At 60.3% G+C, this 53873-nt stretch carries 63 protein-coding genes (2 of these 63 running past the window's edge); 36 read left to right on the top strand and 27 right to left on the bottom strand.

Going from position 1 to position 53873, the window contains the following annotated elements; translation table 11 throughout:
* The 3 genes in view from BJ928_RS03230 to BJ928_RS03225 are tightly spaced (at most 58 nt apart) and all read left to right on the top strand, a layout consistent with a single transcriptional unit that may run on beyond the window.
* On the top strand, positions 1-558 hold the 3' end of the coding sequence (locus BJ928_RS03230; protein ID WP_047628772.1) for a winged helix-turn-helix domain-containing protein. Its footprint begins 633 nt before the window's first position; 558 of the gene's 1191 nt are visible here — the last part of the coding sequence; the start codon falls outside the window, past its left edge; its stop codon occupies positions 556-558.
* Positions 559-615: 57 nt separating this feature from the next.
* Positions 616-771, top strand: coding sequence for a hypothetical protein (locus BJ928_RS38700; RefSeq protein ID WP_156151428.1), 156 nt, complete (start codon positions 616-618; stop codon positions 769-771).
* A 58-nt stretch (positions 772-829) separates the two neighbouring features.
* The gene (locus BJ928_RS03225; protein WP_120296452.1) at positions 830-1369 is read left to right on the top strand and encodes a GNAT family protein; all 540 of its coding nucleotides are present in this window, start codon (positions 830-832) and stop codon (positions 1367-1369) included.
* A gap of 121 nt (positions 1370-1490) precedes the next feature.
* On the opposite strand, the gene BJ928_RS03220 is transcribed toward BJ928_RS03225, so the two are convergent.
* Positions 1491-1952 carry an Lrp/AsnC family transcriptional regulator gene (locus tag BJ928_RS03220; protein ID WP_183079356.1) on the bottom strand — a complete coding sequence of 154 codons (462 nt, stop codon included), beginning with the start codon at positions 1950-1952 and terminating at the stop codon, positions 1491-1493.
* A gap of 138 nt (positions 1953-2090) precedes the next feature.
* Between BJ928_RS03220 and BJ928_RS03215 the strand changes: the two genes are divergently transcribed.
* Positions 2091-3335, top strand: coding sequence for an argininosuccinate synthase (locus tag BJ928_RS03215; protein WP_047627741.1), 1245 nt, complete (start codon positions 2091-2093; stop codon positions 3333-3335).
* 163 nt (positions 3336-3498) lie between these two features.
* Here BJ928_RS03215 and ribB read toward each other — a convergent pair whose 3' ends face one another.
* Together ribB and aroC are read right to left on the bottom strand one after the other, a co-directional pair.
* The gene (gene ribB / locus BJ928_RS03210) at positions 3499-4602 is read right to left on the bottom strand and encodes a 3,4-dihydroxy-2-butanone-4-phosphate synthase (RefSeq protein ID WP_047627739.1); all 1104 of its coding nucleotides are present in this window, start codon (positions 4600-4602) and stop codon (positions 3499-3501) included.
* A gap of 10 nt (positions 4603-4612) precedes the next feature.
* Complete coding sequence (aroC, locus tag BJ928_RS03205) at positions 4613-5710, bottom strand: chorismate synthase (RefSeq protein ID WP_047628771.1); 1098 nt, start codon at positions 5708-5710, stop codon at positions 4613-4615.
* 418 nt (positions 5711-6128) lie between these two features.
* Between aroC and BJ928_RS03200 the strand changes: the two genes are divergently transcribed.
* The gene (locus tag BJ928_RS03200; RefSeq protein WP_047627737.1) at positions 6129-6389 is read left to right on the top strand and encodes a DUF1344 domain-containing protein; all 261 of its coding nucleotides are present in this window, start codon (positions 6129-6131) and stop codon (positions 6387-6389) included.
* Positions 6390-6500: 111 nt separating this feature from the next.
* Here BJ928_RS03200 and BJ928_RS03195 read toward each other — a convergent pair whose 3' ends face one another.
* The 4 genes from BJ928_RS03195 to BJ928_RS03180 form a co-directional block, all read right to left on the bottom strand.
* Complete coding sequence (locus BJ928_RS03195; RefSeq protein ID WP_047627735.1) at positions 6501-7097, bottom strand: histidine phosphatase family protein; 597 nt, start codon at positions 7095-7097, stop codon at positions 6501-6503.
* A gap of 18 nt (positions 7098-7115) precedes the next feature.
* On the bottom strand, positions 7116-7934 hold the full coding sequence (gene fabI, locus BJ928_RS03190) for an enoyl-ACP reductase FabI (protein ID WP_047627733.1): 819 nt from the start codon (positions 7932-7934) through the stop codon (positions 7116-7118).
* A 122-nt stretch (positions 7935-8056) separates the two neighbouring features.
* Positions 8057-9214 (bottom strand): DnaJ domain-containing protein, encoded by a 1158-nt coding sequence (locus tag BJ928_RS03185; protein WP_047628770.1) that lies wholly within the window; start codon positions 9212-9214, stop codon positions 8057-8059.
* Between the two features lie 314 nt (positions 9215-9528).
* Positions 9529-9987 carry an RT0821/Lpp0805 family surface protein gene (locus BJ928_RS03180; RefSeq protein WP_047627732.1) on the bottom strand — a complete coding sequence of 153 codons (459 nt, stop codon included), beginning with the start codon at positions 9985-9987 and terminating at the stop codon, positions 9529-9531.
* Between the two features lie 64 nt (positions 9988-10051).
* Between BJ928_RS03180 and pdxH the strand changes: the two genes are divergently transcribed.
* Entirely contained in the window at positions 10052-10672 is a 621-nt protein-coding gene (gene pdxH / locus BJ928_RS03175) for a pyridoxamine 5'-phosphate oxidase (RefSeq protein WP_047627731.1), read from the top strand.
* 100 nt (positions 10673-10772) lie between these two features.
* Here the strand turns inward: pdxH and BJ928_RS03170 are convergent, their stop codons facing one another.
* Complete coding sequence (locus BJ928_RS03170) at positions 10773-11831, bottom strand: polysaccharide deacetylase family protein (protein ID WP_047627730.1); 1059 nt, start codon at positions 11829-11831, stop codon at positions 10773-10775.
* A 227-nt stretch (positions 11832-12058) separates the two neighbouring features.
* Between BJ928_RS03170 and BJ928_RS03165 the strand changes: the two genes are divergently transcribed.
* Complete coding sequence (locus BJ928_RS03165; RefSeq protein ID WP_047627728.1) at positions 12059-13345, top strand: D-alanyl-D-alanine carboxypeptidase family protein; 1287 nt, start codon at positions 12059-12061, stop codon at positions 13343-13345.
* Positions 13346-13453: 108 nt separating this feature from the next.
* Complete coding sequence (locus tag BJ928_RS03160) at positions 13454-13759, top strand: pyrophosphatase (protein WP_047627727.1); 306 nt, start codon at positions 13454-13456, stop codon at positions 13757-13759.
* 30 nt (positions 13760-13789) lie between these two features.
* On the opposite strand, the gene tldD is transcribed toward BJ928_RS03160, so the two are convergent.
* Together tldD and BJ928_RS03150 are read right to left on the bottom strand one after the other, a co-directional pair.
* Positions 13790-15205, bottom strand: coding sequence for a metalloprotease TldD (gene tldD, locus BJ928_RS03155; protein ID WP_047627725.1), 1416 nt, complete (start codon positions 15203-15205; stop codon positions 13790-13792).
* Positions 15206-15269: 64 nt separating this feature from the next.
* Positions 15270-15893 carry an invasion associated locus B family protein gene (locus BJ928_RS03150; RefSeq protein ID WP_047628769.1) on the bottom strand — a complete coding sequence of 208 codons (624 nt, stop codon included), beginning with the start codon at positions 15891-15893 and terminating at the stop codon, positions 15270-15272.
* Positions 15894-16230: 337 nt separating this feature from the next.
* Here BJ928_RS03150 and coxB point away from each other — a divergent pair, with 337 nt between their 5' ends.
* From coxB to BJ928_RS03115, 7 genes are all read left to right on the top strand, one after another.
* On the top strand, positions 16231-17121 hold the full coding sequence (gene coxB, locus BJ928_RS03145) for a cytochrome c oxidase subunit II (RefSeq protein ID WP_047627723.1): 891 nt from the start codon (positions 16231-16233) through the stop codon (positions 17119-17121).
* 14 nt (positions 17122-17135) lie between these two features.
* On the top strand, positions 17136-18830 hold the full coding sequence (gene ctaD / locus BJ928_RS03140) for a cytochrome c oxidase subunit I (RefSeq protein ID WP_047627721.1): 1695 nt from the start codon (positions 17136-17138) through the stop codon (positions 18828-18830).
* A 58-nt stretch (positions 18831-18888) separates the two neighbouring features.
* Entirely contained in the window at positions 18889-19848 is a 960-nt protein-coding gene (locus BJ928_RS03135; RefSeq protein ID WP_047627719.1) for a heme o synthase, read from the top strand.
* Positions 19845-19985: a hypothetical protein gene (locus BJ928_RS03130; protein ID WP_047627717.1), complete on the top strand. Its 141-nt coding sequence runs from the start codon at positions 19845-19847 to the stop codon at positions 19983-19985. Before BJ928_RS03135 ends, BJ928_RS03130 begins: the two co-directional genes overlap by 4 nt.
* A gap of 9 nt (positions 19986-19994) precedes the next feature.
* Positions 19995-20606: a cytochrome c oxidase assembly protein gene (locus tag BJ928_RS03125; protein ID WP_047627716.1), complete on the top strand. Its 612-nt coding sequence runs from the start codon at positions 19995-19997 to the stop codon at positions 20604-20606.
* Positions 20607-20669: 63 nt separating this feature from the next.
* Positions 20670-21548 carry a cytochrome c oxidase subunit 3 gene (locus BJ928_RS03120; RefSeq protein ID WP_047627714.1) on the top strand — a complete coding sequence of 293 codons (879 nt, stop codon included), beginning with the start codon at positions 20670-20672 and terminating at the stop codon, positions 21546-21548.
* 143 nt (positions 21549-21691) lie between these two features.
* The gene (locus tag BJ928_RS03115) at positions 21692-22066 is read left to right on the top strand and encodes a hypothetical protein (RefSeq protein WP_063769435.1); all 375 of its coding nucleotides are present in this window, start codon (positions 21692-21694) and stop codon (positions 22064-22066) included.
* Between the two features lie 24 nt (positions 22067-22090).
* On the opposite strand, the gene BJ928_RS03110 is transcribed toward BJ928_RS03115, so the two are convergent.
* Positions 22091-22741: a chloramphenicol phosphotransferase gene (locus BJ928_RS03110; protein ID WP_047627713.1), complete on the bottom strand. Its 651-nt coding sequence runs from the start codon at positions 22739-22741 to the stop codon at positions 22091-22093.
* Between the two features lie 149 nt (positions 22742-22890).
* On the opposite strand from BJ928_RS03110, the gene BJ928_RS03105 reads away from it, so the two are divergent.
* From BJ928_RS03105 to BJ928_RS03080, 6 genes are all read left to right on the top strand, one after another.
* The gene (locus BJ928_RS03105) at positions 22891-23310 is read left to right on the top strand and encodes a DUF983 domain-containing protein (protein ID WP_047627712.1); all 420 of its coding nucleotides are present in this window, start codon (positions 22891-22893) and stop codon (positions 23308-23310) included.
* 7 nt (positions 23311-23317) lie between these two features.
* Positions 23318-24064, top strand: coding sequence for an SURF1 family protein (locus BJ928_RS03100; protein ID WP_052227490.1), 747 nt, complete (start codon positions 23318-23320; stop codon positions 24062-24064).
* Positions 24065-24224: 160 nt separating this feature from the next.
* A complete protein-coding gene (ispH, locus tag BJ928_RS03095; RefSeq protein ID WP_047627710.1) occupies positions 24225-25232 on the top strand; it encodes a 4-hydroxy-3-methylbut-2-enyl diphosphate reductase in 1008 nt (335 codons plus the stop codon).
* 202 nt (positions 25233-25434) lie between these two features.
* Entirely contained in the window at positions 25435-26400 is a 966-nt protein-coding gene (locus BJ928_RS03090; RefSeq protein WP_047627708.1) for a homoserine kinase, read from the top strand.
* Positions 26397-26837: a ribonuclease HI gene (gene rnhA / locus BJ928_RS03085; protein WP_047627706.1), complete on the top strand. Its 441-nt coding sequence runs from the start codon at positions 26397-26399 to the stop codon at positions 26835-26837. Before BJ928_RS03090 ends, rnhA begins: the two co-directional genes overlap by 4 nt.
* Positions 26838-26994: 157 nt before the next feature.
* Positions 26995-27492: an N-acetyltransferase gene (locus tag BJ928_RS03080; RefSeq protein WP_047627705.1), complete on the top strand. Its 498-nt coding sequence runs from the start codon at positions 26995-26997 to the stop codon at positions 27490-27492.
* A gap of 74 nt (positions 27493-27566) precedes the next feature.
* On the opposite strand, the gene BJ928_RS03075 is transcribed toward BJ928_RS03080, so the two are convergent.
* Positions 27567-28232: a YiiX/YebB-like N1pC/P60 family cysteine hydrolase gene (locus BJ928_RS03075; RefSeq protein ID WP_052227469.1), complete on the bottom strand. Its 666-nt coding sequence runs from the start codon at positions 28230-28232 to the stop codon at positions 27567-27569.
* A gap of 276 nt (positions 28233-28508) precedes the next feature.
* Here BJ928_RS03075 and BJ928_RS03070 point away from each other — a divergent pair, with 276 nt between their 5' ends.
* The 5 genes from BJ928_RS03070 (at position 28509) to BJ928_RS03050 (ending at position 32305) form a co-directional block, all read left to right on the top strand.
* Positions 28509-28946 (top strand): GNAT family N-acetyltransferase, encoded by a 438-nt coding sequence (locus BJ928_RS03070; protein ID WP_047627704.1) that lies wholly within the window; start codon positions 28509-28511, stop codon positions 28944-28946.
* Positions 28943-29569, top strand: a complete 627-nt coding sequence (locus BJ928_RS03065; RefSeq protein WP_047627702.1) for an NAD(P)H-dependent oxidoreductase — start codon at positions 28943-28945, stop codon at positions 29567-29569. The genes BJ928_RS03070 and BJ928_RS03065 overlap by 4 nt, the downstream gene beginning before the upstream one ends.
* A gap of 39 nt (positions 29570-29608) precedes the next feature.
* The gene (locus BJ928_RS03060) at positions 29609-31060 is read left to right on the top strand and encodes a PLP-dependent aminotransferase family protein (RefSeq protein WP_197070112.1); all 1452 of its coding nucleotides are present in this window, start codon (positions 29609-29611) and stop codon (positions 31058-31060) included.
* Positions 31061-31163: 103 nt separating this feature from the next.
* Positions 31164-31871 (top strand): NAD(P)-dependent oxidoreductase, encoded by a 708-nt coding sequence (locus BJ928_RS03055; protein WP_047627700.1) that lies wholly within the window; start codon positions 31164-31166, stop codon positions 31869-31871.
* Positions 31872-31996: 125 nt separating this feature from the next.
* Positions 31997-32305 (top strand): Dabb family protein, encoded by a 309-nt coding sequence (locus tag BJ928_RS03050; protein ID WP_047627699.1) that lies wholly within the window; start codon positions 31997-31999, stop codon positions 32303-32305.
* Positions 32306-32361: 56 nt separating this feature from the next.
* On the opposite strand, the gene BJ928_RS03045 is transcribed toward BJ928_RS03050, so the two are convergent.
* Genes BJ928_RS03045 through BJ928_RS39710 form a run of 4 tightly spaced genes read right to left on the bottom strand, consistent with a single transcriptional unit; the run spans position 32362 to position 35060 of the window.
* On the bottom strand, positions 32362-33264 hold the full coding sequence (locus BJ928_RS03045; protein WP_047627697.1) for a metal ABC transporter substrate-binding protein: 903 nt from the start codon (positions 33262-33264) through the stop codon (positions 32362-32364).
* A gap of 19 nt (positions 33265-33283) precedes the next feature.
* A complete protein-coding gene (locus BJ928_RS03040; RefSeq protein ID WP_047627695.1) occupies positions 33284-34156 on the bottom strand; it encodes a metal ABC transporter permease in 873 nt (290 codons plus the stop codon).
* On the bottom strand, positions 34153-34935 hold the full coding sequence (locus BJ928_RS03035; RefSeq protein ID WP_047627694.1) for an ABC transporter ATP-binding protein: 783 nt from the start codon (positions 34933-34935) through the stop codon (positions 34153-34155). Before BJ928_RS03035 ends, BJ928_RS03040 begins: the two co-directional genes overlap by 4 nt.
* Positions 34932-35060, bottom strand: a complete 129-nt coding sequence (locus tag BJ928_RS39710; protein ID WP_281024099.1) for a hypothetical protein — start codon at positions 35058-35060, stop codon at positions 34932-34934. The genes BJ928_RS03035 and BJ928_RS39710 overlap by 4 nt, the downstream gene beginning before the upstream one ends.
* Before the next feature lie 217 nt (positions 35061-35277).
* On the opposite strand from BJ928_RS39710, the gene BJ928_RS03030 reads away from it, so the two are divergent.
* Entirely contained in the window at positions 35278-35655 is a 378-nt protein-coding gene (locus BJ928_RS03030; RefSeq protein ID WP_047627692.1) for a VOC family protein, read from the top strand.
* A 76-nt stretch (positions 35656-35731) separates the two neighbouring features.
* Here BJ928_RS03030 and BJ928_RS03025 read toward each other — a convergent pair whose 3' ends face one another.
* The gene (locus BJ928_RS03025) at positions 35732-36217 is read right to left on the bottom strand and encodes a peroxiredoxin (protein WP_047627690.1); all 486 of its coding nucleotides are present in this window, start codon (positions 36215-36217) and stop codon (positions 35732-35734) included.
* Between the two features lie 84 nt (positions 36218-36301).
* On the bottom strand, positions 36302-37129 hold the full coding sequence (locus BJ928_RS03020; RefSeq protein WP_047627689.1) for a protein-disulfide reductase DsbD domain-containing protein: 828 nt from the start codon (positions 37127-37129) through the stop codon (positions 36302-36304).
* Positions 37130-37269: 140 nt separating this feature from the next.
* On the opposite strand from BJ928_RS03020, the gene BJ928_RS03015 reads away from it, so the two are divergent.
* From BJ928_RS03015 to BJ928_RS03005, 3 genes are all read left to right on the top strand, one after another.
* The gene (locus BJ928_RS03015; RefSeq protein ID WP_047627688.1) at positions 37270-37875 is read left to right on the top strand and encodes a YqgE/AlgH family protein; all 606 of its coding nucleotides are present in this window, start codon (positions 37270-37272) and stop codon (positions 37873-37875) included.
* Between the two features lie 95 nt (positions 37876-37970).
* Positions 37971-38162, top strand: a complete 192-nt coding sequence (locus tag BJ928_RS03010) for a CsbD family protein (RefSeq protein WP_047627686.1) — start codon at positions 37971-37973, stop codon at positions 38160-38162.
* A 138-nt stretch (positions 38163-38300) separates the two neighbouring features.
* On the top strand, positions 38301-39356 hold the full coding sequence (locus BJ928_RS03005) for a putative zinc-binding metallopeptidase (RefSeq protein ID WP_047627685.1): 1056 nt from the start codon (positions 38301-38303) through the stop codon (positions 39354-39356).
* A 32-nt stretch (positions 39357-39388) separates the two neighbouring features.
* Here the strand turns inward: BJ928_RS03005 and BJ928_RS03000 are convergent, their stop codons facing one another.
* The 4 genes from BJ928_RS03000 to thrC are packed head-to-tail and all read right to left on the bottom strand — an operon-like array spanning position 39389 to position 45679.
* The gene (locus tag BJ928_RS03000) at positions 39389-42271 is read right to left on the bottom strand and encodes an EAL domain-containing protein (protein ID WP_281024116.1); all 2883 of its coding nucleotides are present in this window, start codon (positions 42269-42271) and stop codon (positions 39389-39391) included.
* A 26-nt stretch (positions 42272-42297) separates the two neighbouring features.
* Complete coding sequence (locus BJ928_RS02995; RefSeq protein ID WP_047627683.1) at positions 42298-42912, bottom strand: GNAT family protein; 615 nt, start codon at positions 42910-42912, stop codon at positions 42298-42300.
* A 50-nt stretch (positions 42913-42962) separates the two neighbouring features.
* Positions 42963-44261, bottom strand: a complete 1299-nt coding sequence (locus BJ928_RS02990; RefSeq protein ID WP_047627681.1) for an insulinase family protein — start codon at positions 44259-44261, stop codon at positions 42963-42965.
* A 20-nt stretch (positions 44262-44281) separates the two neighbouring features.
* Positions 44282-45679, bottom strand: coding sequence for a threonine synthase (thrC, locus tag BJ928_RS02985; RefSeq protein ID WP_047627680.1), 1398 nt, complete (start codon positions 45677-45679; stop codon positions 44282-44284).
* Between the two features lie 314 nt (positions 45680-45993).
* On the opposite strand from thrC, the gene BJ928_RS02980 reads away from it, so the two are divergent.
* Positions 45994-46614 (top strand): hypothetical protein, encoded by a 621-nt coding sequence (locus BJ928_RS02980; RefSeq protein ID WP_047627678.1) that lies wholly within the window; start codon positions 45994-45996, stop codon positions 46612-46614.
* A gap of 111 nt (positions 46615-46725) precedes the next feature.
* Here BJ928_RS02980 and BJ928_RS02975 read toward each other — a convergent pair whose 3' ends face one another.
* Positions 46726-47418, bottom strand: a complete 693-nt coding sequence (locus BJ928_RS02975) for an HAD family hydrolase (protein ID WP_047627675.1) — start codon at positions 47416-47418, stop codon at positions 46726-46728.
* 229 nt (positions 47419-47647) lie between these two features.
* Between BJ928_RS02975 and BJ928_RS02970 the strand changes: the two genes are divergently transcribed.
* Positions 47648-48316 carry a GntR family transcriptional regulator gene (locus BJ928_RS02970; protein ID WP_047627674.1) on the top strand — a complete coding sequence of 223 codons (669 nt, stop codon included), beginning with the start codon at positions 47648-47650 and terminating at the stop codon, positions 48314-48316.
* A 49-nt stretch (positions 48317-48365) separates the two neighbouring features.
* Here BJ928_RS02970 and BJ928_RS02965 read toward each other — a convergent pair whose 3' ends face one another.
* Complete coding sequence (locus tag BJ928_RS02965; RefSeq protein WP_047627672.1) at positions 48366-49064, bottom strand: helix-turn-helix transcriptional regulator; 699 nt, start codon at positions 49062-49064, stop codon at positions 48366-48368.
* 72 nt (positions 49065-49136) lie between these two features.
* Between BJ928_RS02965 and BJ928_RS02960 the strand changes: the two genes are divergently transcribed.
* The 3 genes from BJ928_RS02960 (at position 49137) to BJ928_RS02950 (ending at position 51151) form a co-directional block, all read left to right on the top strand.
* Positions 49137-49466 (top strand): NIPSNAP family protein, encoded by a 330-nt coding sequence (locus BJ928_RS02960; protein ID WP_047627670.1) that lies wholly within the window; start codon positions 49137-49139, stop codon positions 49464-49466.
* A complete protein-coding gene (locus BJ928_RS02955) occupies positions 49463-49810 on the top strand; it encodes an antibiotic biosynthesis monooxygenase (RefSeq protein WP_047627668.1) in 348 nt (115 codons plus the stop codon). Before BJ928_RS02960 ends, BJ928_RS02955 begins: the two co-directional genes overlap by 4 nt.
* A 210-nt stretch (positions 49811-50020) precedes the next feature.
* Entirely contained in the window at positions 50021-51151 is a 1131-nt protein-coding gene (locus BJ928_RS02950; RefSeq protein ID WP_047627666.1) for a site-specific DNA-methyltransferase, read from the top strand.
* Between the two features lie 134 nt (positions 51152-51285).
* Here BJ928_RS02950 and BJ928_RS02945 read toward each other — a convergent pair whose 3' ends face one another.
* From BJ928_RS02945 to mutY, 3 genes are read right to left on the bottom strand one after another with little or no spacing between them, the layout of a single operon-like run.
* Positions 51286-51651 carry a nuclear transport factor 2 family protein gene (locus BJ928_RS02945; RefSeq protein WP_047627664.1) on the bottom strand — a complete coding sequence of 122 codons (366 nt, stop codon included), beginning with the start codon at positions 51649-51651 and terminating at the stop codon, positions 51286-51288.
* Between the two features lie 4 nt (positions 51652-51655).
* Positions 51656-52270 carry an HAD family phosphatase gene (locus BJ928_RS02940; RefSeq protein WP_047627662.1) on the bottom strand — a complete coding sequence of 205 codons (615 nt, stop codon included), beginning with the start codon at positions 52268-52270 and terminating at the stop codon, positions 51656-51658.
* Positions 52271-52293: 23 nt separating this feature from the next.
* Positions 52294-53382 carry an A/G-specific adenine glycosylase gene (mutY, locus tag BJ928_RS02935; RefSeq protein ID WP_120296448.1) on the bottom strand — a complete coding sequence of 363 codons (1089 nt, stop codon included), beginning with the start codon at positions 53380-53382 and terminating at the stop codon, positions 52294-52296.
* A 96-nt stretch (positions 53383-53478) separates the two neighbouring features.
* Here mutY and BJ928_RS02930 point away from each other — a divergent pair, with 96 nt between their 5' ends.
* A protein-coding gene (locus BJ928_RS02930) for a DUF721 domain-containing protein (RefSeq protein ID WP_047627659.1) crosses the window boundary here: on the top strand, positions 53479-53873 show its 5' portion. The gene runs 100 nt beyond the window's last position; the window shows 395 of its 495 coding nt (coding positions 1-395); it begins with the start codon at positions 53479-53481; its stop codon lies off the right edge, out of view.

The raw sequence follows: 53873 nt of genomic DNA, 5'->3' as shown, positions 1-53873 counted from the left end.
TGCCGCAGCGCGCTGCAGCGCCTTGGCTTCGCCACCTCCGGCGAGATTGCCGCCTTCTGGGATCTGGTGACGCCGCAGGAAGCCAAGATCTGGGTCGAGACGCATCGCGACGAACTGACCGAAGTGCTGATCGAACCTGCCGGCGGCGGCAAGCCTCGCCCTTCTTTCGCCTATCTCGATTTCCACGACACACTCGACAACCACGCCGAAGCGCCGGCACGCATTCGCGTTCTCAGCCCCTTCGATCCGACCTTGCGCGATCGCAACCGCACCGAACGCCTCTTCGGCTTCTTCTACCGCATCGAAATCTTCGTGCCCGAGCCGAAGCGCGAGTACGGCTATTATGTCTTCCCGCTCCTGGAAGGAGACCGTCTGATCGGCCGGATCGACATGAAGGCTGACCGCAAGGCAGGCACCCTTGACGTCAAGCGCCTGTGGCTGGAGCCTAGCGTCAAGGCATCGGCTGGCCGGCTGGAGAAGCTGGAAGCCGAGTTGGAACGCGTCGCCCGCTTCACCGGCGTTGAAAAGGTTGTTTTTCTCGAAGGCTGGCGGGGATGACTACCTCCCCCTTGAGGGGGGAGGTCGCGCGAACGCGCGGGTGGGGGTGACAGTTGGTTGACTGAGGTGGCCGAAGCGATCACCCCACCCCGGAGCTTCGCTCCGACCCTCCCCCTCAAGGTGAGGGTGGCGTCAGCAGATTTCCGCTTTGGTGATCTTGATGCCGAATTTTTTGAAGCCGACATGACGTTGCTTGCTGTTGCCAATCTGTAGCAAAATCACTTCCTGGGGTTCCAGCTAGGCGTCAAACAGAGGGGAGGGGCCATTGTCGTTGCCAATTCTCGAAGGCCGCAATGTCAGGCTCCGTCAGCCATGTGACGGAGATGCCGATGTGCGTTTCTCCTTGGGCACGAATGCCGAGATTTCGGAAATGTACGGTATCAACAAGGAAGACATCAAGCCTGTGACCAGAGAGGGCGCGGCTAGATGGGTACAGCTGTTTGCCGAGCGCCCATATGCCTGGGTCATCGAAATCAACGGAGTCTTTGCCGGAGAAATCAGACTGGACAACGTCAACGCGCTGGACAAGCGCGCGACGATGGCCATCGGCATCAGCAATCCCGCCTTGCTCGGCAAAGGTTTTGGCACCGAAGCGATCACTCTTCTGCTGCAGCACGCCTTTGGCGACATGGGGCTGCATCGCATCGGAATACGCGTGCTCGCCTATAACAAGCGTGCCATCCGCGCCTATGAAAAGTGCGGCTTCATCATCGAGGGACGGGAGCGTGAGACGGCTTACGTCAACGGCAGCTGGCACGACGACATCATGATGGGCCTGCTGGATCGCGAGTTTTTGTCAAAGGGATTGTGAGGTCGTTGTGAAAGCGGTCTTGCAATGCCATCGCCTAAAATGCTTGCGGTAGGGCAAAAGCGGATGCGCCGCGCTTTATTTGGTCTATCAAAAATCAAAGTGTAGGGGGTTACTTGCCTGCCTATCTCACCGGCAATTCATAGCTGTGTTTCAGCGTTTCCATCGGCACATCCGTCTTGACGTTCAGCACGCTGGGGATACGGGTCAGATAGTCGGCCTGGAAGCGCCAGTAGCTATGCAGGTCCGTGGTGACGATCCGCAGGATTGCATCGCACTCCCCGGTCGTCAGGTGGCATTCGACCACTTCCGGAAATCGCCGTATGGCCTCGCCGAACTGAACCGTTATCTCGGCGTCCTGCGTCTTGAACCAGACGCGCGCAAAGACGGTAAGACCAGCGCCGACTTTTGTGGGATCAAGCACGGCAACATAGTGGTCAATAACACCAGCTTCCTCCAGCAACCGTACCCTGCGCAAGCAAGGCGAAGGCGACAAGCCGACCTCCTTGGCCAATTCCACATTGGAGATACGCCCATTTCGCTGAAGCACTCGCAAGATACGGCGATCGATATCATCCAGATTCATTGGCGCTTTAAGCCTCATAATCGAGGAAATTTGGCACTTTATGCCAAATTTCGCTGTCTGCTCGCTTTCTTCGCAAGGTCATTGCGTAGTGGTTAGCTTAACATTCCATCCATCCAATACGAAGATGGAAACGCAATCATGCCGAAAAAGCTCAAGAAGATCGTGCTCTCCTATTCAGGCGGTCTCGATACCTCGATCATCCTGAAATGGCTGCAAGAAACCTATAAGTGCGAAGTGGTGACCTTCACCGCCGATCTGGGCCAGGGCGAGGAGCTGGAACCAGCAAGGAAGAAGGCCGAGATGCTGGGGGTCAGGGACGTCCGGATTGTGGATGTCCGCGAAGCGTTCGTGCGCGACTTCGTTTTCCCGATGTTCCGCGCCAATACGCTTTACGAAGGCCAGTATCTTCTTGGCAGCTCCATTGCCCGTCCGCTGATCGCAAAGCATCTTGTCAGCATTGCCCAGGAGGTCGGCGCCGATGCGATTGCCCACGGAGCGACCGGGAAGGGCAATGACCAGGTCCGCTTCGAGCTGACCGTCAATGCTCTTGATCCTTCGATCGAGATTGTCGCCCCATGGCGCGAATGGGCCATTCAGTCCCGGGCGCAACTGATTGATTATGCCGAAAGGCATCAGATCCCCATCCCCAAGGACAAACGCGGGGAAGCGCCTTTCTCGATCGATGCAAATTTGTTGCATACCTCGACCGAAGGCAAAGTGCTCGAAGATCCCGCCGATATCGCGCCGGATTACATCTATCAGCGCACGGTCGATCCTATGGATGCACCCGATCTGCCGGAGGCCATCACCATTGGCTTCGAGATGGGCGATGCAGTTTCCCTCAATGGTGAGAGGCTGTCGCCGGCCGCGCTGCTAACTTTACTCAACGAATTCGGTGGTAGGCATGGAATTGGCCGGCTCGATCTCGTTGAGAACCGCTTTGTCGGCATGAAATCGCGCGGGGTCTACGAGACACCCGGCGGTACGATTTTGCTGGCGGCTCACCGGGGGATCGAGTCGATCACGCTGGACCGCGCAGCTGCTCATCTGAAGGATGAGATCATGCCGCGTTATGCGGAGCTGATCTACAATGGCTTCTGGTATTCACCGGAGCGGGAAATGCTGCAGGCGCTGATCGATATGAGCCAAACCTATGTGACCGGCGAAGTGACGGTCAGACTCTACAAGGGGTCGGCGAGCGTCATCGCCCGCAATTCTCCTCATTCGCTCTACTCCGCCGACCTTGTCACTTTCGAGGAAGGCTCGGGCAGCTACGACCATCACGATGCCGAAGGATTTATCAAACTCAACGGGTTGCGCCTTAAGAACTGGGCCGCACGTAATAGCAAATCGGGCCAGCAAGGCTGGGCGCAAAATTCATAAGCGCAGCGGAAATGAGCCGGGCTTGAGGAAGCGGACTGCATCAACACCTCCCTCTTGAGGGGGGCGGTCGCGCGGGTGACAGTTGGTTGAGCTCGGCAAGCCGCAGCGATCACCCCACCCCGGAGCTTCGCTCCGACCCTCCCCCTCAAGGTGAGGGTGAAAGTCAGCAGATTTCCGTCTTGGCGATCTTGATGCCAAAACCTTCGAGGCCGACATAGTGGCGTTCGCGGCTGGTGAGCAGCTTGATCGAGCTGACGCCGAGATCCTTGAGGATCTGTGCGCCCAGGCCGATTTCCAGCCATTCGCTGTCGCGTGTCTGGGCTTCGGCATGAGCCTCGCGGCCAGCCTGGCGCGATTTGCGGCCGTTGTCGATATGGCCGACGCCGACGGAGCCTTCGCGCAGATAGACGATGATGCCGCGACCCTCTTCGGCGATCTTCTTCATGTAGAAATCGACCGGGCTGTTCTTGCCGAAAATGTCCTCGGCGACGTTTTCCGGATGCAGGCGGACCGGGATGTCGATGCCGTCGCGGATATCGCCGAAGACGACGGCGAGGTGCTGCATCGGGTCCCAGGGCAGCGAATAGGTATGGGCGCGCGCCTTGCCGAACGGCGTCTCGACATCGAAGCTGGCGCCGAGTTCGATCAGCGTTTCCTTGCGCTGGCGATAGGCGATGAGGTCGGCGACGGAGACGAGCTTCAGCCCGTGCTGCTCGGCAAAGCTCACCACCTGCTGGCCACGCGTCACCGTGCCGTCGTCATTGACGAGTTCGCAGATGACGCCGATCGGCGGCAGGCCGGCAAGCTTGCAGAGATCGACGGCGGCTTCGGTATGGCCGGAACGCATCAGCACGCCACCCTCGCGGGCAACGAGCGGGAAGATATGGCCGGGACGGACGAAATCTGTGGGACCGACATTCGGGTTGGCGAGATTGCGCACCGTCAGCGTGCGATCGTCGGCGGAAATGCCCGTCGTCGTGCCATGCTTGAAGTCGACCGATACGGTGAAGGCTGTGGTATGCGCGGAATCGTTTTCCGCCACCATGGCGTTCAAGTTCAGGCGCTTGGCCTCCTCGCGCGGCATCGGCGTGCAGACGATGCCGGAAGTGTGCCGAACGATGAAGGCCATCTTGTCGGGCGTGCAGTGAACGGCGGCGACGATCAAGTCGCCTTCGTTTTCACGGTCGTTATCGTCCATGACGACGACGATCTCGCCGGCCTCGAAGGCCCTGATAGCATCGACAACACGCTTCTGGTCGTAAGGCATCTCGAAATTCCTATCTCTCTCGGCCCGTCTGGCCGCGATCCCTCAGATAATGGTCGGCAACGGCACAGGCAACCATGGCCTCGCCGATCGGCACGGCACGAATGCCGACGCAGGGATCGTGGCGGCCCTTGGTGCGCACATCGACATTGTTTCCGTCCGCGTCGATCGATTGGCGTTCCGTCAGGATCGAGGAAGTCGGCTTGATGGCGAAACGAGCGATCACCGGCTCGCCGGTGGATATGCCGCCGAGGATGCCACCGGCATGATTGGAGAGGAAAATCCGCTTGCCGTCGTTGCCCATGCGCATCGCATCGGCATTCTCCTCGCCGGTCAGTTCGGCGGACGCGAAGCCTTCGCCGATTTCGACGCCCTTGACGGCGTTGATCGACATCAGCAGCGAGGCGATATCCTGGTCGAGCTTGCCATAGATCGGCGCGCCAAGACCCGCTGGCACGCCTTCGGCGACGACTTCGACGACAGCGCCGATCGAGGAGCCTGCCTTGCGGATGCCGTCGAGATATTCTTCCCACACCGGCACGATTTCGGGATCGGGAGCGAAGAACGGGTTCTGGTCGACCTGCGCCCAATCCCAGTTGGCGCGGTTGATCTTGTGCTTGCCGATCTGCACCAGCGCACCGCGGATCGTCACACCGGGCACGACGAGGCGGGCGATGCCGCCGGCGGCGACGCGCGCCGCCGTTTCGCGGGCCGAGGAGCGGCCGCCGCCGCGATAGTCGCGGATGCCGTACTTGACGTCATAGGTATAGTCGGCATGGCCGGGGCGATAGCGCCTCGCGATCTCGCCATAATCCTTCGAGCGCTGGTCTGTGTTTTCGATCAGCATCGAGATCGGCGTGCCCGTTGAGATCATGGTCTCGCCGTCCTCGTCGAACATCACACCGGACAGTACCTTGACCAGATCGTCCTCGCGTCGCTGTGTGACGAAACGGGACTGGCCTGGCTTGCGCTTGTCGAGCCAGACCTGAAGATCCTCGAGCTTGAAGCGGAGGCCGGGAGGGCAACCGTCGACGACGCAGCCGAGTGCCGGCCCGTGGCTTTCGCCCCAGGTGGTGACGCGGAAGAGGTGACCGAATGTATTGTGCGACATGAAAAACGACCGGATTGGTGCAGCCTGACGGGCAGGCCGCGTCTTGTCTCTTGCAATTTCGGCCCACTCATAGAGCATGATGCCGAAAAGTGTAAGCGATTTTCGGGCGACGTCACGCTCTACCTATTTGATTCCAGTGCCAGATGATCGAGGCCGGTCGGGTCTCGATCATCTGGCGGAGCCAAAATGCCGGCAAGACAAAATCTTTCTTTCCAGCAGACCCGAAACGGTTGCCGTTGCCACCTTCCGTTGCGCCATCATTATGGTAAACAAAGATTAATCCCTGCTGTGGATTGTGACGATGCATTCACCAATTGGGCGAGCAAGGCCACTATTGCGGGCAACTTCCGCCATATTCGCAGTGTTCTTTACGACGCATAAGAAATCACAATTGAATTTGACCTGAAGGGTAACGACGATGCGCTTTTTTGTAGCGACGCTTTTGGCCACGGCAAGCTTGCTTGCGCCCGTCGCAGGCTTTGCCGAAAGCGCGGATGTCGAGGCTGTCATCAAGAAGGTCGATACCAAAAATTACAGCATCACGCTGGATGACGGCAAGAACTATCAGGTGCCGGAGGATTTCGATTTCAGCGGCCTGCAGGCGGGCGTGAAGGTCGTCGTCTTCTATACCGAAGTCGATGGCAAGCGCGTCGTCAACGACCTCGATATCGTTCAGTAAATAACGCTGCCGCCGGGCAACCGGCGATCCGGGCGGATTGTCCGCATCTAAAATGATTGTTCTTCCATGATCCCAGAGTACGCAGCCATCTGCGCCTGATCGAGGACAGTCCTACATCCAACCGATGATCTTCATTTCGGGATCGACTTTCAGGATCTGGTCCTGATGGATCGGGATTTCCGCCGCCTCTTCCTTGTCGACATCGCCGATCAGACGAAACAGCGTGCGGATGACGCCGCCATGTGTGACGCAGACCGTGGGGCGATCGACCGATGCCAGCCATGAGCCGATACGCCAGGAAAGGATTTCATAGCTTTCGGCGTCATCGCCTGGCGGGATGAAATCCCATTTGTTTGCCTTGCGTTCGGCAAGCCTGTCGGGCGCGGTCGCCTTCAATTCCTTGAGGGTAAAGCCTTCCCAGGCGCCGAAGGACAGCTCGACCAATCTCTCGTCGGTGCGATAGTCCTTGGGAGGCAGGCCCATGGCATCACGCGCGATTTCCATGGTTTCGCGGGTACGCCGCAATGGGCTGGCGACGAAATCGAAGGGTATGTTTTCGAAGGCGAGGATTTCGGCGAGATCAATACCATTCTGTCGCGCTTGTTCGCGGCCGATGGAATTCAGATCGATATCCTTCTGACCTTGCAGCCGGCGCTCGGCATTCCAGTCGGTCTGACCGTGGCGTATCACATAGAGGATGGGCGACACGGTCAGCTTCCTGTTTGGTCAGTCCTTCGCGACGGAAATGTCGGGCGCGTCCACGGCCTTCATGCCGACCGTATGATAGCCGGAATCGACGTGGTGGATTTCGCCGGTAACGGCCGTCGAGAGATCGGACAGCAGATAGAGGGCCGAGTTGCCGACTTCGTCGATTGTAACAGTCCGCTTCAGCGGCGCGTTATACTCGTTCCACTTCAGGATATAGCGGAAGTCGCCGATGCCGGAAGCTGCGAGCGTCTTGATCGGGCCAGCCGAAATTGCGTTGACGCGAATGCCGCGGCTGCCGAGATCGACTGCGAGGTAGCGCACGCTTGCTTCGAGAGCCGCCTTGGCCACACCCATGACGTTGTAGTGCGGCATGACCTTTTCCGCACCATAATAGGTGAGGGTGATCATAGAGCCGCCGTCATTCATGATTCGCTCGGCGCGCTGTGCAACTGCCGTGAAGGAATAGACCGAGATGTCCATCGTCTTCGTGAAGTTGTCGCGGCTGGTATCGAGGTAACGGCCGGTCAGTTCGTCCTTGTCGGAAAACGCGATGGCGTGCACGACGAAATCGATCTTGCCCCATTTGGCTTCCAGCGCATCGATGACGGCATCGATCGTCGCCGGCTCGGTGACGTCGCAATGGCCTGCCATGAAGGCGCCGAGTTCCTGAGCGAGCGGCTCGACGCGCTTCTTCAGAGCGTCGCCCTGCCACGTCAACGCGATTTCGGCTCCGGCTTCCGAACAGGCCTTGGCAATACCCCACGCTATCGAACGGTTGTTTGCTACGCCGAGGATGACGCCGCGTTTGCCTGCCATGAGGCCAGTGGATTGAGCCATATTCTGCTCCCTTGAACTTTCGAATGACCCTGCCTATGGCATAGGCCGTTCCCCTGTTCAAGCATCGTAAAGATCATCAACTGTTAGGGATCGTAACAAAGGGTGCTGTTGTCACCAAAATTTCACAGGAAAAGTCCTTCGCGCATGCTGCGCATGAGATCCATGACCTTATCGTCGGGTTTTTCCCACAGCATCAGCCGCAATTCGACGATGAGATCGCCTTTTCCGCCATTGCCGTCGGGCAATCCCTCGCCGGAAATGCGAACGACCTGATCCGAACCGGACCAGGCCGGCACCGTGATCTTGACCGGCCCGTTCAATCCTTCGATCATGGTCTCGTAGCCGAGGACTGCGTTCTCGATGGTAACGGGCAGGATCGTACGCACATCGCTGCCGTCGAGCGTGAAGCGCCCGTCTGTCGATAGATGAACGGTCACGGCGACGTCTCCACGCAGCATGCCCTGCAGTTTCAGTCCCTGGCCCTTGAGATGAAGCACCTGGCCATTGGAGATATCGGTCGTTGCCTGGAAGCGCGCCTCGCGACTGTCGGGCAGCGGAACCGTGATCCAGCGGCTCTTCAGCATGTCCTCGATGGTCACTGTGGCTTCGGCGGCCACCTCCGGGGTTTTCTCCGGCGGCTTTTCGGGGGCGCTGCCGCCCGTGATACGTCGGACCAGCGAGCCGAGAATGCCGAAGGCGGATCGAGAGCCGGCTGAAGCGGTTGCGAGCTGCTCTTCTTCCGTCTGCTGCTCTTCCGGCAATGCAGTATTGGGCTGCTCTTGCGGCTTTTCAGCCTGCCGCGCGCCGGCTTCCGCCGTAGCTTGGGCCTGCTGCGTCTGCGCCGCCTTCACTCCGAAAATACGCTCGACCATGTCTTCCGGAGATTCGGCGGCATTGCTTTGCTGGCTGGAGGCTGCGGAAGCGGCCGCCTTACGAGCATTGGCCCGGGCGAGTTCTTCCATGATCTTGTCGGCATTGGCGCGTGCTGCCTTGGCCCGCTCGGCAGCGTCGCGCGCCGCCTGCCGCTGCTGGATGATCGTCTGCTCCTGGTTCTGGCCCTTTGCCTCGGCCATGCGCGCGATCTGATCGTAGCGGCTGCGCTTTTGCGGGTCCTTCAGCGTCTCGTAGGCTCGGCCGATTTCGGCAAAGCGCTCCGACGCCGTTGGGTCGCCCAGATTGTGATCGGGATGGGCGGTCTTCGCCAGACTGCGCCAGGCGGCCTTGATTTCGTCAGCCCCCGCATCCTTCCTAACGCCCAGCACCTTGTACGGATCGCGCATCTTTCCCGCCATTATTCATGGATGTGCTCAGCCCCATCGCAGCACCCCAAGCAAAGACCTCGTTGATAGCGCTTCGCCGTCCTGCTTCCTGTCATGGGAAGCAAGCATGGTGCGCCGATGAGCCGATCCTGCGGGAAAAGTTGCTAATCAGGCGTTACGGCGGGTGGGAGCAGGCAATCCCCATTTCGAGGCATGGTTAGCCGATTGCTAACGGCTGATAGCTGGAACCAGCAGGAGGCGGATAGGGAGTGCCCCGCCCATATGCTCGAACGGCTGTCTTCACCGGGAGGCGGAATTAATAGGAGAGGCTGCGATCAGCCTGCCTGCTGGAAGCTCAGCAGTTGCCACTCGCCAAGACCGACCAGGCAGGTCCTGCCGGAGAAGTTGGCAACGCCCTGATAGGAATGCCGGCTGGTGCGGAATTGGCGGCAGACCACGCCGGACGCGTTGCTTTCGATGATGGCGTCGATAACGCCGGCGCTGCCGGTCGACGTGTTTGCCCATGGTATGGGCTGGCCGTTGAGCTTGTGAAGGTCCGCCGAGGTGACGGCATTGCGCACGGTGGTTTCGTCGGAGATGCTGTCGGTCGTTACCGGGGCCGTTGGCACAGTGCCGGTGGAAACGCTACGGTCCACCTTGGCCGAGCTCAGATAGTCCATGCCGCCGCCGACGCAGCCGCCAAGAGCAAAGAGGGAGACCAGGGCGACAGCCATCGTCACGCCTTTTGCAAGCTTGCGCTTTGTATGAACGATCGACTTTGCTATGACTTCCATCCGAACATTTCGGCCAGCCAGAGGGGCCAGCGGTTATCAGGAATTGCGGAGCATTTGAATTAATATGTCGGAAAACGAGTTAACAAGCGGTGACTTCACCGAACAGAACGAACCTTTCACTCTTTTTGCATCCTGGCTGCGCGAAGCTGAGACCACCGAGCCGAACGATCCGAACGCGGTCGCGCTTGCAACGGTGGATAAGGATGGCTTGCCAAATGTCCGCATGGTTCTTCTGAAGGGTTTCGATAGCGACGGATTCGTATTCTATACGAATTTCGAGAGCCAGAAAGGCCAAGAAATTCTTTCCCAGAAGAAAGCCGCCATGTGCTTCCACTGGAAGTCGCTGCGTCGCCAGGTGCGCCTGCGCGGCTTGGTTGAGGTGGTGAGCGACAAGGAAGCCGATGAATATTATAAGACGAGAGCCCGCGGCAGCCGCATCGGCGCCTGGGCCTCGAAGCAGTCTCGCCCCCTTGAAGGTCGTTTCGCGCTTGAGAAGGCGGTTGCCGAATATACCGCCCGCTATGCCATCGGCGACATTCCGCGCCCGCCTTACTGGTCAGGCTTCCGCATCCGGCCGCTCTCGATCGAATTCTGGCACGACCGCCAATTCCGCCTGCACGACCGCATCGAATTTCGTCGCGACGTGCCTGAGGGTGCCTGGCAAAAGGTGCGGATGTATCCCTAAAGTGCTGCGATCATTACGCGCTGGCAGCTTTAGGCGTCTGATTTTGCGAATGTCGTTGTTGCGAATCCGCCGCGCATTTTTGCGCGACGTGCTTTGAGACCTATGCCGTTTCCCGGCGCCCCATCAGCCGCATGGGGATGCCGGAGGCGAGGGCGGACGCATAGCGCGGCTTCTGATAGTGGCCGTTCAGCGACAGTCGCGGCAGCAGCATCGGCGCATCGCCGTTGGTTGCCGTGATTGTGCCGGGGCGCGTGGTGACGCCGACGGAAAAGCCAAGTTCAGCAGCAAGCCGGCCTTCGCGCGGCGAGACGGCTTCGCTCGTGCCATAGGGATAGGCAATCGCCGTTGGCCGCTTTCCGGCGATATCCGCGACATATTCGGCCGAAAGCGCCATCTCCGCCGCCGCTTCCGCCTCCGTGAGCCTCGCCAATGCCCTGTGGCTCACCGTATGCGCGCCGAGCGAAGCAAGGGGATGGCGAGCAAGCTGCCCTAATTCGCCTCGATCCAGGATCGAGGCGCTGACGATGCCGAGCGGCTCCAGTCCATGACGCCTGGCAAGTTCATCGATGCGCCCGACGGCTTCGCTTTCCTCATGAGTGTGGACGAAGGCGGCGAAGCGGGCAAATGCCGTGTGCTTCTGGCCGTCCTTGCCGAGCGGCAGGAATTCGTTTCCCGACCCGAAATCGAATGTCAGCCGATCGAGCCGGCCAAGCAGCTCGGCCAGCGTCTCCCACCATATGCTGTGGGTTCGCTCCGAAAGCCCCTGGGCGACGAAAACGGTGAAGGGTGCATTGTGGCGCTCGAAGACCGGCAGCGCGTGATCGAGATTGTCGCGATTGCCGTCATCGAGCGTGAAGGCGACGAAGGGCGGCTTGCCCGCGGCGTCTTTCGCTCTCAAGGGCAACGCATCGAGCGCGATGAACTCGTAGCCATCCTGTTTCAGCCGCGCGATCGCCCGGTCGAGAAAGTCGGGAGAGACCTCCAGATGTGCGTTCGGCGCAAAGCGGCGGGGAAGGGCAGGGCGGACGTGGTGAAGGGTGAATATCGTGCCAAGGCCAGCCACGCCGCGCATCAGCCCGGCACCCTTCAAAATTGCGGCAGCCTCAAGCCCGCTGGAGATCATCGTGCGCTTGAGGCGGACCTTGATGCCCTGTTCCATGCGGCTCGACCCGGTTGACGACTGTCAACGCTGTAGCGCATCCCCGTTAAACCTTACTGAATCTTCGTCATAATTTCCAATGTGTTAATGGTTATTTTACCAGGAAAGGCAAAATTGAGGAACTATCGAGGCTGTTGCCTCAATATCGCACCGGTATCAGGCTTTTTGTCGCAAAATCATACAGGGATTGATGCGGTGTGTTGGCATTCTTTCGGTTGGGGACAATTATGAAACGACTTTTGATGGCTTTGTCTGCGGCCGTCTTGCTATTGAGCGCTCCTGTAGCGAGCTTCGCGGGCAGCGCCTATTTCATCATGGATGCGAAGACCGGCAAGGTGCTGGCATCGAGCAATGCGGATGACCTCAACCATCCGGCATCGCTGACCAAGATGATGACCTTGTACATGACCTTTGAGGCCATTCACCGCGGCAAGCTGAGCTGGAACACGAGGATACCGGTCTCGCGCGCCGCCGCCGCCAAGCCGCCGACCAAGCTCGGCCTGAAGCCCGGCGGCACCGTGACCGTGCGCGAAGCCGTCGATGGCATGATCATCAAGTCGGCCAACGATGCCGCCGCCGCCATGGCGGAAGCGCTCGGCGGCAGCGAAAGCGGCTTTGCCCGGCTGATGACGCAGAAGGCACGCGAAATCGGCATGCGCCGCACTACCTTCCTGAATGCGTCCGGCCTTCCGAACATGCAGCAGTGGACGACCGCCCGCGACATGTCGACGCTCGCCGTCGCGCTCATCAATAACTACCCCCAGGAATACCGGCTCTTCTCGCAGGCGAGCTTCAATTACCGCGGTCATTATGTGCGCGGCCACAATAATCTGATGTATCGCTACGAAGGCATGGACGGCATCAAGACCGGCTACACCAATGCCTCCGGCTTCAATCTTGTCAGCGCCGTACGCTCCGGCAATCGTCGCGTCATCGGCGTCGTCATGGGCGGCGCCACGGCGCGCGGCCGCGATGCGCTGATGGCCTCGCTGCTCGATCGCTATGTGTCGAAGGCAAGCCCGGTTGCCTCGTCGCGACTGCTGGCGAGCGTCGGTGGCGGCAAGGTGGCCAAGCAGGTTGAAGTCGCGTCCGCATCGAACGACGTTGCCATGGACGTCGATACGCAGACGACCGCGGCCACGCCGCGCAAGCGCACCGAGGTTGTTCCGATGGCATTTGCCGCCGCCTCCAACGTCACCGTACCGATGGACCGTCCGGCTGCGATGGACGAGATCCTCGTTGCCAACAAGCCGGCAGCGAGCGGCAGCTGGCAGGTGCAGATCGCTGCAACCCCGACGGCGCAGGCAGCCAAGGATCTGCTCTCTGAAGCGAAGTCCAAGGCCGGTAACGCGCTCGCCAATGCATCGCCCTACACCGAAGCCGTCGGCAAGGGTGGCAATACCGTCTATCGCGCCCGCTTCGTCGGCTTTACGAGCCGCGACGATGCAAATTCGGCTTGCTCCGCATTGAAGCGCAAGGACTTCGATTGCATGCTGCTGCCGAGCAAGGGCTGAGCACCCTCCCAATTGAATGAAAGCGAGCCGGTGGAGCCAATCTCCGCCGGCTCGACTTTTTGAGGGGAATCGTTCAACGATGTCGAGAACGTAAAGGGAACGACATCCATGCTAAACGATCTGATGAAGCAATTCGAAGCGGCTTCGGTGACCTATGCCGCCGATAACGGCCTGGAACGCGACGACGATTGGTTCGTGCTGAAGCTCCAGGAGGAGATGGGCGAATTGATCCAGATCTGGAACCGGATCACCGGCCGGGGACGGCGCAAGGGCATGAGCGATGCGGATCTGGCAACGGCACTCGCCAATGAAACGGCCGATGTGCTCGGCCATATTCTTTTATTCGCGCATCGCAACGGCCTGGATCTTCCCGGCGCCATCGAGCGCAAATGGCTCTTCCGCCCCCAGGAGTGACAGACGCCCGGGGGATGATGCGGGCAGGGATTAAGCCTTGGTGCCGCCGACCGTGATCTGGTCCATCCTGAGGTGCGGCTGACCAACGCCGACGGGAACCCACTGGCCCGCCTTGCCGCAATTGCCGACGCCGGTGTCGAGCTTCATGTCGTTGCCGATCATCGTGACGCGTTTCATCGCATCCGGGCCGTTGCCGATCAGCATGGCGCCCTTGATCGGAGCGCCGACCTTGCCGTCCTCGATGAGATAGGCCTCAGTGCAGCCGAAGACGAACTTGCCCGAGGTGATGTCGACCTGGCCGCCGCCGAAGGAAACGGCATAAATGCCCTTCTTCACCGAGGCGATGATTTCTTCCGGCGTCTTGTCGCCGCCGAGCATATAGGTGTTGGTCATGCGCGGCATCGGCGTATGAGCATAGCCCTGGCGGCGGCCGTTGCCGGTCGCCTTCATGCCCATCAGTCGCGCATTCTGCCGGTCTTGCATGTAGCCGACCAACTTGCCGTTCTCGATCAGTACATTGTAGGCCGAAGGCGTGCCTTCGTCGTCGACCGTGATCGAGCCGCGGCGATTCTCTATCGTACCGTCGTCGACGACGGTCACACCGGGCGCGGCCACCATCTGACCCAAAAGCCCGGCAAAAGCGGAGGTCTTCTTGCGGTTGAAATCGCCTTCCAGCCCATGACCGACGGCTTCGTGCAGCATGACTCCAGGCCAGCCGGAGCCGAGCACGATGTCCATCGTGCCGGCGGGTGCCTCGATCGCCTCGAGATTGACGAACGCCTGGCGCAGGGCTTCGTCGGCGCCGTGGTGCCAATTGTCCTCAGCGACGAAATCACCGAAGCCGATGCGGCCGCCCGTGCCGAAGGAACCGGCTTCCTGCCGGTCGCCGTCGCCGACGATGACGGAGATGTTGACGCGCGTCATCGGCCTGACATCGCGCACGCGGTGGCCGTCGGCGCGCAGAATGTCGACGACCTGCCAGCTCGCGGCAATCGACGCCGTCACCTGGCGCACCTTGTCGCTCTTGTCGCGCAGATAGCTGTCGATCCGCTGCAGGAGTTTCGCCTTTTCCTCGAAGCTCGGCGTGCCGATCGGGTTCTCGTCGCCGTAGAGCACCTTGTTGGTGCGCTGCGGGGCGGCGGCGTAGGAGCCGGCATAGCCCGACGTCACCGCGCGCACGGCGTCGGCGGCGCGCTTCAGCGCGGCCTCGGAGAGATCGCCCGCATGGGCATAGCCCACCGCTTCGCCGGCAACCGCACGAAGACCGAAGCCCTGTTCGGTGTTGAAGCTGCCGCCCTTCATCCGGCCATTGTCGAATGTCAGCGATTCGGCCTGGACATGCTCGACGAAAAGCTCGCCATCGTCGGCGCCTGAGAGCGCCTCGGCAACGATGCCGCGCAGCTTGGCTTCGTCGGCATCGAAAAGAGTAAGGAGATCGGTGTTCATGGGTCAGGTGCTCCGTTCAAAGCCGATGTAGGCTTCGCACGACGCAAGAGCAAGGCCCATCCGATCAGGGAAGGGCGTCATAGCCTTCAGCGAAGCCCTTCAGGTCGACGGGGATGCCGATACCTTCCTCCGGCGACTGGAAGACGATGAAGGTCGCCGTCGCGCCGCTGCGCAGCGTCTTCAGCAGTTCGTCCTCGAGCACGACTTCGGCATAGCAGCCGTCGGAGAAGCAGCGCACGAAATAGGCGCGGCCGATATCCTTGCCGTCGATGTTGAGGCCGAGACCGTTCGGCAGCAGCACGCCGAGCGGCGCCAGCACGCGCAGGATCTTGGACTTGCGGTCAGCCGTCTTCAGCACGACGACGGAAAGGCCGATTTCCGGACGATCCTCGGCAATCACGTTCTGCATCAGCGCGCATTGTTCGGCCGAAGCGCCGGCCGGCTTGTCGCAGACGACGGACCATGCGCCATGGCTGGAGCGGACCGTGCCTGGCGGTTGCGGCACCTGGCTCGTCGGAACCTGCTGCGTATGCGGCTGCGACTGGCCTTGCTGCTGTGGTTGCAACTGCTGGGTCTGCTGCGCCGGCGGCTGAGTCTGCTGTGCCTGTTGCGCCCATGCGGGCGCGGCGACCGCTGCAGCGAGGCTGCCGGTAACAAGCAAAAGCCGGGCGAGGGAACGAAAACCCATGAAAACCTCTAGATTCGAATCAGTGCCGCTATTGTTGAAGCCCAGGCCGGCAAATGAAAAGCCCCGGCTGCTGGATTCCAACCGACTACGGCGGAAATACGACGTCTACTCCATTTTGTCCCGGCGGCGCCATGGACCATGATGCAATTTTTCGTATGATGATGAAATGCTTGCCATGTCCGGGACGAGCATGGGGGGATATTCGCGCAAAAATGCCGCACTAACAAATGTCTTGAGTTGTTGCGGAGCACCCCAAACTGTGGTTTGAAGCGCAATGGATTGTAGGGATACTGCGTTTGAGGAAGATCTGGGATCAAACGCTGGAGGGAGAGACATCGTGATTAAGAGAGCTTATGCGGCTCTGGCGGCTATGATCTGTCTGCTTTTTGCGACAGGTAGCTACGCCGATCAGCCGAGACCTTGGGAAACCGGTATGCAGCAGGCGGCAACCGGCAACATGCATCAAATCCGCTGGTTTGAGGCATACACGCTTTGGTTTATCATTCCGATCACGCTGCTTGTTCTGATCCTCCTGCTGGTGGTCATGGTCAAGTTCCGGGCCTCCAAGAACCCGGTTCCGTCCAAGACGAGCCACAATACGCTGATCGAAGTCATCTGGACCATCGGACCGGTCCTCATCCTTCTCTTCCTGGCCATTCCCTCCTTCAATCTACTGACCGATCAGCTGACTTTCCCGGAGAAGATTGACGTTACAGTCAAGGCGACGGCGACGCAGTGGCAGTGGAACTATGAATACGAGGGCAGTGGCACGTCGCCGCTCGCCTTCGATTCCTTCATGCTGAAGGAGCCGGATCGCGCAGCTGCCGGCAAGGAAGATAAGTCGAAATATCCGCGGCTTCTCGCCGTCGACAACGAAATGGTCGTGCCCGTCGGCAAGAACGTACGCGTTCTCGTCACGGCCGCGCCGACCGACGTCATCCACTCCTTCGCCATGCCTGCCTTCGGCGTCAGGATCGACGCCATTCCGGGCCGTCTGAACGAAACCTGGTTCAACGCCGACCGCGAAGGCCTGTATTATGGACAGTGTTCCGAGCTTTGCGGCAAGGATCACTCTTTCATGCCGATCGCCATCCGTGTCGTCTCCGACGATCAGTACAAGCAGTGGCTAGCCGCTGCTGCAACTGATCTGAACAAGGCGAACAAGGCTCTGATGGCCGCCGTCGATCAACCGACGACCGTCAAGGTCGCCGAAAACACGGCGAAGTAAGAGGGGTAGGAACAATGGCTGGATCTAAGGCACACGACGATCACTCGCACGATCTTCACGACGCCCACGCGCATGACGATCATCACGCACACAAGCAGTCCTTCGCAGACCGCTGGCTGTTTTCGACGAATCACAAGGACATCGGCACGCTCTATCTGATCTTCGCGATCTTTGCGGGCGTCATCGGCTTCCTGCTCTCCGTCGCCATCCGCATGGAGTTGCAGGAACCCGGCATCCAGATCTTCAGCGGTCTGGCGTCGATGGTCTACGGCTTTTCGGGCGATGCCGCGATCGACGGCGGCAAGCAGATGTATAACGTCTTCGTCACCGCCCACGCGCTGATCATGATCTTCTTCATGGTCATGCCTGCCATGATCGGCGGCTTCGCCAACTGGATGGTGCCGATCATGATCGGCGCGCCGGATATGGCCTTCCCGCGCCTGAACAACATTTCCTTCTGGCTCATCGTTCCCGCCTTCCTGCTGCTCATCCTTTCGATGTTCGTCGAAGGTCCGGCAGGCGCCTATGGCGCGGGAGGCGGCTGGACGATGTATGTGCCCTTGTCGGGCACAGTCGGCCATCCCGGCCCGGCGATCGATCTGGTGATCTTCGCGCTGCACCTTGCGGGCGCCTCGTCCATCCTCGGCGCGATCAACTTCATCACGACCATTCTCAACATGCGCGCTCCGGGCATGACGCTGCACAAGATGCCGCTCTTTGCCTGGTCGGTGCTGATCACAGCCTTCCTGCTGCTCCTGTCGCTGCCGGTTCTGGCGGGCGCTATCACCATGGTTCTGACGGACCGCAACTTCGGCACGACCTTCTTCGCGCCGGAAGGCGGCGGCGACCCGCTGCTTTACCAGCACCTCTTCTGGTTCTTCGGCCATCCGGAAGTCTACATCCTGATCCTGCCCGGCTTCGGCATGATCAGCCACATCATCTCGACCTTCTCGCGCAAGCCGATCTTCGGCTATCTCGGCATGGCCTACGCCATGGTTGCGATCGGCGCCGTCGGCTTCGTCGTCTGGGCCCACCACATGTATGTGACCGGCCTGTCGCTCGACACGCAGCGCTATTTCGTCTTCGCGACGATGGTCATCGCGGTCCCGACCGGCGTTAAGGTCTTTTCGTGGATTGCGACGATGTGGGGTGGCTCCATCCAGTTCCGCACGCCGATGATCTGGGCGCTCGGCTTCATCTTCCTGTTCACGCTCGGCGGCGTCACCGGCGTTCAGCTCGCCAATGCCGGCCTCGACCGCGAACTGCACGCGACCTACTTCGTTGTGGCACACTTCCACTACGTCCTGTCGCTTGGTGCCGTCTTCGCCATCTTCGCCGCCTGGTACTACTGGTTCCCGAAGATGACCGGCTACATGTACAATGAGCGGATCGGCAACTGGCACTTCTGGATCACCTTCGTCGGCGTCAACATGGTGTTCTTCCCGCAGCACTTCCTGGGTCGTGCGGGCATGCCGCGCCGCTACATCGACTATCCGGACGCCTATGCCGGCTGGAACTTCGTCTCCTCCATCGGCTCCTATGTCGCAGCCGTGGGCCTTTGCTTCTTCTTCTGGGGCGTTATAGATGCTTTCGTGAAGAAGCGCGTTGCAGGCAACAATCCCTGGGGCGATGGCGCGACCACGCTCGAGTGGCAGCTTTCGTCGCCGCCGCCCCACCATCAGTGGGAAGAGCTGCCGCGCATCAAGTAGCTCATTTCCGGACGCCGTGATAAGCGGCGTCCGGCTCAACTGGTAATTGGAAGAAAGAATGACGGTCATCGACAATCACGAAGCGCTCGCAAAGCAAGGCGAAACCGGCCTGTCGGAAGCGGGTGCGCGCGATTATTTCGAGCTTTTGAAGCCGCGCGTTATGTCGCTGGTCGTCTTCACGGCTTTCACCGGTCTGGTGCTGGCTCCCGGCCACATCAATCCGGTCCTCGGCTTCATTGCCATTCTCTGCATTGCTGTCGGCGCCGGTGCGTCTGGCGCGCTGAACATGTGGTATGACGCCGATATCGACGCCGTGATGACCCGCACGGCACGTCGGCCGATACCCTCAGGTCGCATCAATCCTTCGGAGGCCCTGGCCTTCGGCCTGGTACTGTCCGGCTTCTCGGTGACGATCCTGGGCCTGGCGATCAACTGGCTTTCCGCCGGCATTCTCGCCTTCACCATTTTCTTTTATGCCGTCGTCTATACGATGTGGCTGAAGCGCTCGACGCCGCAGAACATCGTCATCGGCGGTGCGGCCGGCGCATTTCCGCCCGTCATCGGCTGGGCTTGCGTGACCGGCAGCGTGCCGATGGAAAGCATCGTGCTTTTCCTCATCATCTTCCTGTGGACTCCGGCCCATTTCTGGGCACTGGCGCTCTTCAAGATGGGCGATTACGAGGCCGTCGGCGTGCCGATGCTGCCGAATGTCTCGGGTATTCCGACGACGAAGAACCAGATCGTCGTCTACGCGGTGCTCACCGCCATCGTCGGCGTTGTGCCGGCCTTTATGGGCTTCGCCAGTATTGGCTATGGCGTCGTTGCCGCGGTACTCGGCGTGATCTTCGTGCACTGTTCCATCGCCGTCTGGCGTATGGCCGATGGCGACGTGAAGATGGTGCCGGCAAAGAAGCTTTTCGGCTTCTCCATCTTCTATCTCTTTGCAATCTTTTCCGCGCTGCTGATCGACCGGCTCGTTGCCGTGCTGATGTCGGGCGGCGCAGGGGGCTGGCTATGATCGAGCTCGTCAAGCTGACGGAAACGCAGAAGAAATCACGGCGAGGGCGCAACATTGCGCTCGGCCTGGTATTAGCCGGTCTTGTGGTCCTGTTTTATGCGATCACCATCATCAAGGTCGGTTCCGGACACGTTTGAGGAGGCGTCATGGAGGGGGAGGTCACAAAGAGCACGAAGAACGGCGGCCGTAACAACGGGCTGGTCGTTGCCATGTGCCTTAGCTTCGTCATCGGCATGAGCGCCATGTGCGCCGCTGCCGTGCCGCTCTACCGCATGTTCTGCCAGGTGACAGGCTATAACGGCACGACGCAGCGCGTCGAGCAGGTGTCGAACGTCATTCTCGATAAGAAAATCCAGGTTTCCTTCGACGCCAATGTCGCGCCCGGCCTGCCATGGGATTTCAAGCCGCTGCAGGCGTCGGTGAGCCCGAAGATCGGCGAGACGGTCGAGGTCAAGTTTCAGATCGAGAACAAGTCGGACAAGATGGAGCGCGGCCAGGCGATCTTCAACGTCACGCCGCTGGAAGCAGGCGTCTATTTCAACAAGGTCCAATGCTTCTGCTTCAACGAGACGGATCTCGCGCCGGGTGAAAAGCGCGAGATGTCGGTGGTTTTCTATGTCGATCCTGAGATCGCCAAGGCTCCGGAAACCAAGACGATCAATGCGCTGACACTGTCCTACACCTACTACCCACGGGAAGGCGCAAAGCCCGTGGCATCCAACGATGCCGCAGGGCAGCCGGTGGAAAAAAAGCTTTGATGGAGAGTGCTTTTCGGTTCGTCCGGAAGCAATATGGGAAAAAGTTATTCGGGGATTGCTGATATGGCCGAGGCGCATCAGAGAAAACACGACTATCACATTATCGACCCCAGCCCGTGGCCGATCATTGCGGCTTTCGGGGCCTTTGTGATCACTTTCGGCGGTGTCTGTTTCATGCGCTACCTGAATGGTGGCGCAGTGCACCTGTTCGGGATCAATTTCGCGCAGCCCTGGCTGTTCTTCATCGGCCTCGCCGTGATTCTCTACGTCATGTACGGCTGGTGGGCCGATACGATCAAGGAAGCGCATGAGGGCGCACATACCCGCGTCGTCTCGCTGCATCTGCGCTACGGCATGATCATGTTCATCGCCTCCGAGGTGATGTTCTTCGTTGCCTGGTTCTGGGCCTATTTCGATGTCAGCCTGTTCCCGAACGAGGCAATCCAGGCATCGCGCACGGCCTTCCTCGGCGGTCAGTTTCCGCCGAAGGGCCTTGAAGTACTCGATCCCTGGCACCTGCCGATCTACAACACCATCATTCTGCTGCTCTCGGGCACCACGGTTACCTGGGCGCACCACGCGCTGCTGCATGGCGATCGCAAGGGGCTGATCCAGGGTCTGACGCTGACCGTGTTGCTTGGCGCATTGTTCTCCTGCGTGCAGGCCTATGAATATGCCCATGCGCCGTTCGAGTTCAAAAACTCGATTTATGGCGCGACCTTCTTCATGGCGACCGGCTTCCACGGTTTCCACGTTCTGATCGGTACGATCTTCCTGCTGGTCTGCCTGGTCCGCGCCATCCGGGGCGATTTCACGCCGAAGCAGCATTTTGGCTTCGAGGCGGCCGCGTGGTACTGGCACTTCGTCGACGTCGTCTGGCTGTTCCTGTTCTTCTGCATCTACATCTGGGGCAGTTGGGGCGCGCCTGTCGCGGCTGGCTGATCGATAGCTGGACGTCATCTCGCAAAAGATTGTCCTCGCAAAAATCGGGCAGAGCCTGAGGTTTTGCGAGGACATTTTGTTTTTGCGAAACAGCGGAATTGCAGATTGCCGACAAACGCACTTCGCCATACGCTGCCGCAATCATGGACCAACAACTCGATGAAATTCTGAAGGCCCTTTGTGCCCGTGAGCCGCTCTTCCACAGAAGAGAATTCGGCACGTCGCGCGCCGATCTTGAACGCATAATCGATGATGCTTTCTGGGAGATCGGAGCAAGCGGAAGCATCTATCGGCGCGACTTTGTCATCGAGACGCTCCTGGAGCGCTATTCACGCGGGCCGGAGCCGCACGATTGGCCTTGTCGCGATTTCAGCCTCACACCGTTGGCGATGGATCTCTTTCTCCTTTCCTACATTTTGGAAGAGCCGAGGCGGGTGACGCGTCGGTCGACCATCTGGCGTTCGACGAATGAAGGCTGGAAAGTTGTCTTTCATCAGGGAACCCCGATGCACGCGTAGACGTCCGCGCTTGCATTTTTTGCCTCAGCTATGCTGGGCAATCCTCTCGAATGCGGTGGGGTGGCGCAGGCCTCCGGCAAGCAATTGCCGGATTTCAGCGGCGCAGGTTTCGGGGCTGCTCACTGACGTATCGACTTCCAGATCGTAGATCCCCGGTCGGTGAACCTGCTCCTGCCAGGCAATGACCGGCGCGGGGATGGGCATGTCCGCTGCGACCGTAACGTAAGTCCCCTGCCTTTCCGGCCCCTCATCGAGCCTCCGTTGCATGACCACGTCGAGCGGGCAGTGCACGCCAACAAACAGAACGGGCAGCCTTGCCAGTAATTTGGCGCAATCGGCGAGGATGCCGAGCGGTTGCGAGTAATCGTCGTGATGCCCGAACTCCGCGACCACGTTCAGGCCTACGCGGCTATGGGCGGCGATCGAGGCATAGAGTGCGGCATAAAAGCGCGGAACGAGTGGCTCGAGATCGGGCCTTTCGCCGCCGGGCCGCAAGCCGATACCCGGACGATAACGGGGAGGCGTGATATGTCGCACATAGGCGTCAACGCCGAGATTGATCCACACGCCCTCGAAATCAGCCTGTATCGCCTCGACGATGCTGCTTTTCCCGGAACGCGGCGCACCGTTGAGAATGACGATCTGGCCGTATGGCTGGCCTTCGCTGAATGGCATGAATCCAATCCTTTCGGCATGCTTTCCGGGCCGATGACGCCGATATCCGAGCTTTTCGATTGGACGGATGCGGTCATCGCGGTTACTGATGATGACAGGGGCGAGGTCGGTATACTCGCCCGCAATAGCAGGCCGATCGAGACAGAACTTTGAGCTCAGAGCAAGACAAGACGCCGGAAGCGGCATCCCATACGGACAGCGCGCTCTTTGCGCCCGTCGATCCGTTCAAGGTCGGTATCCGGGGATGTTGCCCTCGTTGCGGCCAAGGCAAGCTCTTCGATGGATTATTATCGCTGAAGCCGCGCTGTGCCGCCTGCAATCTCGACTATGCCTTCGCCGATGCCGGCGATGGTCCGGCGGTCTTCGTCATTCTCATCGTCGGTTTCATCGTCATCGGCTTGGTTCTGTGGATGCAGATCAATTACGCGCCGCCCGTCTGGGTCTATATCGTGCTGTTTGCGCCGTTGACGATCATATTGTCGCTTCTGTCGTTGCGCTGGTGCAAGGGTATCCTGATTGCGCTGCAGTACCGCAACAATGCCAGCGAAGGGCGCGTCCATCGTGACTGAGTCCGCCATGCCCGCGCGTCGCGCCAATCCCCTGTGGCAGGTCGCCAAAGCGCTGTTTCTCCTTGTTGCGCTCGTTATCCTCCTCGGGCTGGGCACCTGGCAGGTGGAGCGGCTGCAGTGGAAGGAAGGTCTGCTGGCGGATATCGCCGCCCGCAAGGATGCGCCCGCCGTGCCGCTATCGGCGATCGAGACGATGGTGGCGTCGGGTGGCGATATCGAATATCGCGTGGTGACGGCCACGGGCCATTACCTCAACGATAAGGAGCGGCATTTCCTCGCCACCTACGACGGCGATCCCGGCTATCACATTTATACGCCGCTGCAGCTTAGCGATGGCCGCTATGTCTTCGTCAACCGAGGCTTTGTACCCACCGAGGCGAAGGACCCCGAAAAGCGCAAGCAGGGTGAACTGGCTGGCGAGCAGACCGTCACCGGGCTTGCCCGCGCCAAACTCGCCGAGCGGCCCGACGGCATGCCGGACAACGATCTCGGCAAGGACATCTTCTTCTGGAAAGATCTGGATGTCATGGCGGAGAGCGTCGGATTGCCGAAGGACAAGGTGCTGCCCTTCTTCATCGATGCCGACAAGACCCCCAATCCGCAGGGCCTGCCGATCGGCGGCGTTACGATCATCGATCTGCCGAACAATCATCTGCAATATGCGGTGACCTGGTATGGATTGGCCATCGCGCTGGTGGCAATCGTCGCCATCTCCTGGTGGCGCAAGCATCATCCGGATGCGCCCTCACAATAGAGACATGCAATAGAATTGCTTCATTTCGATGGAATATTCGGCTAGAGCATGATCCAAAAAGTGCGCAGCGGTTTTTTGGATAAATCATGCGGACTGAATGGAGCAGGCGGACGGGCGTCCCTATCTATGCTCAGCCATCGTCGCGTATTTCGGAAGAGACATGAACATAGCCGTTTCCAAACCTGACCTGACCATCCGGCTCTGCGGACCGCGCGGCTTCTGTGCCGGCGTCGACCGCGCCATCCAGATCGTCGTTCTGGCGCTGAAGGCCTATGGCGCGCCTGTGTATGTCCGCCACGAAATCGTCCACAACCGCTATGTCGTCGAGGGGCTGGAGGCGAAGGGCGCCATCTTCGTCGAGGAGCTGGACGAAATCCCGGCCGAACACCGCGCCCAGCCCGTCGTTTTCTCGGCGCATGGCGTGCCGAAATCCGTGCCGGCGGATGCGGATTCGCGCAATCTCTTCTATCTCGATGCCACCTGTCCGCTGGTTTCCAAGGTGCACAAGCAGGCCATGCGGCACAATCGCCTCGGCCGCCACGTCGTCTTGATCGGTCATGCCGGCCACCCGGAAGTGATCGGCACCATGGGCCAACTGCCCGAGGGTGCCGTGTCGCTGATCGAGACGGTGGAGGATGCCGACGTCTATGAGCCCGCTGATCCCGACAATCTCGGTTTCGTGACGCAAACGACGCTCTCGGTCGACGACACCGCCGGCGTCATTGCAAGGCTGCAGGAGCGCTTCCCGAATCTGACAGCGCCGGCGGCAGACTCCATCTGCTACGCTACGACCAACCGACAGGAAGTGGTGAAGGAGGCAGCTCCCGGCTGCGATCTCTTCATCGTCGTCGGCGCTCCGAATTCCTCCAATTCCAAGCGCTTGGTCGAAGTGGCGCTGAGGGCAGGGGCGACGAAATCCGTCCTCGTCCAGCGTGCGTCCGAGATCGATTGGGACAATATCGGCGATATCAGGACCGTTGGCCTCTCGGCTGGTGCATCTGCGCCAGAAGTCATCGTCAACGAGATCATAGAAGCGTTCCGCGCCCGCTATAATGCCGTGGTGGAACTCGCTGAAACTGTGAAGGAAACCGAGAATTTCCTCGTCAATCGCGAGCTTCGCAGTATAGAGCTGACGACAGCAGACATGGCTTTCGTCAACGGCGAATAAAGAGGGGCCACCTCGTCCTTCGAGGCTTTGCCGCTTGCGTCGCATCGGCAAAGCACCTCAGGATGAGGGGACAAGAGTTTCGCCGCCAGACGCCTGGATTAGCCCTCATGGTAAGGAGGCCCCGCTGAGCTTGTCGAAGGGGGCCGTCTCGAACCACGAGGGCGGGCGGCCATGGCGCAGGCGTGTATCAAGGGAATAATTCGTGGCCGTTTATACCGATATTACCGAAGACGATTTGAAGTGGTTCCTGACGGAGTATGATGTCGGCGAGTTGCTCTCCTATAAGGGCATCGCTGAAGGTGTCGAGAACTCGAACTTCCTGCTGCACACCAGCCGCGACCCGCTGATCCTGACGCTCTATGAGAAGCGCGTCGACAAGGGCGACCTGCCGTTTTTCCTGGGGCTGATGCAGCATCTGGCAAGCCGCGGTCTTTCGTGCCCGCTGCCTTTGCCGCGCCGCGACGGCGAATTGCTCGGTCATCTCTCCGGCCGCCCGGCTGCCTTGATCTCCTTTCTCGAAGGCATGTGGCTACGCAAGCCCGAGGCGCAGCATTGCCGCGAAGTCGGCAAGGCGTTGGCCGCCATGCACATCGCCGGCGAGGGCTTCGACATCCGACGTCCGAACGCCTTGTCGCTTGAGGGCTGGCGGACGCTTTGGGAAAAGTCCGCGGCGCGCGCCGACGAAGTCGAGGCCGGCCTGCAGGACGAAATCCGCGGCGAGTTCGATTTCCTCGGAAAGCATTGGCCGAAAGATCTGCCCGAGGGCGTCATCCATGCCGATCTCTTCCCGGACAATGTCTTCTTTCTCGGCGACACGCTGTCCGGTCTGATCGATTTCTATTTCGCCTGCAACGACCAGCTCGCCTACGACGTCTCGATCTGCCTCAATGCCTGGTGCTTCGAGAAGGATCACGCCTACAACATCACGAAGGGCATGGCGCTGCTCGAGGGCTATCAGAGCGTGCGGCCGCTGAGTGTCGCCGAGATCGCCGCGCTGCCGACGCTTGCGCGTGGTTCGGCGCTACGCTTCTTCCTGACGCGGCTCTATGACTGGCTGACGACGCCTGCCGGCGCATTGGTCACCAAGAAGGACCCGATCGAATATCTGCGCAAGCTGCGCTTCCATCGCCAGATCGCTTCATCAGCCGAATACGGGCTAAAGGCATGAAGCACGTCGATATTTTTACCGACGGCGCTTGCTCCGGCAATCCCGGTCCCGGCGGCTGGGGCGCCGTGCTTCGCTATGGCGAAGTCGAAAAGGAACTGTCCGGCGGCGAAGCGGATACGACCAATAACCGCATGGAGTTGATGGCGGCAATCTCCGCGCTGTCGGCCCTGAAGAGCCCTTGCGAAGTCGATCTCTATACGGACAGCGTCTACGTCAAGGACGGCATCACCAAGTGGATTTTCGGCTGGAAGAAGAACGGCTGGAAAACCGCCGACAAGAAGCCGGTCAAGAATGCCGAGCTGTGGCAGGCACTGGACGAGGCCTATAACAGGCATAAGGTGACGCTCCATTGGGTGAAGGGCCATGCCGGCCATCCGGAGAACGAGCGGGCCGACGAGCTGGCCCGCAAGGGCATGGAGCCTTTCAAGAAGAAATAGGCCCTGGCATGGCCGGCATCCTGCGCTCGGCCTGCCTGATGCTCATATGCAAAGGGCCGAGGATGCTTCGGCATTCTCGATTGATCGCGTCGTGCGGTGTTGAACCGCTGCGCTTGCTTCAGTAAACCCGGCATGGCTGAAACGATAAGGATACAAAATGGAAATCCGTCTCGAGGAGCCGAAAGATGCCGAAGCGATCCGTCGCATAACGAAGGCGGCCTTCGCCTCGATCGAGCATAGCAGCCAGACCGAAGCGGAGATCATCGATGCTCTTCGCAGCGCCGGGGCATTGACGATCTCGCTCGTCGCGACAGAAGAGGCGGATGTCATTGGACATATCGCCTTTTCACCGGTCATGATCGAGGGAGAACATCTCGGCTGGTATGGGCTCGGACCCGTCTCGGTGGCGCCAGATCACCAGAAGAAGGGCATTGGTGCGCTGCTGATTCGCGAAGGCCTTTCGCGCCTGGCTAAAGCCGGAGCCAAAGGCTGCGTCGTTCTCGGAGAACCGGATTACTATAAGCGTTTCGGCTTCGAGAATGATCCCGGCCTCGTGCTCGAGGGAGTGCCCGCCGAATATTTCATGAGGCTGGTCCTGGATGGTTCCGCGCCTTCCGGGCGCGTCGACTACCATCAGGGCTTCAACGCCAGCTGATGCGAACTACGATCGGGACCGGCGGCGGCAAATTTGCGGGCCGTTCCGTTCGTCGACGGGCGGCACCATTGCCATCAGAGCGGATAGTTCGAATAGATCATCTTGAGATTTGGATCATTGGCGATGCTGACGGGAGTGACGAGACTCTGGTTGAGGATGTATCGATAGCACTGGTCGAAATCAAAACCGCGTTCCGTGCATTCGCTGTCGCGCTCCCATCGCGACTGGACTAGCTTCCTGACAAGCATGTTGTCCATGTTCAGCTCCGATATTTTTTCCACCTTGCCGATCTCGATGCCCACGGCTTTATAAGCGAGATAAGGCAGCTCGCTGCAGTAGATCGCGTCATTGTTGAAGGAGAAGAAGAGATCGTAGGGTTTGCCGTAGAGCGTGCGGGCATAGGCCAGCAGCCGCTGTGCCATTTCAGGCGTGATGCGCTGATCGCGGTAGATCGCAACTCGCTTCAGCAGGCCGCGATTGACCCAGGCCTTTAGCGGCGTCTCTTTGACCTTCGCAGCGGCCTCGATGACCGTGATGACCCCATGGTCATTTTTGATGATGCCCATGTGTGAAAAGGCGGAGCCGGTCGCGAACATGATGGCGCCCGATTGATTGCTGGTCGATGTCTGGAAAATCAGATCGCCATCCTGAAGCAGCGGATAGTCGCCACCAGCAGTGGCATAGAGCGTTCCTGCGATAAGGCAGATGCATAGCATCGCCGCCAGTATCAGCTTCTTCATGTGCCCTCTGAACCGATTGAAAGCTCTGGATTAAGTAGGCCTCTTTCCGTGATCATTCGCGCTGAAAGATGGCATCTGCAGGGCCAGCGACAAAGCGGGCTGCGATTTGAGCGGCAATCCTGGCGAGAATCATTGAACAGTTCCCCTTGGAAACAGGAAGCCGCCCAAGCGGAAACAGGATTGGATCATGGCCCATTCCGTTTTTCGTTTTTTGGTTCTGTCGACCGGGCCATCGGAGGCGTAGCTCTTGCCTGTCTCAAATCAGCGAGAGCCAACATGATCTTCAGGCATATCGAAAGCGCAGACGACATTGGCGAAAGCTTTGCCGTAATGCGCGAGCTGCGACCGCATATCGAGGACGTCGATCTTTATCGTGAACGCGTCCAGCGCCAGCAGCGGGACGGTTATCGACTGCTCGCGGTCTGGCAGAACAACGAGTTGTCGGGGCTTGCCGGCTACCGCCATCTCGAAAACCTGATTTATGGACGGTTCACCTATGTCGACGATCTGGTGGTGCGCCAATCCTGCCAGCGCTCCAGGCTCGGCGAGGGCTTGATCGATGAGGTTCGCGCGCTGGCGAGGGCGGATGGGCGCGTCATGCTCGTGCTGGACACCGGGCTCGCCAATTCGCTCGCGCAGCGCTTCTATTTCCGCAACGGCCTGCTCGCGCGTGGTCTGCATTTCAGCCAGCGCCTCGAGGAAGCCGGCATATGAAAACCATCCTTCTCGTCAATGCCAGCCCACTTGGCGCGGCCTCGCGCGTCTATGCCGTGGCAAGGAAGGCGGCCGACAACCTGCTTGAGGCCGAGCCAGATGTCATGCTCGTCGAACGCGATCTTTCCGCCATGCGCCTCCCGCCGATCGCCGGAGACTACGCCGATGCGATCGTTCAACGGGCAGAAAGCCATGTGCCGGCTTTCGCGCAATCGGAGCGGTTGATCGAGGATGTTATCGCTTGCGACTATCTGATCGTCGCGACACCGATGCACAATTTCTCCGTGCCGGCATCGTTGAAACTCTGGATCGATTATGTGCTGCGCGCCGGCCGCACCTTCACCCACAGGGATGGCAATAAGGTCGGCCTGCTCGAAGATCGTCCGGCACTCGTTGTCGTCGGCTCCGGCGGCTTCTACAACGGTGCGCAGGCGCGCCAGCCGGATTACCTCTCGCCCTATTTGACCCATGTACTGGCGACGATCGGCATCGGCAGCGTGCAGTTCATTCATCTCCAGGGGCTAGTGAGGCCGGACATGGCCGAGCAGGCTTGCGAACTTGCCGATCGGCAGCTTGCCGTTCATCCCGTCTTCGGGCTAGCGTCTGCGCTCACAGGATCGTAAGAGGGGCTATTGCCCCCGACAGGCAGGGGCAGAGCCTTCATGGCGAAGCAGGTAGTTGCGGATCAGGCGAAAGGCATGGTGCTTTCGCGCGACGATACCAATCCGATCTACCTGCAGATCTGCGCGCGCTTCAAGACGGCCATCGCGGAGGGGCGCCTCGTGCCGGGCGACCGGATGCCCTCCGTGCGGGCGCTGGCGAGCGAGCTTGGCCTATCGCGCGGAACGATCAATCTGGCCTATCAGATCCTTGCGGAAGAGGGATATGTCGAATTTCGTGGTGCGGCCGGTACATTCGTCGACATGCGGCTCCGAACGCCGGAAAAGAGTGGCGCCCCGCCGCCTGCCCCAAGAGGGGTTTTGAGCGAACAGTCGCCGAATGCGAGACCCTTCCAGCTCGGTCTTCCCGCGCTTGACGCCTTTCCGCGCAAGACGTGGAACAGGCTCGTCAGCCATTGCTCGCGGCAACTCGGGGCGGGGCAGCTCGGCTATCCGCAACTGACAGGCCTGCCGGCCCTTCGCGAGCGCATCGCAGCCTATCTCGCTTTGTCGCGCGGCATCGCCTGCCAGCCGGAGCAGATCTTCGTGACGGCAGGTCATCGTGCCAGTCTGGGGCTGATCATGCGCGCGCTCTACCGCCCAGACGATGGTATTTGGTTCGAGGATCCCGGCTACCCGGTCGCGAGGGAATTCCTGTTGTCGATCCGTGCCAGGCTGCATCCTGTTCCTGTCGACTGCGATGGTCTGATGGTAGAGGCGGGAAGGCGGCTTGCGCCGCATGCGCGCTTCGCCGTCGTCACCCCCGCCAACCAGAGCCCGCTTGGCGTGATGATGTCGATGGAGCGCCGTACGGCACTGCTCGAGTGGGCTGGAGAGAGCCAGCGCTGGATCATCGAGGACGACTACGATAGCGAGTATCGCTATAACCGCCGTCCGCCATTGTCGCTCAAGGCCATGGATCGTGGCGAGCGCGTCCTCTTCACCGGATCGTTCAGCAAGGTTCTCTATCCCGCGCTGCGGCTTGCCTATCTGGTCGTACCGCAGTCGGAGATAGAGACTTTCGAGCGTGCCTGCCGCGCTGCCAGCGCCGGCTGTCCCGAATTCCATCAGGCCGTCATCGCCGATTTTATGGAGCAGGGCTATTTCATCCGCCATCTCAAGAAGATGCGGGCGCTCTATGCCGACCGCCGCCAGCTTCTGGTCGATGTCATGCACGATGTCTTCGGCGATCGGGTTACGGCAATTTCGCCACCGGCAGGCCTGCATCTGGCCATGCAGTTTCAGGGTTATCGCGCTCCCGCAAGCCAGATAGCCGCCTTGGCGCAGGCGGAAGGCTTCGGCCTGCAACCCTTGTCGCTCTGGCACATGGGACCACAATTGATCGACGGCCTGCTGCTCGGTTTTACCAATCTTGAAAGCAGAGAGATGGCTGGCTCGCTCGCCAGGCGCCTGAAGGACATCTGCATCGCGGCGGGTCGCGAGCGTCGGGCCTGATATTGGCCTAGTCGAATCTGCAATTCTTGCCTCTGTTTTCAGGGCCAAGGGCATGGGAGAAAGCGCGGAAAGACAATGATGCCAACTCTCAAGGAGATTACAGATGGCCGAAACCATTTTCCTTGCCGGCGCAACCGGTGCGATCGGGCGCAAGCTTGTTCCCCTGCTGATCGAAGCAGGCTTTACCGTCCACGGCACGACCCGCAAGCCGGATCGGGCCGATAGCCTTCGGGCAATCGGGGCGACGCCCGTGGTCGTCGATGTTTTCGACGCCGAGGCTCTCAAGGCGGCATTGCTGCGAGTGAAGCCCGATATCGTCATCCACCAGCTGACTGACCTGCCGTTCGGGCTCGATCCGGCGCAGATGGAAGAAGGGCGTATCCGCAACGCCCGCATTCGCGAAGTGGGAACGAAGAATCTGGTCGATGCCGCCGTTGCAGCTGGCACGAGACGGATGATCTCGCAAAGCATCGCCTGGTCCTATCAGGCAGGTATCTCGGAGATCACCGAGGAAACGCCGTTGGTGGAGGGCGCGACCGCGGTCCGGACTCTTGAAGCATTGACGCTTACGACCGCGGGCATTGCCGGCACCGTGTTGAGATACGGGCTGCTCTACGGCCCCGGTACCGGTTGCGATGCACCCAGCGGGGCGATCAATCTGCATGTGGATGACGCTGCCCATGCCGCTCTGCTGGCGGTGCAGACCTCCGCTGTCGGCGTCTTCAATGTGGTCGAAGAGGGTGGCCCGGTCTCGAACGCCAAGGCGAAGTCGATCCTCGGATGGCAACCGTTTCGGCGGGGCGATGACTAGGTGATCGCCGTCCCAGGGTTTGGCGTCGGCATCTCGCAGCCGTCAGGAATGCACTGTTCACGACTAGGCGCCTTGCCCTGCTATCCTTTCTCTCTATGCTGACCGCAACACCCAGGGAGATAGGCATGATCCTGCATTGCGTTTTTCTTCGGCTCAAAGCCGCCATGACAAAAGAAGAGAAGAAAGCCCTCTTCGAATCGGTGGCCGCCTTGCAGCAGGTCATTCCCGGCATCGTCGACGTGAAATACGGGCCGAATGTCTCGCCGGAAGGCTTGCACGGCGGCTTTGCGGATGGATTCGTCGTTACCTTCGAAAGTGCCAGCGCACGCGATGCCTATCTGGTGCATCCCGATCATGTCGCCGTTGGCGAGCGGATCGTATCATCGACGGATGGCGGTCTAGCCGGCCTGATGGTCTTCGATTTCAATCTCTGACAGCGTTGCCAGGATACGGTCGCAGACGGGGTATGCCCGCGACCGCATCCGGTCGATCAGCTCGACTTGGCCATGGCTGCGGCAAGCTGGTCAACGTTATAACGGAACATTTTTTCGTAAGTCGGAGCCGGTCCGTTGGACTTGGAAAGGGCCTCGACATAGAGCTCGCCGCCAGGCTCGGCGCCCGTTGCCTTGGCGACCTGCTTGACCAGGCGCGGATCGTTCGAGTTTTCGAAGAAATAGGTCTTCACATGCTCGGTCTTGATCTGTTCGATCAGCTTGGCGACGTCGGCCGCCGAGGCTTCCGTCTCAGTCGAAAAGCCGAGCGGTGACAGGAAGCTCACCTTGTACTCGCGGCCGAAATAGCCGAAGGCATCATGGCTCGTCAGCACCTTGCGGCGGTCCTCGGGCACCTTGTCGAACTTGCTGTGTGCGTAGGTGTCGAGTTCGGTCAGAACCTTGGTGTAGCGTTCGGCATTAGCCCTGAACTCGGCAGCGTCGGCCGGATCGGCAGCGGAAAGTGCCTTCTCAATATTGCCCACCCAGATCTTCACATTGACCGGGCTGTTCCACACATGCGGGTCGGTGACCGTCTTGCCGTCGTCGACCATGGTGCGGGTGTTGATGCCTTCGGAGGCGACGACAGGCGTCCCCTTGTAGCCCGATGCGGTGATCAGGCGGTCCATCCAGCCTTCCAGACCTTCGCCGCTGACGAAGACGATCTTGGCGGCATTGAGCTTCTTGGCGTCGGCCGGCGACGGCTCGAATTCATGGGGGTCGCCATTCGGGCCGACGAGGCTTGATACTTTCACATGGTCGCCGCCGACATGTTTGACGACATCGGCAAGCACGGTGAAGGACGCGACGACATCGAGCGTTTCGGCGGAGGCCGGAGCCGCGACGCCGAAGGCGACGAAGGCCGTGGCAGCGGCTGAGAGAAGCAGTCTCTGTTTGTTCATGCGAGTCTCCTTGTTCGGATTAGCCCCGGAGATGGGGACGGGGGAAGAGCCGCCGGGCAAGGCCCGAGGGTGCGAAGAGGATGGAGATGCCATAGATCAGGCTGGCGGTGATGATGATCGTCGGGCCCGAGGCAAATTCGAGGTGGTAGGAGGCGATGAGGCCGACATAGCCCGAGGCCGCAGCCGTTCCCGTCGCGATCGCCATCATCGAGGGCAGGCTGCGCGACCAGAGCTGGGCGATTGCCGCGGGCAGCGTCATCAGTCCGACCGCCATCAGCGTTCCCAACGCCTGGAAGCTGGCGACGAGATTGAGCACGACGAGCAACAGGAACAGGAAGTGATAGACCTGCCCGCGGCCGCCGACGGCGCGCAGGAAGCCGGGGTCGAAGCATTCCATGACGAGCGGGCGATAGATGACGGCAAGCGCCAGCAGCGTCACCGTGGTGATCGCGCCGATCTGATAGAGGGCAGGCGCGTCGATTGCGAGAATGGTGCCGAAAAGCACATGCAGAAGATCGATGTTCGAGCCGCGCAGCGACACGATGAGCACGCCGAGCGCGAGCGAGGTCAGATAGAAGCTGGCAAAGCTGGCATCCTCCTGGAGCACCGTGGTGCGGCTGACGAGGCCAGAGAGCAGGGCCACCGAAAGCCCGGCAACAAGCCCGCCAAGCCCCATGGCGGTGAGCGACAGCGATCCGGCAACGAGATAGCCGATGGCGGCCCCAGGCAGAACGGCATGGCTCATGGCATCGCCCATAAGGCTCATGCGCCGGAGCATCAGGAAAACACCGATCGAACCCGAGCCGAGGCCGAGGCAGACGCAGGCGATCAGCGCGCGCCGCATGAAGCCGTAATCCGCGAACGGCGCGAGAAAGATGTCATAGGCGGTCATTCAGCCGGCTCCCGCTTCGTCAGGTCATGGGGGGCGGGCTCGTCTTCCGGCAGGCAATCCCCGGCATCGTCATCCCAGCGCTCGGCCATGGCGCGCGCCTTGATGAGATTGGCGGGGCTCATGACATCCTGCGTCTTGCCCCATCCCACAAGTTCGCGGGCGATCAGCAGCGTCTCGGGGAAATGCGCGCGCACCTGTTCGAAATCATGGAGGACGGCGATGACGGTGCGTCCTTCCCTGTTCCAGCGCAGCACGAGCTTGAGCAGATCGGCTGTCGTCCTCTGGTCGATGGCGGTAAAAGGTTCGTCCAGCAGGATGACGCGGGCATCCTGCAGCAGCAGGCGTGCAAACAGGACGCGCTGGAATTGCCCGGCCGAAAGCGCGCCGATATGGCGGCGCTCGAAGCCGGAAAGCCCGACGATATCGAGCGCCTCGCGCGCGCGTTCTCCATCTTTTCGGGAGAATTGACCGAAGGCGCCGGCATTTTTCCAGGCGCCGAGCATGACGGTGTCGGCAACGGAAATCGGAAAGCGGCGGTTGATATCGGCCGTCTGCGGCAGATAGCCGAAATCGCTGCGCGCAAGTGCCCCACGATCGATGGAGCCTTCCGCCAGCGGCAATTCGCCGACGATCGCCTTGAGCAAGGTCGATTTTCCCGCCCCGTTCGGCCCGGCAATCGCCGTCAGGCTGCCCTCGGCAAAGCCACCCGAAATATGATGCACGGCGGGATGACGCTCATAGGTGACGGTGAGGTTCTTGAGACGGATCAATTCACTCATGCCAGAGCCACCGCCCAGCCAATGGCCGCCCACAGGATCGCTATGCCGACCGCCACATAGGCAAGGCGCACCAAAGCCGAACGCCCCATCAGGGACGATGCAAAGGGATCATGGTCAAAGGGCATTCCGGGGCTTTCAATTATGTAATAACATTACACGTTGTAGCCGATGAAATGCGGCAAAAAAGAGGCGAGCGATGCTTCGCCGGGAGTTTGCGGTGAAGAATGCCCGAATATTTGCAGAGCCAATATCGTTGCCGTCTTCTCGCGATAGCGTTCACGGCGGATCTGTCCTCAGGCAATATCGAGGACCGAAGTCTGCGGCATAGGTGGGGAGGATGATATGAGATTAAGACTGGAATTGTTTGTTGCCGATGTGAGCGCATCGATAGACTTCTATCGCGAAGTGCTAAATTTCCAGGTGATAGGCGAGGCAAGCACGGACTATACCGTGCTATCAAATGGTGAAGCAGTTATCTCCGTCAACAACCGGGAGGCCCTTGGGCCTGATCATCCTCTCCGAGCGGTGAATGGTGAACGGCTTGGTCTTGGCGTCGAAATAGTGCTGAGTGTCGAGGATGTAGAGGATGTATTTGAGGCCGCCAAAACCGGCGGCCATCCGGTATCCGAGCTTGCCTTGCAACCGTGGGGTTTGCGCGATTTTCGCATCATGGACCCCGATAGCTATTACATCCGTGTGACAAGCAGCCAGAACGGATAGGGGCCCGAGAGCACCCTCAGCAGTCAGGCGAAAGGCAGGGTGCGGGGCACCCAGCCTCCCTCAACTCGTCGAAATCTTAGAGCTGCTCGATCATCGCCGCAGCACCCGAAACCGTGGCCTGGCCGGGGCTTTCCTCGATATTCAGCGTCTTCACGACACCGTCTTCCACCAGCATGGAATAACGCTTGGAGCGGACGCCGAGGCCGCCGGCGGAGAGGTCCACATCGAGGCCGAGCGCCTTGGTGAAGGAGCCGTCCCAATCGGCGAGGAAGTGGATCTTGCCCATGCCGCCGGACGATTGCGCCCAGGCGCCCATGACGTGCCAGTCGTTGACGGCAACCACCGCGATGTCGTCGACGCCCTTGCCGAGGATGGTGTCGCGGTTTTCGAGAAAGCCCGGCAGGTGATTGAGCGAGCAGGTCGGCGTGAACGCGCCGGGCACGGCGAAGAGCACGACGCGCTTGCCGGCAAAGAGCTGCTCGGTGCTGATCTCGACCGGGCCGTCGGCGGTCTTTTCCTTGAAGGTGGCGGCAGGCAGCGTGTCGCCGAGGGCGATAGTCATGGCTCTCTCCTTGGGTCGTGGTTTCGGGGGCGCTCGAGTGGCCGCCGATCGTGTGAAGACGGTTTGGCGAACTATAGATCCGCCCTATTCCAGCGCAAGGGTGGTTTCCATCGCCCGGGCGCCGTCGATGACCAGAACTCCCCAGCTCTTGCCCTTGGGATCGTAGTCCTTCGGCAGCTTGCCGATCTCGATATCGGCCGAAAAGGCAGTTCCTTCCCGTTTCGCATTCGCTTGCCGAAAGAACACGTAGCCTGATGGCCCCGTGACGTAGATCTCCGGCGTCTTCCCGCTCGTTTCAGGCAGCGTCAGCTGCAGTGAAAGGCTCTTCGCGTCGGCGGAGATCGTGTGGCTCCGGATGGCAAAATCCGATGATGGCGCTTGCGGCAGCATTGCTTTCGCCGCATCGAGGGTAGCCAGTTCATGCGATGTCGGCTGTTCATTTGCCGTCAGCGGCAGCGAAAGCTCGGCCTGAAAGGGGATGCAGATATCCTTGCAGAGGCCGATGAAAGTCGTCAGCTCAAGCTTTTCCGGCGCCTTGCCTGCGACGTGCAGATCAAGCGGCAACGTGACCGGAGCGTCGTAGCCGATTTCCTGGATCGGGCCGACGCTGATCGGCTTCGGTATCGGATAGCTGATCTTTTCCAATGTCACGCCGCTGCCGGGCGCGGGCGTGATCTGCGGCGGAATTCCGCCCTGGCCCGGTTCGCGCCAATAGGTGATCCAGCCCGGTTCCGGCTCGATCTGCAATGCCGCCCGGATATGCCCCTCGGCGTCCGGCGCCAGCGCGATCAGGCGTATGCGGCCGCCTTCGTTGTCCACCCACTCGCTGGTTGCGGCGTGGGCCGCCGTGGCGCTGAAAAAGAGAGTGGCGACGAGTGCCGACAAGCGGGCGATGCTATTTATTTCGATCATGGAACAAGGATTTAGCGGATTGACCGTCCGTGAGCCAGCAGGACTGGAGAGACAAATGATCATTTTCAGTTGATTGATTTATGACATTGCCCCATCTTGATATCAGGCGGTGCAGTTGCGAACTGCGGTGAGGAGGCACGATGTCCCTATCGACGCTGAAGAATAGACGCGAAAGAGGTTTTCTCGACGGTCAGTTCCTGATCGCCATGCCTGGCATGGAGGATCGGAATTTCCACCGCACGGTTGTTTATATCTGCGCCCATTCCGATGCCGGTGCCATGGGCTTCGTCATCAACCGGGCCCAGAAATTGACATTTACCGACGTCCTTCTGCATCTGGACATGATCAAGGATGACGATGCTATCGTGCTTCCCCAGATGGCGCGTGATTTCCCGATCCAGACCGGCGGCCCGGTCGAAAGCGGCCGCGGTTTCGTCCTGCATTCAGACGACTACATCAGCGACAGCAGCATTCCGGTCAGCGACGACATCAGCCTGACGGCAACGCTCGATATCGTCAGGGCCATTTCCAAGGGGAGTGGCCCGAAACGCGCAACGATGCTGCTCGGCTATGCCGGCTGGGGCGCGGGTCAGCTTGAAGCGGAAATCGGCAACAACGGCTGGCTGAATTGCCCTGCCAACGAAGAATTGATCTTCGATCGCAGTCTCGACAACAAATATGATCGCGCGCTGGCCCTCATGGGCATCAACCCGGCGATGCTGTCGCTGCAGGCGGGCCATAGCTGAGCCGATTGCGTTATTTTGGAACGAAATGGCGCGCGTGACGTTTTCCTCGGCAGAGCGATGGCAATTCCGCTGTCGTAGCCAAGGAGGCGTCAGACATGAGCAGCACGACCGACAAGGTGTCCGGTAAGGCGAACGAAATTGCCGGCAAGGCCAAGCAGATGGCCGGCAAGGCGACCAATGACAAGGAACTCCGCGCCAAGGGCGCAGCCCAGGAAGCCAAGGGCAAGGTGCAGACCGCCGTTGGCAAAGCCAAGGACAAGGTCAAAGGCGCAGTCGACCGGATGTGACCGGCAGCTTCGTGTCTAACAATCTAGGCTCGCTGCTCCGCTGAATTGACGTTGTAGCAGCGATGTTGGGAGGAAGAGCCTGTTACGGAAACGTGGCAGGCTCTTTACTATAGGCCACTACGTTGTTCCGAGGGGAGTATGCGGCTTTTCACCTGCGACTATTGCGGCCAACCCGTTCATTTCGACAACAGGCAATGCATTCGCTGCGGCCATCCTCTCGGCTTTGTCCCCGATCGTCTGGCGATATATGCCCTGGAAGCGGAAGAGGATGTGGATTGGCACCCCGTCTCCGAACCGGCGCGACATCTTCGCTTTTGCGCCAATGCCAAACTCGATATCTGCAACTGGCTCATCGATGCGGACGATCCGCAGCCCTATTGCGTTGCCTGTCGCCATAATCGGCTCGTGCCGAACACCGATGCGCAACAGGGCATAGATCGCTGGCGCCGCATCGGCCAGGCGCAGCGGCATCTGTTCTATTCTCTGTTGCGCTGGAACCTGCCGCATCCCGACAGAGCAGAGGACCCTCAGGGTGGACTGGTGTTCGATTTCCTCGAGGATGAGGTGCAAGGCGACGTCGTCGTACCGGCCATGACCGGCCATGAGGAGGGACTGATCGCCATTCGGGCCGCAGAGGCCGATGACGTCACGCGCGAACAGGCGCGGACCTCCATGAACGAGCCCTATCGCACCTTGCTCGGCCACTTCAGGCACGAGACCGGGCATTTCATCTGGAATAAGCTCGTGCGCGATCGCAACGGGTTCGATGCCTTTCGCGCCATCTTCGGTGACGAACGCGCCGATTACGGTGCGGCACTGCAGGCCCACTACGACAATGGCCCGCCCTCAAACTGGCAGGAAAACTTCATTAGCGCCTATGCCAGCTCTCATCCGTGGGAGGATTTTGCCGAGTGCTTCGCGCATTATCTGCATATCGTCGATACGCTGGAAACGGCGCGCTCCTTCGGCTTGGCGATCGATCCCCATCGCTATCACGACATGGCTGCCGAAGTGGATTTCGACCCTTACAAGGCTGAAAGCGCCGAGCAGCTCGTCAATGCCTGGATTCCGCTGAGCGTGGCGATCAATTCCATCCAGCGCAGCATGGGCCAGCCGGATTCCTACCCCTTCATCCTGTCACCGCCGGTGGTCGGAAAGCTGGACTATATTCGCGCGCTGATAGACAGTATGTGATCTCCCATCGCTCTAGGTGAGGGGGATATCACCTATGCGCGCTTCGTCAGCGGAAAGCGTTCTTTCAGGAGGCGCACCACGGAATCCGAGCCCATCGGCGGGCCGAAGATGAAGCTCTGGCCGTAGGTGCAGCCGATCTTGGCAAGTTCCAACGCATCCTCTTCGGATTCGATGCCCTCAGCGACGACACGCATGTTGAGCTCGCGTGCCATGGAAATAACCGAGCGCAGCAGCACTGCCTTCTTGTCGCTGTCGTCGCGGACCATGGCCTTGTCGAGCTTGATCGTGTCGAACGGGAAACGCGTGAGATAGGCGAGCGACGAATAGCCCGTACCGAAGTCGTCGAGCGCCAGACCGATGCCGGCGTCGCGCAGTTTGTCGAGCACGAGGCGCGCCTGTTCCGGATTTTCCATCACCTGCGATTCCGTCAGCTCCAGCTTGATGCGGTGCGGATCGCAATGGGTCTTGGCGAGCAGGGCGCGGATATCGTCGTAAAGTTCGTTATTGAGCAGCTGCACGCTGGAAAGGTTGATGGAGACGAACAGCGGCAGGTCGCCGGTCTGTCGCTGCCATGCCTTCAGGTCGTTCGTTGCCTGCTCCAGCGCGAACATGCCGAGCGGGCCGATGATGTCGGATGCCTCTGCGATCGGGATGAATTCCGATGGCGGGATATTGCCGCGCTTCGGATGTTCCCAGCGCATCAGCGCCTCGAAGCCTGCCACTTCAGCATCTTCCAGGCGGACGATCGGCTGGTAGACGAGCGAAAGTTCCTTGCGCTCGACGGCGCGGCGCAGGTCGGTTTCGAGTTGCAGCCGGTCCGTGCCGAAGCTGCGGAAGGCCGGCTGGAAGGGCTCGACGCGATTGCCGCCGGCGCGCTTGGCGCGGTACATGGCAAGTTCCGCGTCGCTCAGCATACCCGCGGCATTTTCCTGCTGGTCGACCCAGGACGTCAGGCCGACCGATGCCGTCAGAATGATTTCGCGGTTGGCGAAATTGATCGGCACCATGATCGCCTTGCTGATCGCATCGGCAAAATCCGCAACCTTGGCCGGATCGCGTTCGGAGACGAGGATGAGGCCGAATTGATCGCCCGAAAGACGCGCCAGCGTATCCTGCGGCTTCATCAGACGGCGAAGACGCCGGGTCAGCGCGATCAGGATATTGTCGCCCGCGGCAAAACCCAGCGTATCGTTGACCAGCTTGTAGCGATCGATGTCGATCACCATGACTGTCGGCCTGAGCTGATTGCCTTCCGAGGCGAGCGTCAGAACGGACTGCAGGCGATCAAGGAACACCTGGCGGTTCGGCAATCCCGTGAGGTTGTCATGCACGGCGTCATGCAGCAGCCGCTCGACGGAATTCTTCTGCTCGGTGATATCGACGATCGTGCCGACGCAGCGGATGATTTCGCCGTTCGAGCCGAGGACGGGCCGGGCGCGGATCGACAGCCAGTGGAAATGTCCATCCTCCGCGCGAATCCGGAATTCGTGGTTCAGCCGGCCGCGCCGATGTTCCAGCAGTACGTCAAGCGTCGCTCGGAAACGGTCGCGATCGTCTGGGTGCAGTCGCGGCAGCCAGTTGCGCGCCGCGCCATGCATGGTGCCGGGCGAGAGGCCGAGCTTCATCGAAATATCAGGCGTGGTTACGACACGGTCGCGCGCTACGTCCCAGTCCCAGACGGTATCGCCGGAGCCTGTAAGCGCAAGAGACTGCCGTTCCAGATCGGAGAACAGACCCTGCTGGAAAGCGCCGCCGGCAAAGGCGTGCTGCATGACGGTGAAGCCGATCAAAAGGACGATGAGCACGAGGCCGCCGCCAAGTGCCGGCTGGATGATGTCGTTGTCGAGCTTGCCCATGACCGTCATCCAGGCCCCGAAGAGCCAGACGAGGATCAAGGCCCAGGCGGGCACGAGCAGGATGGCGCGGTCGTAGCGGCTGAAGCCGAGATAGATGATGAGCAGCAGTCCTGCCGTCGCCGTCAGCGCCAGCGACAGCCGCGCAATACCGGCTGCAATCGACGGGTCATAGATCGCGACGCCGAAGAGCAGAGCAAGGCCGAGCACCCAGGCAAGCGTCACATAACCAAGATGGGCATGCCAGCGATTGAGGTTGAGATAGGTGAACAGGAAGATCACCAGGCTCGACGCGAGCGCCACCTCCGCACAGGCGCGCCATATTCGCTGATCGCTTGACGTTATGCTGATGAGCTTGCCGAGGAAGCCGAAATCCACGCAGATATAGCCGAGAACAGCCCAGGCAAGCGCCGCCGTCGCCGGCAGCATCGATGTGCCCTTGACCACGAAAAGAATGGTGAGGAACACCGCCAGGAGGCCGGCGATGCCGAGCACGATGCCGCGATAGAGCGTGAAGGCGTTGACCGTATCCTTGTAGGCGTTGGGTTCCCAAAGATAGAGCTGCGGCAGGTTCGGCGACGAAAGCTCGGCAACGAAGGTGACGACGGCGCCGGGGTTCAGCGTGATGCGGAAGACGTCCGCTTCGTCGCTTGGCTGCCGGTCGAGCGCAAAGCCCTCGCTCGGCGTGATCGCGACGATGCGCTGCGAGCCGAGATCGGGCCAGAAGACCTTCGAATTCACCAGACGGAAATGCGGGGCGACGATGACGCGCTCCAGCTGCTCTTCCGAGACATTGGCGAGCGCGAAGACAGCCCAGTCGCCCTGATGGTTCGGGGAGGAAGAGCGCACTTCGATGCGGCGGCGGATGCCGTCGGCGCCCGCGGCCGTCGAGACCTGGAAGGCTTCGCCTTGATTGGTGTAGATTTCCGTCGTCGCCGTCAGGTCGAGCGCGGTGTCGTCGCGTGAGATCTTCACGGGTTCGGCTGCGTGCGCCATTCCGGCGATCAATAGCAGCATGGTAGCGCCGAGCGTTGCGATCAGCGCGCATAGCCGCCGGGCCATCGGCCACGTCTGCAGGATTCCGGCGATCATCGCTGGTCGAAGCTTCGGTTCAGGCTGGGATCGGAAGCCAACCTTGAAAACATCACATGGTCGCGCCACTGACCGTTGATTTTAAGATAACCGCGCAAATGACCTTCCCGCTGGAAACCGGCTTTTTCCAAAAGCCGCATGCTACGCTCGTTATCCGGAATACAGGCTGCTTCAACTCGGTGCAACTCAAGTCCGGAAAAGATATAGGGTATAACCAACTGAAGTGCGGCGAACATGTGGCCCTGACCGGAATAGCGTTCGCCCATCCAATATCCGATCATGCAGCTCTGTGCAGCACCGCGGCGAATATAGCCGATCGTGATGCCGCCAACCAGCGTTCTGTTTTCCCTGAGGAAAATGAACAGGGGTATCGCTTGGCCGGAGCTGTATTCCTGTTTGCCGCGGATAATGCGGGCACGATAGGCGCCCTCAGTCAGCTCATCGTGCCGCCAGGTCGGTTCCCACGGTTCGAGAAAACGTCGGCTCTCGGCTCGGAGCTTGTGCCACTGATTGAAATCGGAGTAGCGCGGCAGGCGCAGCAAATATCTGTCGTTTTCGAGTTCAACCGCGTCCGGATGACGTGAGAGAAACCGAAAGACAGATTTTTGCATGCCGCCAAGCACTCCCCCGAGAATTGAACCCATAGGCCCGCGGCGTGCCCCTAGCCGCTGGCGCTTCTGGAAGCCGGCGTCGGCGAGGACAGCGAGGTCACGATGTCTTCCATCGGCGCAAGCTGCTCCAGCGGCCCGATCGCCGAAAGCGTCGGTACTGTATCGAAGAACAGCCGGCCGGCAAGATCCGTCAGGCGATCGATGGTGATGCCTTCCAGGCGTTCCAGCATCTCCTGGTTCGGGATGGGGCGGCCATAAAGCATCATCTGACGTGCGACCTGGCCGGCGCGAGCCGCCGGACTTTCCTGGCCCATGAGGAGCTGCGCGCGGATCTGGGCGCGGGCGCGCTCGATTTCCTGCTGCTGGATGTCATGGGACGACTTGTGCAGCTCGTCGATGATGACGGGCAGCAGTTCCGGCAGGTTTTCGCCGCCGGTTGCGGCATGAATGCCGAAAATGCCAGTGTCGGAGAAGCCCCAATGGAAGGCATAGACCGAATAACAGAGGCCGCGGAACTCGCGCACTTCCTGAAACAAGCGCGAGGACATGCCGCCGCCGAGGATATTGGCGAGGATCTGCGAACAGTAGAAATCGCGGGTATGATAGGCACGGCCTTCGAAGCCGAGCAGGATCTGCGCGTCCATCAGGTCGCGCGTTTCGCGAATATTGCCGCCGATATAGCGCGCCGGCTCGATAACGGGCGGTGCGGACGGTTTGGTCGGCAGGCTGGCGAAGCGTTCCTCGACCTGACGCACGAAGCTTTCATGATCAACCGCACCGGCCGCGACGACGAACATGCGGTCGGTCGTATAGTTGCGGCTGAGATAGTGGCGGATCTGTTCCGGCGAGAAGGAGAGAACGGTGTCCGGCGTGCCGAGAATGGCGCGGCCGAGCGTCTGGCCGCGATAGGCGACTTCGGAAAACTTGTCGAAGACGACATCGTCGGGCGTGTCGTTCGCCGCGTTGATTTCCTGCAGGATCACCTGCTTTTCGCGGGCCAGTTCTTCTTCGTCGAAGGCTGACTCGGTCAGGATATCGGCAAGGATATCGACGGCGAGCGGCACATGATCCTTCAGTACCCGAGCATAATAGGAGGTGGTTTCAGTCGAGGTGGCGGCGTTGACTTCGCCGCCGACATTCTCGATTTCCTCGGCGATCTGCCGGGCCGTGCGACGTCCGGTGCCCTTGAACGCCATATGCTCGAGCAGATGCGCGATACCGTGTTCTGCCTCGGTCTCGTTACGCGAACCCGACTTGATCCAAACGCCGAGTGCCACGCTTTCTAGGTGTGGCATCGATTGGGTCGCTACTGTCAGCCCGGACGCTAGCCGGGTGCACTCCACTGTCATCGCCTGTCTTTCCGCGTCTGTTATTCGCCGATCCGGGTATGTTTTCCGATAAAGCTTTCAACGGCTTTAAGTTCCGGATCGAGAATGTCGAAACGCTCCTCCCTGGTCATCAGACCAGCAAGCCACGTCGGAAGCGCCGGGTCAATACCGGAGGCGGATTTTACTGCGGCGGGGAATTTTGCCGGATGGGCGGTGGCAAGCGTCACCATCGGGCTTGACGGACGCTCGTTCTTTTCAGCGACGAAGGCGCCGATCGCCGTGTGTGGATCGAGCAGATAGCCCGTATCGGCAAGAGTCTTGCGAATGGTTTCAGCCACCTGCTTTTCGCTGGCGCGGCCGGCTCGGAAGTCCTTCTTGATGAACTTCTGCGCCTCTTCGCTGATCGAAAAGCCGTTCGACTGCTTCAGGCTCTCCATGGCGGCGCGCACCTTGGAGGCGTCGCGGCCATTGGCCTCGAACAAGAGCCGCTCGAAGTTGGAGGAGATCTGGATATCCATCGACGGCGATGTGGTGGCCTTGACCTCGCGCATTTCATAGCGGCCGGTTTTCAGCATCCGAGCCAGGATGTCGTTCTCGTTGGTGGCGATCACAAGCCGCTCGATCGGCAGACCCATGCGCTTGGCAACGTAGCCGGCGAAAATATCGCCGAAATTGCCTGTGGGCACGGTGAAGGAAATCTTCCGGTCCGGTCCGCCGAGCGCGACTGCTGTCGTGAAGTAATAGACCACCTGCGCCATGATGCGCGCCCAGTTGATCGAATTGACGCCGGAAAGCTTGACCTTGTCGCGGAAGGCGACGTCATTGAACATGGCTTTGACGAGATTCTGGCAATCGTCGAAATTGCCCTTGATCGCCAGCGCGTGAACGTTTGCCGCCGTCGACGTGGTCATCTGCCGCTGCTGCACCGGCGAGACTTTTCCGTGCGGGAAGAGAATGAAGATGTCGGTGCGCTCGCGGCCGGCAAAGGCGTCGATCGCAGCGCCGCCGGTATCGCCCGAGGTGGCGCCGACGATGGTTGCCCGCTGGCCGCGCTTCTCCAGCGCATAGTCCATCAGCCGCGCAAGCAACTGCATGGCGACATCCTTGAAGGCGAGCGTCGTGCCGTGAAAGAGCTCCAAGACGAAGCTGTTCGGGCCGGTCTGGACGAGCGGTGTCACGGCGGGGTGCCGGAAGGTGGCGTAGGCATCGTCGATCATGCCGCGGAATACGTCGGCCGGGATCTCGCCGTTGGTGAAGGGCGACAGCACGGCAAAAGCGACGTCCTGATAGCTCTTTCCGCGGAAGGCGCGGATTTCTCTTTTCGTCAGGACAGGCCATTCGCGGGGAACATAGAGCCCGCCGTCGCGAGCAAGGCCAGCCAGGAGGGCGTCGCAGAAGCCAAGGGCAGGGGCTTCTCCCCGCGTTGAAATGTAATCCACGGTCTTAGAATTCCTTTGGTCGCAAAATTGCCTGAGTGATCGATTGAGAGAGTAGAGGAACGAAGCGACGGCGGCCTGTCTTTTTGCGTCGGATCAGGCGCGTGGTTTTCGCGTTTGCGCAAGGCGCGTCGGATCGGCGCCGGGCGGAGGCCTTTGGTGGTGATCTGTCGATCTCGAAAAGTGAGCCAAAACGGTGTCTACCCAATCGATTTTTCGCTGCGCCGCTGGTATAGACCATCGCCAAGTGTCATAAAAGGCCCGTTTGGCGGGCTGCAGGCCGATAATGTAAAATATATGGAGAGGGTGGAATTATAGTGTTTGGCAGGGTTTCGCGTCGTCTTTTCTCCGCTTCGCTTCTGGCATTGCTCACGGGTTGCAGCTCTCTCGGTATTGGCGGCAACAGTGAAAAGCAGCCAGGGGCTGACATCACGGTAGCACCGCAAGCCGGAGCCCCGGCTGCCGCTTCAACTCCCACCCCGACCTACGTCGCCGGCAAATGCCCGCAGGCTGTCATCCGCGACGAGGATGCGGTTTATCGTACCTACGCCAAGGGCGCCAAGGACGATGCGAGCCAGTTGGTGTATCAGGCTTCGCTGGCACAGGCGACCCGCCAGTGCACGAGTGACGGCACCAGTCTCGGCATTCATGTCGTGGCGCAGGGACGCCTGGTCGCCGGCCCGATGGGCTCCTCCGGCAAGGTGACCCTGCCGATCCATGTCGCCGTCATGGACAACGACAACGCGCTTTACAGCAAGACCATTATGTACACGGCTGAGATTCCGCCGGGTGAGACCACGGCGCAGTTCCTCTTTACCGATGATGATATTCAGGTTGCCGGCGGCTCCGGCGGTTTCACGATCGTCCAGATCGGCTTTGATCAGGGTCCGCAGAAGCCTGCGAAGAGCACGAAGCCGGTGCGCAGGAAGCATCAGTAAGCTTTCGATCGCGGCCTTTGCGTAGAGCGACGCAGGGCCGCGACGACCACCAAAGAAAAAGCCCTGCCGGTCGGCAGGGCTTTTTCTTTGGTGGTCAGTCTTCAGTCCGTCCTAGAGGACGCCATCCCATTCCGCGAGCGCCATGACGACGCCGGGAAGGTCGGCCATACGGCTGATGACGGTTTCCGCGCCGGCGTCGGTCAGCCGATCGGCGTGGGAAGGGTAGGTGTGTGATGCGCCGGTGAAGCCGATGACGCGCATGCCGGCGGCACGCGCCGCCTGAACACCATGGATCGAATCTTCGACGACGATCGTGTTGGCGGGGCTGACATTCATCTGCTTGGCGCCATGCAGGAAAATATCCGGTTTTGGTTTCACGCGGTCGGCGCCAAGATCCTTGGCGGAGTAGATATGCGGCGCGAACAGCTTGATGTAGCCGACCTTGGTCAACATCATCTCGAGGCGCGCCGAGCTGGAGTTCGAGCAGATGCACCGCGGCATCGGCAGTCGCGACAGTGCCAGCGGCACGCCTGGTATCGCCTGGACTTCATTGGCAAGCTTCAGGTCGAGCAGCTTCTCCGACTTGTCGAGCAGCGTCGCGGAGAGCGGAATGCTTGCCTCGCGCTCGACCTCGAACAGGATGTTGCGCCAGGTCATGCCGGCGAAGCGCTCACCCATTTCCTCGGTGCTGATCGGGTAGCCCGCATCGGTCAGCAGCTTGGACTCGACCTCAGCCGCGATGATTTCCGAATCGACCAGAACGCCGTCGCAGTCGAAGATGATGAGATCGAAGCCATTGCTCATGAAATTGCTGCCTTTGATGTGGCTGGGTTCGGCAGCTCCGGGAAACCGTTGGGATTTCGGAAGATGCTCTGAAAAACGACCGCCGGGCTTTACACGATATGTCGACAAAGCTCAACCAATTGGCGGGCATGGCTGCGCTGCAGCTAGCGAAAGGGTCGAAATGCGCAAAAGCGGTGACAGCTTTTGCTTGCCGCTCGACATCGGGCAGGGCTGGCTTTAAGCATCGGCAATGGCCAAGGAGCGCGACGACACCATTGCCAGCCGTATCAGCCGGGTGCTTGCCGACCGCATCATCCGCGGCGAGCTCGCGCCCGATACCCGCCTGCGGCAGGATCATATCGCCGAGGAATTCGGCACCAGCCATGTGCCCGTGCGCGAGGCGTTCCGGCGACTGGAGGCGCAGGGGTTGGCGATCAGCCTGCCGCGCCGTGGCGTTCGCGTCGCCTCGTTCGATCTCAAGGAGGTCCGCGAGGTCGCGGAAATGCGGGCGGCACTCGAAGGTCTTGCACTCAAGCATGCGGCCCCGCATCTGACTGCGTCCATTCTGGACGAGGCCGAGCAGGCGACGCGCGACGGCGACGCCGCAGGTGACGTTTACGCCTGGGAAGAAGCCAATCGCCGCTTCCATCGCCTGATCCTGGCGCCTTGCGGCATGGCGCGGCTGCTCGCCGCCATCGACGACCTACACGCCGCCAGTGCCCGCTTTCTCTTTTCCGCCTGGCAATCCGGCTGGGAGAAGCGCACGGATCATGATCACCGCGCCATTTTGGCGGCGCTTCGCCAGGGTCGAATCGACGAGGCGGCGGCAATTCTGCAGAAGCATGTGCAATGGATCGGCCGCGCGCCGGTGCGCACGCCTTCGGGGTCGACGCGAGACGCCTTCGCAATCGTCGGCTAGCGATCACAACGCATCATGATGATCTTAAGCTGGGCTTTGGAGATGGCGTTTAGAGCGTGTCCGTCATCGCTAGCGGAAAGAGCGCCAGAAACCGGCGCTCGCCCTCGGGCGTGAAGAAGATCGAGCGGCTGTTTTCGGTTCGCCGCGCCCAGCCCTTGTCGAAAAAGTTCGAAAGTAGCGCCTTACCGAGGCTGCCGGCCAGATGCGCGCGCCGCTCGCTCCAGTCCAGGCAGGATCGGCAAAGCGGACGGCGGCTGGAACGCAGGTCGGAGACATCGATGCCGATCGAGCCCAAATGCTTCTCGCCATCGGCCGTCAGGCTCAATCCTTCTCCCATCACGGAGATCGAGCCGGCCTCTATCAGGCTGTCGAGCATCCGCACGCCGTAATCGCCGGCAAGATGGTCGTAGCAGATACGCGCCTTTCGCAGCGCCGGCTCCTTCGGGCCTGGACGATGGCGCAGATGGCCGCGGCTTGCGGCAAAACCCATGATGCCCTCAAGCAGCTTGCCTACGCGATCGTCCGCCAGCGTGAAATAGCGATGGCGGCCCTGCTTGCGTTGGGCGAGCAGGCCACCCGCTTCAAGCTTGGCGAGATGCGCGCTCGCGGTCTGCAACGTTACCCCTGCGGCAGCGGCGAGTTCCGTTGCGGTCAACGCTCGGCCGCCCATCAGCGCCGTCAAAATATTCGCCCGCGCGGGATCGCCGATCAGCGAGCCGATCTGTGCAATGTCTGGACCTTCCTTCATACTTCGATCGTAGCCGAACCATCTCCGTCCTGCAATGTGCGAAAACGTCTGCATCAGCAAAGGAGAAAGCCAATGATCACCTGTTTCATCCGCTATCAGATCGACCCGTTCAAGCAGGAGGCCTTCGCGGAATATGGCAAGGCCTGGGGCCAGATCATCCCGCGCAACGGCGCCGATCTCATCGGCTATTTCGCGCCACACGAGGGTTCGCTGACGACGGCCTATGGCGTCTACAACATCGAGAACCTGGCTGCCTATGAAGCCTATCGCAAGAGCCTCGCCGCCGATCCGCTGGCGCAGGCCAATCTCGATCTAGCTCGCCGCGAGCGATTCATCTTGCAGGAGGATCGCATCTTCCTGAAAAACATATCCCTGCCGCATGCTCCGAGGACATCGCCATGATCGCAGTCATTTTCGAAGTCGTCCCCCATCCTGACGAGCGCCAGCACTATCTCGATATTGCCGCAAGGCTGCGCTCCGAACTCGAAACGATCGACGGTTTCGTCTCCATCGAACGCTTCGAAAGCCTGACCCAGCCAGGCAAGATCCTGTCGCTGTCCTTCTGGCGCGACGAGACCGCCGTTCTTGAATGGCGAAACCGCGAAGCGCACCGTGCAGCGCAGAAGGCAGGGCGGAAGACAGTCTTTGCCGATTATCGGTTGCGCGTCGCGCAGGTGCTTCGCGACTATGGTATGACGGAACGGGCCGAGGCGCCCGATGACAGCCACGCGGTGCACGACATCTAAGGCATGTCGCGTAAAAGTGTGCCGCAGTTTTGCGATAACGACATGCGCTTTAGGATTTTCAACGTGATAGCACTGTTGGATAGGCCCGCATTTCCGGGATCTTGTTCGGGAAATTCGGAAAATATGACACCGCTTTAGCCTTTGGTAACCAAGATAGGTAACCATAACACTCAGTTAAGAGCACCGAGTAAGTGTAACAGCGAGTATCAAATGGCGTCAGTTTTCCCGCTTGCCGACCTCAGAACCTCAGCAGTTCCGGGGTCCTGGATCGACACGATCATCAAGGGCGATTGCGTGGCCGCTCTTGAGGCACTGCCCAATCAATCCGTCGACGTCATCTTCGCCGACCCGCCGTACAATCTTCAGCTTGGCGGCACGCTGCATCGTCCGGACCAGTCGCTGGTTGACGCCGTCGATGACGAATGGGACCAGTTCGCATCCTTCGAAGCCTACGACGCGTTTACCCGCGCCTGGCTGCTCGCCTGCCGCCGCGTGCTGAAGCCGACCGGCACGATCTGGGTCATCGGCTCCTATCACAACATCTTCCGCGTCGGCGCGACCCTGCAGGATCTGAACTTCTGGATCTTGAACGACATCGTCTGGCGCAAGACCAACCCGATGCCGAATTTCAAGGGTCGCCGCTTCCAGAACGCGCATGAGACGATGATCTGGGCGAGCCCGAACGCCAAGGCCAAGGGCTATACCTTCAACTACGATGCCATGAAGGCCGCCAACGACGATGTGCAGATGCGCTCCGACTGGCTGTTCCCGATCTGCAACGGCAACGAGCGGCTGAAGGGCGACGACGGCAAGAAGGTGCATCCGACGCAAAAGCCGGAAGCGCTGCTCGCCCGTGTCATCATGGCCTCGTCCAAGCCCGGCGACATCATCCTCGATCCCTTCTTCGGATCAGGCACGACCGGCGCCGTTGCCAAGCGTCTCGGCCGCCACTTCGTCGGCATCGAGCGCGAGCAGGACTATATCGATGCGGCAAGCGCCCGCATTGCCGCCGTCGAGCCGCTGGGCAAGGCGGAACTGACCGTCATGACCGGCAAGAAGGCCGAGGTTCGCGTTGCATTCAACGCTCTCATCGAGAGCGGCCTCGTCAAGCCTGGTCAGGTGCTGACGGATGCGAAGCGCCGCTATAGCGCCATCGTGCGCGCCGACGGCACGGTTGCTTCCGGCGGCGATGCCGGCTCCATTCATCGCCTTGGCGCGAAGGTCCAGGGCCTTGATGCATGCAATGGCTGGATGTTCTGGCACTTCGACGATGGACGTTCCCTGCGTCCGATCGACGAGCTCAGGGCCATCATCCGCAGCGATCTGGCGAAGGTGGAGTAAGCCTCAGCCATTTCCCGTAAGCATATCTGCCTTCTTCCGTCGTGTACATCCAGTTAGGGAAGAAGGTGAAACGCTCAGGGCTCTACGGGATACATCATCCGGTAGGGCCCTGAGCGTCTTGTCGTCTTCGGATATCAGAAGTCCTGATAGTCAGTGACGTCGACGCGCACGACGCGGCCATTTTCATCGAAGGTGATCGTTTCCTCGCCCTCGCGGATCAGCGGCTTGCCCGTTTTGCTGTTGGTGGCGCGTACCGACCAGACGGCACGGCCCGAAAGCGGCGTCAGCGTTTCCACCAGGGAGTTCGATGCCGTCTGATCGGGATAAGTATCGAAATAGCCGCGGAAGGCTTCCATGATCGCATCGCGACCGGCAAGGCTACCGACACCGTTCGAGACGTAGGTGGCGTTCTCGGCGAAGAAATTCTCGATCTCTTCATAGTTGATACGATTGATCGCATCGTGAAACAGATCGATGCGTTCTGCGGGATCGAAGATCATTGGCTCAGACCTTTATGCCATATGCGGCGAGATCGCTGCGCAGCTTCTCGGCGCCGGTGAAATGAATTGCGTGCCAGCCGGCAGCGCGTGCGCCTTCGACGTTCGGATAGGAATCGTCGATGAAGATCGTCGAGGCCGGATCGAGGTCGAAGCTCTTGGCGTGGGTATCGTAGATCGAGACATCAGGCTTGATCAGGCCGACATCGCCTGAAACGGTGACGCCGCGCGGCTTCGTGAGGAAGGGATAGCGTACCTGTGCCTCGCGGAAGGTGTCGGAAGCGAAGTTGGTCAGCATGGTGACGTCGCGGCCCTCCGCGATCAGCTGCTCCAGAATGGCGACGCTGTCTTCGTAGGCATGCGGGACCATCTCGTGCCAGTGTTTGCGGAAGGCGCGAATCTGCTCTTCACGTTCCGGATGCTCGGCAATCAACAGTGCCTCCGCCTCTTCCCAGGTCCGGCCACGATCCTGCTCGATATTCCATTCATGGGTGCAGACATTGGCGAAGAACCAATCGCGCTCGTCGGCGTCCGGGATGACACGGCTGTAGGGAATGTTCGGGTCGTAATGAATAAGAACTTTGCCGATATCGAAAACGATATGTCTTATTTCCGTCGTCATGAATGAATTCCTGATTCTTGGTCTCAACGTATTTTTGCGAAGGCATTGGGAATAGCCTGAGCGATCGCTTTTTTCATGACTGTCGGCAATGCCTGCTCTTCAAGATTTGTAACCGGCGCCCACCATCCGTCATGGTTGTCCTTCCCGGAAACGGACTTGGCGCGCCAGATCGACAGCCGCAGTTCGAAATGGGTGAAGACATGCGTCACCATGCCGGCCGGCTGCCAGTCGGCCGGGAAGGGTGCTGCCTCCATGCCGGTCTCGCCGTCGATACGCGCTGTCCAGCCCGTCGTCGGCACTTCAGCCATGCCACCCAGCAATCCGCTTTCGATGCGGCGCCGCAGGAAGATTTCGCCCTCGTCATTGACGGCGACGAAGGCTGCTCCCTGGCGCACCGGTTTTTCTTTCTTGGCAGCTTTGACCGGGAAATGCTCGGCATCATGCCCGGCCAGCGCCTGACAGGCGCCATTGAAGGGACAGAGAGAACAGACCGGACGCTTCGGCGTACAGATCGTCGCGCCGAGATCCATCATCGCCTGGGCGAAATCGCCCGGCCGGTCCGCTGGGGTCAGCAAGGCGACCTTCTGCTTCATCAGCGGCTTGGCGCCCGGCAGCGGCGTTGAAATCGCGTAGAGGCGGGAAATGACACGTTCGACATTGCCGTCCATGACAGCGGCCTGGCGATTGAACGCGATTGCGGCAACGGCGGCGGATGTATAATCGCCGATGCCCGGAAGCGTGCGCAGACCTTCCTCGGTATCGGGAAAGCGGCCGCCATGATCTGCCGCAACCGCCTCGGCGCATTTTTTCAAATTGCGGGCACGAGCGTAATAGCCGAGCCCGGCCCAGGCCGCCATGACGTCGTCGTTTGCGGCGGCGGCGAGATCGTCGACCGTCGGCCAGCGTTCGAGGAATTTCGCGAAATAGGATTTGACGGCCGGCACTGTCGTCTGTTGCAGCATCACTTCCGACAGCCAGATGCGATAGGGATCGGGCTTGACGCCCCGTGCGGCCATCGGCGGCGAGACGCGCCAGGGAAGGTCGCGGTGGTGTTTGTCGTACCAGGCAAGCAGCGATGCGGCCGTGGGGGATTCTAAAGTCTTGGTCATGATTTGCCGCATCGGTGGGAAGTGCTCTATACTTGGCCAAGCTGCGTCGGGCGATCAAGCTCCCGAATGGACAAAGAATGCACCGGGAACCCGATTGATATGAGTTATCCCCGAAAAGGCGAGAAGCAGATTTCCGAGCTGACCAACGGCATCGTCGATCCGGTGCTGGCGAAGCGCGCCGGCATCAACACGACGCTGCTCGGCTGCTGGGACGAAATCGCCGGGGAGGACTTCGCCGACTGCACACGGCCGGAAAAGATTGCCTGGGCCAAACGGACGGGCCCCGGCATGGACGACCGCTATCAACCCGGCGTATTGACGATTGCCTGCGAGGGTGCCCGCGCGCTGTTTCTGACCCATGCACAGGGCGAGCTCATCCAGCGCATCAACAGCTTCTTCGGCTTTTATGCCGTCAATCAGATCCGCATCGTGCAGAAGCCGGTCTCGGTCGCATCCAGACGCTCGCGGACGCCGCCGCCGCTGAAGGGCGAGGC

The organism is Rhizobium sp. WW_1, assembly GCF_003610155.1.
Lineage (GTDB): Bacteria > Pseudomonadota > Alphaproteobacteria > Rhizobiales > Rhizobiaceae > Rhizobium > Rhizobium tropici_A.
Note: the sequence above shows the minus strand (reverse complement) of the source record. Positions and strands in the feature narration are given on the sequence as shown.

Coding starts and splice junctions, on each gene's coding strand:
- BJ928_RS02965 (WP_047627672.1), bottom strand. CDS start 49,064: ATGAAGGAAGGTCCAGACATTGCACAGATCGGCTCGCTGATCGGCGAT.
- BJ928_RS03045 (WP_047627697.1), bottom strand. CDS start 33,264: ATGAACAAACAGAGACTGCTTCTCTCAGCCGCTGCCACGGCCTTCGTC.
- BJ928_RS03075 (WP_052227469.1), bottom strand. CDS start 28,232: ATGAAGAAGCTGATACTGGCGGCGATGCTATGCATCTGCCTTATCGCA.
- BJ928_RS03035 (WP_047627694.1), bottom strand. CDS start 34,935: ATGAGTGAATTGATCCGTCTCAAGAACCTCACCGTCACCTATGAGCGT.
- BJ928_RS03050 (WP_047627699.1), top strand. CDS start 31,997: ATGATCCTGCATTGCGTTTTTCTTCGGCTCAAAGCCGCCATGACAAAA.
- BJ928_RS03065 (WP_047627702.1), top strand. CDS start 28,943: ATGAAAACCATCCTTCTCGTCAATGCCAGCCCACTTGGCGCGGCCTCG.
- BJ928_RS03170 (WP_047627730.1), bottom strand. CDS start 11,831: ATGGAACAGGGCATCAAGGTCCGCCTCAAGCGCACGATGATCTCCAGC.
- BJ928_RS03060 (WP_197070112.1), top strand. CDS start 29,609: ATGGCGAAGCAGGTAGTTGCGGATCAGGCGAAAGGCATGGTGCTTTCG.
- BJ928_RS03180 (WP_047627732.1), bottom strand. CDS start 9,987: ATGGAAGTCATAGCAAAGTCGATCGTTCATACAAAGCGCAAGCTTGCA.
- rnhA (WP_047627706.1), top strand. CDS start 26,397: ATGAAGCACGTCGATATTTTTACCGACGGCGCTTGCTCCGGCAATCCC.
- BJ928_RS02950 (WP_047627666.1), top strand. CDS start 50,021: ATGGCGTCAGTTTTCCCGCTTGCCGACCTCAGAACCTCAGCAGTTCCG.
- BJ928_RS03030 (WP_047627692.1), top strand. CDS start 35,278: ATGAGATTAAGACTGGAATTGTTTGTTGCCGATGTGAGCGCATCGATA.
- aroC (WP_047628771.1), bottom strand. CDS start 5,710: ATGTCGCACAATACATTCGGTCACCTCTTCCGCGTCACCACCTGGGGC.
- BJ928_RS03110 (WP_047627713.1), bottom strand. CDS start 22,741: ATGCCATTCAGCGAAGGCCAGCCATACGGCCAGATCGTCATTCTCAAC.
- BJ928_RS03115 (WP_063769435.1), top strand. CDS start 21,692: ATGGACCAACAACTCGATGAAATTCTGAAGGCCCTTTGTGCCCGTGAG.
- BJ928_RS03125 (WP_047627716.1), top strand. CDS start 19,995: ATGGAGGGGGAGGTCACAAAGAGCACGAAGAACGGCGGCCGTAACAAC.
- BJ928_RS03215 (WP_047627741.1), top strand. CDS start 2,091: ATGCCGAAAAAGCTCAAGAAGATCGTGCTCTCCTATTCAGGCGGTCTC.
- pdxH (WP_047627731.1), top strand. CDS start 10,052: ATGTCGGAAAACGAGTTAACAAGCGGTGACTTCACCGAACAGAACGAA.
- BJ928_RS03135 (WP_047627719.1), top strand. CDS start 18,889: ATGACGGTCATCGACAATCACGAAGCGCTCGCAAAGCAAGGCGAAACC.
- BJ928_RS02990 (WP_047627681.1), bottom strand. CDS start 44,261: ATGACAGTGGAGTGCACCCGGCTAGCGTCCGGGCTGACAGTAGCGACC.
- fabI (WP_047627733.1), bottom strand. CDS start 7,934: ATGGCTCAATCCACTGGCCTCATGGCAGGCAAACGCGGCGTCATCCTC.
- BJ928_RS03000 (WP_281024116.1), bottom strand. CDS start 42,271: ATGGCCCGGCGGCTATGCGCGCTGATCGCAACGCTCGGCGCTACCATG.
- BJ928_RS03120 (WP_047627714.1), top strand. CDS start 20,670: ATGGCCGAGGCGCATCAGAGAAAACACGACTATCACATTATCGACCCC.
- BJ928_RS03160 (WP_047627727.1), top strand. CDS start 13,454: ATGCTAAACGATCTGATGAAGCAATTCGAAGCGGCTTCGGTGACCTAT.
- BJ928_RS03220 (WP_183079356.1), bottom strand. CDS start 1,952: ATGAATCTGGATGATATCGATCGCCGTATCTTGCGAGTGCTTCAGCGA.
- ispH (WP_047627710.1), top strand. CDS start 24,225: ATGAACATAGCCGTTTCCAAACCTGACCTGACCATCCGGCTCTGCGGA.
- ctaD (WP_047627721.1), top strand. CDS start 17,136: ATGGCTGGATCTAAGGCACACGACGATCACTCGCACGATCTTCACGAC.
- BJ928_RS03070 (WP_047627704.1), top strand. CDS start 28,509: ATGATCTTCAGGCATATCGAAAGCGCAGACGACATTGGCGAAAGCTTT.
- BJ928_RS03055 (WP_047627700.1), top strand. CDS start 31,164: ATGGCCGAAACCATTTTCCTTGCCGGCGCAACCGGTGCGATCGGGCGC.
- BJ928_RS02975 (WP_047627675.1), bottom strand. CDS start 47,418: ATGAGCAATGGCTTCGATCTCATCATCTTCGACTGCGACGGCGTTCTG.
- BJ928_RS03165 (WP_047627728.1), top strand. CDS start 12,059: ATGAAACGACTTTTGATGGCTTTGTCTGCGGCCGTCTTGCTATTGAGC.
- BJ928_RS03005 (WP_047627685.1), top strand. CDS start 38,301: ATGCGGCTTTTCACCTGCGACTATTGCGGCCAACCCGTTCATTTCGAC.
- ribB (WP_047627739.1), bottom strand. CDS start 4,602: ATGCCTTACGACCAGAAGCGTGTTGTCGATGCTATCAGGGCCTTCGAG.
- BJ928_RS03040 (WP_047627695.1), bottom strand. CDS start 34,156: ATGACCGCCTATGACATCTTTCTCGCGCCGTTCGCGGATTACGGCTTC.
- BJ928_RS02945 (WP_047627664.1), bottom strand. CDS start 51,651: ATGATCTTCGATCCCGCAGAACGCATCGATCTGTTTCACGATGCGATC.
- BJ928_RS03200 (WP_047627737.1), top strand. CDS start 6,129: ATGCGCTTTTTTGTAGCGACGCTTTTGGCCACGGCAAGCTTGCTTGCG.
- BJ928_RS03100 (WP_052227490.1), top strand. CDS start 23,318: ATGCCCGCGCGTCGCGCCAATCCCCTGTGGCAGGTCGCCAAAGCGCTG.
- BJ928_RS03185 (WP_047628770.1), bottom strand. CDS start 9,214: ATGCGCGATCCGTACAAGGTGCTGGGCGTTAGGAAGGATGCGGGGGCT.
- BJ928_RS02960 (WP_047627670.1), top strand. CDS start 49,137: ATGATCACCTGTTTCATCCGCTATCAGATCGACCCGTTCAAGCAGGAG.
- BJ928_RS02995 (WP_047627683.1), bottom strand. CDS start 42,912: ATGCAAAAATCTGTCTTTCGGTTTCTCTCACGTCATCCGGACGCGGTT.
- BJ928_RS02955 (WP_047627668.1), top strand. CDS start 49,463: ATGATCGCAGTCATTTTCGAAGTCGTCCCCCATCCTGACGAGCGCCAG.
- BJ928_RS03130 (WP_047627717.1), top strand. CDS start 19,845: ATGATCGAGCTCGTCAAGCTGACGGAAACGCAGAAGAAATCACGGCGA.
- BJ928_RS03015 (WP_047627688.1), top strand. CDS start 37,270: ATGTCCCTATCGACGCTGAAGAATAGACGCGAAAGAGGTTTTCTCGAC.
- BJ928_RS02940 (WP_047627662.1), bottom strand. CDS start 52,270: ATGACGACGGAAATAAGACATATCGTTTTCGATATCGGCAAAGTTCTT.
- BJ928_RS02970 (WP_047627674.1), top strand. CDS start 47,648: ATGGCCAAGGAGCGCGACGACACCATTGCCAGCCGTATCAGCCGGGTG.
- BJ928_RS03150 (WP_047628769.1), bottom strand. CDS start 15,893: ATGGGTTTTCGTTCCCTCGCCCGGCTTTTGCTTGTTACCGGCAGCCTC.
- tldD (WP_047627725.1), bottom strand. CDS start 15,205: ATGAACACCGATCTCCTTACTCTTTTCGATGCCGACGAAGCCAAGCTG.
- BJ928_RS03025 (WP_047627690.1), bottom strand. CDS start 36,217: ATGACTATCGCCCTCGGCGACACGCTGCCTGCCGCCACCTTCAAGGAA.
- BJ928_RS39710 (WP_281024099.1), bottom strand. CDS start 35,060: ATGCCCTTTGACCATGATCCCTTTGCATCGTCCCTGATGGGGCGTTCG.
- BJ928_RS03010 (WP_047627686.1), top strand. CDS start 37,971: ATGAGCAGCACGACCGACAAGGTGTCCGGTAAGGCGAACGAAATTGCC.
- BJ928_RS03080 (WP_047627705.1), top strand. CDS start 26,995: ATGGAAATCCGTCTCGAGGAGCCGAAAGATGCCGAAGCGATCCGTCGC.
- BJ928_RS03020 (WP_047627689.1), bottom strand. CDS start 37,129: ATGATCGAAATAAATAGCATCGCCCGCTTGTCGGCACTCGTCGCCACT.